This window comes from Vibrio sp. YIC-376 (genome assembly GCF_052353105.1).
In the GTDB taxonomy this organism is placed as follows: domain Bacteria; phylum Pseudomonadota; class Gammaproteobacteria; order Enterobacterales; family Vibrionaceae; genus Vibrio.
Genome location: NZ_JBBWFK010000002.1, coordinates 519,042 through 575,520 on the forward strand (window position 1 = coordinate 519,042; position 56,479 = coordinate 575,520).

General features: G+C 45.7%; 64 protein-coding genes (2 of these 64 only partly in view). 34 read left to right on the forward strand and 30 right to left on the reverse strand.

Features of this window, described 5'->3' with window-relative positions; translation table 11 throughout:
- Positions 1–548, reverse strand: the 5' portion of a protein-coding gene (locus WJM94_RS06590) for a spondin domain-containing protein (protein ID WP_444493439.1). It extends 148 nt beyond the left edge of the window; the window shows 548 of its 696 coding nt (coding positions 1–548); it begins with the start codon at positions 546–548; its stop codon lies beyond the left edge, outside the window.
- A 9-nt stretch (positions 549–557) separates the two neighbouring features.
- Complete coding sequence (locus WJM94_RS06595) at positions 558–1,241, reverse strand: spondin domain-containing protein (protein ID WP_444493440.1); 684 nt, start codon at positions 1,239–1,241, stop codon at positions 558–560.
- A gap of 348 nt (positions 1,242–1,589) precedes the next feature.
- Between WJM94_RS06595 and WJM94_RS06600 the strand changes: the two genes are divergently transcribed.
- Entirely contained in the window at positions 1,590–2,519 is a 930-nt protein-coding gene (locus WJM94_RS06600; protein WP_444493441.1) for a LysR family transcriptional regulator, read from the forward strand.
- Positions 2,520–2,640: 121 nt separating this feature from the next.
- Here the strand turns inward: WJM94_RS06600 and fliJ are convergent, their stop codons facing one another.
- From fliJ to WJM94_RS06640, 8 genes are read right to left on the reverse strand one after another with little or no spacing between them, the layout of a single operon-like run.
- Entirely contained in the window at positions 2,641–3,081 is a 441-nt protein-coding gene (fliJ, locus tag WJM94_RS06605) for a flagellar export protein FliJ (protein WP_444493442.1), read from the reverse strand.
- A 34-nt stretch (positions 3,082–3,115) separates the two neighbouring features.
- A complete protein-coding gene (locus WJM94_RS06610; RefSeq protein ID WP_444493443.1) occupies positions 3,116–4,456 on the reverse strand; it encodes a FliI/YscN family ATPase in 1,341 nt (446 codons plus the stop codon).
- Positions 4,449–5,201 (reverse strand): flagellar assembly protein FliH, encoded by a 753-nt coding sequence (fliH, locus tag WJM94_RS06615; protein WP_444493444.1) that lies wholly within the window; start codon positions 5,199–5,201, stop codon positions 4,449–4,451. The genes WJM94_RS06610 and fliH overlap by 8 nt, the downstream gene beginning before the upstream one ends.
- A 3-nt stretch (positions 5,202–5,204) precedes the next feature.
- Positions 5,205–6,227 (reverse strand): flagellar motor switch protein FliG, encoded by a 1,023-nt coding sequence (locus tag WJM94_RS06620; protein ID WP_444493445.1) that lies wholly within the window; start codon positions 6,225–6,227, stop codon positions 5,205–5,207.
- The gene (fliF, locus tag WJM94_RS06625) at positions 6,187–7,941 is read right to left on the reverse strand and encodes a flagellar basal-body MS-ring/collar protein FliF (RefSeq protein ID WP_444493446.1); all 1,755 of its coding nucleotides are present in this window, start codon (positions 7,939–7,941) and stop codon (positions 6,187–6,189) included. Before fliF ends, WJM94_RS06620 begins: the two co-directional genes overlap by 41 nt.
- Before the next feature lie 3 nt (positions 7,942–7,944).
- Positions 7,945–8,301 (reverse strand): flagellar hook-basal body complex protein FliE, encoded by a 357-nt coding sequence (gene fliE, locus WJM94_RS06630; RefSeq protein ID WP_444493447.1) that lies wholly within the window; start codon positions 8,299–8,301, stop codon positions 7,945–7,947.
- A 13-nt stretch (positions 8,302–8,314) separates the two neighbouring features.
- Complete coding sequence (locus WJM94_RS06635) at positions 8,315–9,646, reverse strand: sigma-54-dependent transcriptional regulator (RefSeq protein ID WP_444493448.1); 1,332 nt, start codon at positions 9,644–9,646, stop codon at positions 8,315–8,317.
- Positions 9,647–9,700: 54 nt separating this feature from the next.
- Positions 9,701–10,573 carry an OmpA family protein gene (locus tag WJM94_RS06640; RefSeq protein WP_444493449.1) on the reverse strand — a complete coding sequence of 291 codons (873 nt, stop codon included), beginning with the start codon at positions 10,571–10,573 and terminating at the stop codon, positions 9,701–9,703.
- Between the two features lie 405 nt (positions 10,574–10,978).
- Here WJM94_RS06640 and WJM94_RS06645 point away from each other — a divergent pair, with 405 nt between their 5' ends.
- The 18 genes from WJM94_RS06645 to WJM94_RS06730 all read left to right on the forward strand — a co-directional run bounded on the left by WJM94_RS06645 (position 10,979) and on the right by WJM94_RS06730 (position 26,115).
- Positions 10,979–11,779, forward strand: coding sequence for a FliM/FliN family flagellar motor switch protein (locus WJM94_RS06645; RefSeq protein ID WP_444493450.1), 801 nt, complete (start codon positions 10,979–10,981; stop codon positions 11,777–11,779).
- Complete coding sequence (fliN, locus tag WJM94_RS06650) at positions 11,776–12,144, forward strand: flagellar motor switch protein FliN (RefSeq protein WP_444493451.1); 369 nt, start codon at positions 11,776–11,778, stop codon at positions 12,142–12,144. The genes WJM94_RS06645 and fliN overlap by 4 nt, the downstream gene beginning before the upstream one ends.
- A gap of 13 nt (positions 12,145–12,157) precedes the next feature.
- Positions 12,158–12,916: a flagellar type III secretion system pore protein FliP gene (gene fliP, locus WJM94_RS06655; RefSeq protein ID WP_444493452.1), complete on the forward strand. Its 759-nt coding sequence runs from the start codon at positions 12,158–12,160 to the stop codon at positions 12,914–12,916.
- An 11-nt stretch (positions 12,917–12,927) separates the two neighbouring features.
- Positions 12,928–13,197 carry a flagellar biosynthesis protein FliQ gene (fliQ, locus tag WJM94_RS06660; RefSeq protein WP_444493453.1) on the forward strand — a complete coding sequence of 90 codons (270 nt, stop codon included), beginning with the start codon at positions 12,928–12,930 and terminating at the stop codon, positions 13,195–13,197.
- Positions 13,197–13,973, forward strand: coding sequence for a flagellar biosynthetic protein FliR (gene fliR / locus WJM94_RS06665; RefSeq protein WP_444493454.1), 777 nt, complete (start codon positions 13,197–13,199; stop codon positions 13,971–13,973). Before fliQ ends, fliR begins: the two co-directional genes overlap by 1 nt.
- Complete coding sequence (flhB, locus tag WJM94_RS06670; protein WP_444493455.1) at positions 13,970–15,097, forward strand: flagellar biosynthesis protein FlhB; 1,128 nt, start codon at positions 13,970–13,972, stop codon at positions 15,095–15,097. Before fliR ends, flhB begins: the two co-directional genes overlap by 4 nt.
- A 31-nt stretch (positions 15,098–15,128) precedes the next feature.
- The gene (flhA, locus tag WJM94_RS06675; RefSeq protein WP_444493456.1) at positions 15,129–17,219 is read left to right on the forward strand and encodes a flagellar biosynthesis protein FlhA; all 2,091 of its coding nucleotides are present in this window, start codon (positions 15,129–15,131) and stop codon (positions 17,217–17,219) included.
- Positions 17,212–18,021, forward strand: coding sequence for a diguanylate phosphodiesterase (locus tag WJM94_RS06680; RefSeq protein WP_444493457.1), 810 nt, complete (start codon positions 17,212–17,214; stop codon positions 18,019–18,021). Before flhA ends, WJM94_RS06680 begins: the two co-directional genes overlap by 8 nt.
- Before the next feature lie 240 nt (positions 18,022–18,261).
- A complete protein-coding gene (lafA, locus tag WJM94_RS06685) occupies positions 18,262–19,107 on the forward strand; it encodes a lateral flagellin LafA (protein ID WP_444493458.1) in 846 nt (281 codons plus the stop codon).
- A 359-nt stretch (positions 19,108–19,466) separates the two neighbouring features.
- Positions 19,467–20,804: a flagellar filament capping protein FliD gene (gene fliD / locus WJM94_RS06690; protein ID WP_444493459.1), complete on the forward strand. Its 1,338-nt coding sequence runs from the start codon at positions 19,467–19,469 to the stop codon at positions 20,802–20,804.
- 19 nt (positions 20,805–20,823) lie between these two features.
- Positions 20,824–21,210 (forward strand): flagellar export chaperone FliS, encoded by a 387-nt coding sequence (fliS, locus tag WJM94_RS06695; protein ID WP_444493460.1) that lies wholly within the window; start codon positions 20,824–20,826, stop codon positions 21,208–21,210.
- Positions 21,194–21,508 (forward strand): LafD, encoded by a 315-nt coding sequence (locus tag WJM94_RS06700; RefSeq protein WP_444493461.1) that lies wholly within the window; start codon positions 21,194–21,196, stop codon positions 21,506–21,508. The genes fliS and WJM94_RS06700 overlap by 17 nt, the downstream gene beginning before the upstream one ends.
- Positions 21,509–21,511: 3 nt before the next feature.
- On the forward strand, positions 21,512–22,630 hold the full coding sequence (locus WJM94_RS06705; RefSeq protein ID WP_444493462.1) for a flagellar hook-length control protein FliK: 1,119 nt from the start codon (positions 21,512–21,514) through the stop codon (positions 22,628–22,630).
- Positions 22,631–22,648: 18 nt separating this feature from the next.
- Entirely contained in the window at positions 22,649–23,152 is a 504-nt protein-coding gene (locus WJM94_RS06710; RefSeq protein WP_444493463.1) for a flagellar basal body-associated FliL family protein, read from the forward strand.
- A gap of 9 nt (positions 23,153–23,161) precedes the next feature.
- On the forward strand, positions 23,162–23,890 hold the full coding sequence (locus WJM94_RS06715; protein ID WP_444493464.1) for a FliA/WhiG family RNA polymerase sigma factor: 729 nt from the start codon (positions 23,162–23,164) through the stop codon (positions 23,888–23,890).
- 9 nt (positions 23,891–23,899) lie between these two features.
- Positions 23,900–24,757 carry a flagellar motor stator protein MotA gene (gene motA, locus WJM94_RS06720; RefSeq protein WP_444493465.1) on the forward strand — a complete coding sequence of 286 codons (858 nt, stop codon included), beginning with the start codon at positions 23,900–23,902 and terminating at the stop codon, positions 24,755–24,757.
- Complete coding sequence (locus tag WJM94_RS06725) at positions 24,757–25,731, forward strand: flagellar motor protein MotB (RefSeq protein WP_444493466.1); 975 nt, start codon at positions 24,757–24,759, stop codon at positions 25,729–25,731. Before motA ends, WJM94_RS06725 begins: the two co-directional genes overlap by 1 nt.
- Positions 25,732–25,824: 93 nt before the next feature.
- Positions 25,825–26,115: a hypothetical protein gene (locus WJM94_RS06730; protein WP_444493467.1), complete on the forward strand. Its 291-nt coding sequence runs from the start codon at positions 25,825–25,827 to the stop codon at positions 26,113–26,115.
- A 143-nt stretch (positions 26,116–26,258) separates the two neighbouring features.
- Here the strand turns inward: WJM94_RS06730 and WJM94_RS06735 are convergent, their stop codons facing one another.
- Genes WJM94_RS06735 through flgB form a run of 12 tightly spaced genes read right to left on the reverse strand, consistent with a single transcriptional unit; the run spans position 26,259 to position 36,261 of the window.
- Entirely contained in the window at positions 26,259–27,308 is a 1,050-nt protein-coding gene (locus WJM94_RS06735) for a flagellin (protein ID WP_444493468.1), read from the reverse strand.
- 18 nt (positions 27,309–27,326) lie between these two features.
- Positions 27,327–28,226, reverse strand: coding sequence for a flagellar hook-associated protein FlgL (gene flgL, locus WJM94_RS06740; RefSeq protein WP_444493469.1), 900 nt, complete (start codon positions 28,224–28,226; stop codon positions 27,327–27,329).
- Between the two features lie 15 nt (positions 28,227–28,241).
- Complete coding sequence (gene flgK / locus WJM94_RS06745) at positions 28,242–29,615, reverse strand: flagellar hook-associated protein FlgK (RefSeq protein WP_444493470.1); 1,374 nt, start codon at positions 29,613–29,615, stop codon at positions 28,242–28,244.
- The gene (locus tag WJM94_RS06750) at positions 29,616–30,149 is read right to left on the reverse strand and encodes a rod-binding protein (RefSeq protein ID WP_444493471.1); all 534 of its coding nucleotides are present in this window, start codon (positions 30,147–30,149) and stop codon (positions 29,616–29,618) included.
- 10 nt (positions 30,150–30,159) lie between these two features.
- Complete coding sequence (locus tag WJM94_RS06755) at positions 30,160–31,284, reverse strand: flagellar basal body P-ring protein FlgI (protein WP_444493472.1); 1,125 nt, start codon at positions 31,282–31,284, stop codon at positions 30,160–30,162.
- Positions 31,284–31,961: a flagellar basal body L-ring protein FlgH gene (gene flgH / locus WJM94_RS06760; RefSeq protein WP_444493473.1), complete on the reverse strand. Its 678-nt coding sequence runs from the start codon at positions 31,959–31,961 to the stop codon at positions 31,284–31,286. The genes WJM94_RS06755 and flgH overlap by 1 nt, the downstream gene beginning before the upstream one ends.
- Before the next feature lie 42 nt (positions 31,962–32,003).
- Positions 32,004–32,789, reverse strand: coding sequence for a flagellar basal-body rod protein FlgG (gene flgG / locus WJM94_RS06765; protein ID WP_444493474.1), 786 nt, complete (start codon positions 32,787–32,789; stop codon positions 32,004–32,006).
- Between the two features lie 26 nt (positions 32,790–32,815).
- Positions 32,816–33,547: a flagellar basal body rod protein FlgF gene (locus WJM94_RS06770; RefSeq protein WP_444493475.1), complete on the reverse strand. Its 732-nt coding sequence runs from the start codon at positions 33,545–33,547 to the stop codon at positions 32,816–32,818.
- Positions 33,548–33,558: 11 nt separating this feature from the next.
- A complete protein-coding gene (flgE, locus tag WJM94_RS06775; protein ID WP_444493476.1) occupies positions 33,559–34,773 on the reverse strand; it encodes a flagellar hook protein FlgE in 1,215 nt (404 codons plus the stop codon).
- Positions 34,774–34,799: 26 nt separating this feature from the next.
- The gene (gene flgD / locus WJM94_RS06780) at positions 34,800–35,480 is read right to left on the reverse strand and encodes a flagellar hook assembly protein FlgD (protein ID WP_444493477.1); all 681 of its coding nucleotides are present in this window, start codon (positions 35,478–35,480) and stop codon (positions 34,800–34,802) included.
- Complete coding sequence (gene flgC, locus WJM94_RS06785; RefSeq protein ID WP_444493478.1) at positions 35,480–35,914, reverse strand: flagellar basal body rod protein FlgC; 435 nt, start codon at positions 35,912–35,914, stop codon at positions 35,480–35,482. Before flgC ends, flgD begins: the two co-directional genes overlap by 1 nt.
- Positions 35,915–35,916: 2 nt before the next feature.
- Entirely contained in the window at positions 35,917–36,261 is a 345-nt protein-coding gene (flgB, locus tag WJM94_RS06790) for a flagellar basal body rod protein FlgB (RefSeq protein ID WP_444493479.1), read from the reverse strand.
- Positions 36,262–36,312: 51 nt separating this feature from the next.
- Here flgB and flgA point away from each other — a divergent pair, with 51 nt between their 5' ends.
- The 4 genes from flgA (at position 36,313) to WJM94_RS06810 (ending at position 38,752) form a co-directional block, all read left to right on the forward strand.
- Entirely contained in the window at positions 36,313–37,137 is an 825-nt protein-coding gene (gene flgA / locus WJM94_RS06795) for a flagellar basal body P-ring formation chaperone FlgA (protein WP_444493480.1), read from the forward strand.
- Between the two features lie 145 nt (positions 37,138–37,282).
- Positions 37,283–37,564, forward strand: coding sequence for a flagellar biosynthesis anti-sigma factor FlgM (flgM, locus tag WJM94_RS06800; protein WP_444493481.1), 282 nt, complete (start codon positions 37,283–37,285; stop codon positions 37,562–37,564).
- 34 nt (positions 37,565–37,598) lie between these two features.
- On the forward strand, positions 37,599–38,036 hold the full coding sequence (locus tag WJM94_RS06805; protein WP_444493482.1) for a flagellar protein FlgN: 438 nt from the start codon (positions 37,599–37,601) through the stop codon (positions 38,034–38,036).
- The gene (locus WJM94_RS06810) at positions 38,033–38,752 is read left to right on the forward strand and encodes a lytic transglycosylase domain-containing protein (protein WP_444493483.1); all 720 of its coding nucleotides are present in this window, start codon (positions 38,033–38,035) and stop codon (positions 38,750–38,752) included. The genes WJM94_RS06805 and WJM94_RS06810 overlap by 4 nt, the downstream gene beginning before the upstream one ends.
- Positions 38,753–38,833: 81 nt before the next feature.
- On the opposite strand, the gene WJM94_RS06815 is transcribed toward WJM94_RS06810, so the two are convergent.
- From WJM94_RS06815 to WJM94_RS06825, 3 genes are all read right to left on the reverse strand, one after another.
- Positions 38,834–39,214, reverse strand: coding sequence for a hypothetical protein (locus tag WJM94_RS06815; protein ID WP_444493484.1), 381 nt, complete (start codon positions 39,212–39,214; stop codon positions 38,834–38,836).
- A gap of 151 nt (positions 39,215–39,365) precedes the next feature.
- On the reverse strand, positions 39,366–39,755 hold the full coding sequence (locus WJM94_RS06820; protein WP_444493485.1) for a cytochrome b562: 390 nt from the start codon (positions 39,753–39,755) through the stop codon (positions 39,366–39,368).
- Positions 39,756–39,894: 139 nt separating this feature from the next.
- Entirely contained in the window at positions 39,895–40,647 is a 753-nt protein-coding gene (locus tag WJM94_RS06825; protein ID WP_444493532.1) for a phosphatase, read from the reverse strand.
- Between the two features lie 296 nt (positions 40,648–40,943).
- On the opposite strand from WJM94_RS06825, the gene WJM94_RS06830 reads away from it, so the two are divergent.
- Positions 40,944–41,969: a S1 family peptidase gene (locus tag WJM94_RS06830; RefSeq protein ID WP_444493486.1), complete on the forward strand. Its 1,026-nt coding sequence runs from the start codon at positions 40,944–40,946 to the stop codon at positions 41,967–41,969.
- A 109-nt stretch (positions 41,970–42,078) separates the two neighbouring features.
- Here the strand turns inward: WJM94_RS06830 and WJM94_RS06835 are convergent, their stop codons facing one another.
- Entirely contained in the window at positions 42,079–42,366 is a 288-nt protein-coding gene (locus WJM94_RS06835; protein WP_444493487.1) for a hypothetical protein, read from the reverse strand.
- A gap of 255 nt (positions 42,367–42,621) precedes the next feature.
- On the opposite strand from WJM94_RS06835, the gene WJM94_RS06840 reads away from it, so the two are divergent.
- The 8 genes from WJM94_RS06840 (at position 42,622) to WJM94_RS06875 (ending at position 51,543) form a co-directional block, all read left to right on the forward strand.
- The gene (locus WJM94_RS06840; RefSeq protein WP_444493488.1) at positions 42,622–43,488 is read left to right on the forward strand and encodes a DMT family transporter; all 867 of its coding nucleotides are present in this window, start codon (positions 42,622–42,624) and stop codon (positions 43,486–43,488) included.
- A 397-nt stretch (positions 43,489–43,885) separates the two neighbouring features.
- Positions 43,886–46,066 (forward strand): FUSC family protein, encoded by a 2,181-nt coding sequence (locus WJM94_RS06845; RefSeq protein WP_444493489.1) that lies wholly within the window; start codon positions 43,886–43,888, stop codon positions 46,064–46,066.
- 11 nt (positions 46,067–46,077) lie between these two features.
- Complete coding sequence (locus tag WJM94_RS06850) at positions 46,078–47,715, forward strand: TolC family protein (protein ID WP_444493490.1); 1,638 nt, start codon at positions 46,078–46,080, stop codon at positions 47,713–47,715.
- Positions 47,715–47,918 (forward strand): DUF1656 domain-containing protein, encoded by a 204-nt coding sequence (locus WJM94_RS06855; RefSeq protein ID WP_444493491.1) that lies wholly within the window; start codon positions 47,715–47,717, stop codon positions 47,916–47,918. Before WJM94_RS06850 ends, WJM94_RS06855 begins: the two co-directional genes overlap by 1 nt.
- A 12-nt stretch (positions 47,919–47,930) precedes the next feature.
- Positions 47,931–48,818 carry an efflux RND transporter periplasmic adaptor subunit gene (locus WJM94_RS06860; RefSeq protein ID WP_444493492.1) on the forward strand — a complete coding sequence of 296 codons (888 nt, stop codon included), beginning with the start codon at positions 47,931–47,933 and terminating at the stop codon, positions 48,816–48,818.
- 21 nt (positions 48,819–48,839) lie between these two features.
- Complete coding sequence (locus WJM94_RS06865; RefSeq protein ID WP_444493493.1) at positions 48,840–49,526, forward strand: potassium channel family protein; 687 nt, start codon at positions 48,840–48,842, stop codon at positions 49,524–49,526.
- Entirely contained in the window at positions 49,519–50,667 is a 1,149-nt protein-coding gene (locus WJM94_RS06870; protein WP_444493494.1) for an AI-2E family transporter, read from the forward strand. The genes WJM94_RS06865 and WJM94_RS06870 overlap by 8 nt, the downstream gene beginning before the upstream one ends.
- Before the next feature lie 210 nt (positions 50,668–50,877).
- Positions 50,878–51,543, forward strand: coding sequence for a DUF2057 domain-containing protein (locus tag WJM94_RS06875; RefSeq protein ID WP_444493495.1), 666 nt, complete (start codon positions 50,878–50,880; stop codon positions 51,541–51,543).
- A 96-nt stretch (positions 51,544–51,639) separates the two neighbouring features.
- On the opposite strand, the gene WJM94_RS06880 is transcribed toward WJM94_RS06875, so the two are convergent.
- Entirely contained in the window at positions 51,640–52,404 is a 765-nt protein-coding gene (locus WJM94_RS06880) for a ferredoxin--NADP reductase (protein ID WP_444493496.1), read from the reverse strand.
- 205 nt (positions 52,405–52,609) lie between these two features.
- Between WJM94_RS06880 and WJM94_RS06885 the strand changes: the two genes are divergently transcribed.
- Complete coding sequence (locus WJM94_RS06885; RefSeq protein ID WP_444493497.1) at positions 52,610–53,062, forward strand: acyl-CoA thioesterase; 453 nt, start codon at positions 52,610–52,612, stop codon at positions 53,060–53,062.
- Between the two features lie 83 nt (positions 53,063–53,145).
- Here WJM94_RS06885 and WJM94_RS06890 read toward each other — a convergent pair whose 3' ends face one another.
- Together WJM94_RS06890 and WJM94_RS06895 are read right to left on the reverse strand one after the other, a co-directional pair.
- Entirely contained in the window at positions 53,146–53,364 is a 219-nt protein-coding gene (locus WJM94_RS06890; RefSeq protein ID WP_444493498.1) for a VF530 family DNA-binding protein, read from the reverse strand.
- Between the two features lie 156 nt (positions 53,365–53,520).
- Positions 53,521–54,678: a D-alanyl-D-alanine carboxypeptidase family protein gene (locus WJM94_RS06895; protein ID WP_444493499.1), complete on the reverse strand. Its 1,158-nt coding sequence runs from the start codon at positions 54,676–54,678 to the stop codon at positions 53,521–53,523.
- Between the two features lie 224 nt (positions 54,679–54,902).
- On the opposite strand from WJM94_RS06895, the gene WJM94_RS06900 reads away from it, so the two are divergent.
- Positions 54,903–56,198 (forward strand): alpha/beta fold hydrolase, encoded by a 1,296-nt coding sequence (locus tag WJM94_RS06900; RefSeq protein ID WP_444493500.1) that lies wholly within the window; start codon positions 54,903–54,905, stop codon positions 56,196–56,198.
- 110 nt (positions 56,199–56,308) lie between these two features.
- On the opposite strand, the gene WJM94_RS06905 is transcribed toward WJM94_RS06900, so the two are convergent.
- On the reverse strand, positions 56,309–56,479 hold the 3' end of the coding sequence (locus WJM94_RS06905) for a YjiH family protein (RefSeq protein WP_444493501.1). It continues 1,152 nt past the right edge of the window; 171 of the gene's 1,323 nt are visible here — the last part of the coding sequence; its start codon lies off the right edge, out of view; the stop codon is at positions 56,309–56,311.

Genomic DNA, 56,479 nt, shown 5'->3' on the forward strand with positions numbered 1-56,479 from the left:
AAGCCTTCTCCGCCACCAGCAGGGCCTGGAATCGTCGCAGCAAGTTCATCATTGAGCTCTGTTCCGGAATCCCACACATTCATGTTCATTTCGTAGCTTTCACCAACAGCGAGCGATTTAAGTGACAAGCCGGTCTCTCCAACAAAGGCATCGTTAGTGTTTACCAACATAGATGCCACCGACAAGAAACCAATGCGATTTGGATTAAGCGTTATTGTCACCTCGTCGGAAGCCCCCGGAAGTATCAAGCCATTTCCCGATACACCCTGATAAACATTGCTGTCGCTGTTCATCATCGCAATCAACTCGGCATTACTACCACCTTCAGCTAAGTGCTCTAAGGCTACCGAAGCGCTTTGGCCAATTTCAAACAAGCGGAAGTCATTGTTATGAGTAAGTACCGCCAGTGGAGACATAGGCTGATTTGCGGTTAGGTTCGCCACATTCACCGTATATCGGAATGACGTCATCTCGTCGTTGTCATCATCATTATGACAGCCTGCGAGTAAAGCGACTGATGCAGCCACTAGTAAGATTCTGTATTTCATACGCCCCCCTTACTTCACTACGATGGTGATGGTAGCAACGGGGTTTAACCAACGGTGGCTGCTACTGTCTAGATCACTCATGCCACCAAGCGGATCACTGTCACCCAAATTACCCGGATGAACATGAACTTTGTCATTTGAGACCATAGTTTCAACCCCCGACCCGCCACTTCCAAAAGTAATAAAGGGTGGGTTGGGTATGCTTGCCACTAACTCGTCATTGGCTTCGGTACCTGCATCGTAACTGTTCAATGTCGCTTTATAAGTGCCAGCTTCAGTAGGAATTTCCCAGCTATCTAAACCAACAAACCCATCATTGGTCGGCAACAGCATTGCACTGAGAGAAAGGTAATCGTGATCGCCGCTGTCGAAGGTAAAGGTGGTTGCACTACCCGGATTAAGGAAGCCACCTGCAGGATTTTCTACTACAGTGCCCCCAGCGTTACCAATCACGCTTGATAAACCTGAAATGTCACCTTGTTCAGCCATCGCTTCTAACTCAGACGCCGCGGCTTCACCCACTCTGAACATATGTAGATCGGAGCCATGTGCAGCCACGATCAGCGGCGTAAAATAGATGCCTTTAGTAGCGTTGGTTATGGTAATTTCTAATTCTGCCGCGCTCACCGATGCTGCGCCAAACGTCAGAGCGACAGAAGCCATGGCGAGACCAAGTTGGGTATGTTTTTTCATTGTGAGTCCATCCTTTAACAAGAGTGATACCCAAGCCCGTTAACACATCGTCTTCTGGTTGCTTGGGCAAAATACCTTTCGAACGTCTTCTGTTCTTGCCTCTAAGCATGGCGAGTAGATCTATCGGCAACTTCATCAAATTCTCATAAAATTCTCACAACTTCTGGTTTTGTTCCTGACACGAAGAAATGGCGATTTTCTAATCGGCTGAAAGCGCTCTATTCTCAGAACAAAGCGGGCTATCAATGTTTTTCTTGCAAAAATATCGCTAAAGCGGGACTGACACACTTGAACCAATCCCTGTCCTACCAGAAAATACCATCATCACGCCGCACAGAACCGAAACATATGGTTAATCCAAAACTTATCGCCCTACTTCCGGATCTCGCCTCATTTATCCTGGTGGTGAACGAAGGCAGTTTTACCGCCGCCGCTAAAAAGCTTGGGGTCACCCCTTCTGCGTTGAGTAAGTTGATCACACGATTAGAACATGCTCTTTCCGTGAAGTTATTTGAACGTACCACACGTAAGCTGCTCATCACTCAAGCAGGCCAGAAGGTGTACGATCAGAGCATTGCGATGGTCAACGCCGCCCAACAAGCGGTGGAATTTTCCGCTGAAGATCATACAGAGCCAACCGGTGCTCTAACGGTTGCCGCACCAGAAGCGTTTTTGAACTCGGTTCTTCAACCTTTCGTGTTGCCTTTTTTACAACGATATCCAGAAATTCAGCTCAAACTTCGCGCGGCTGATGGTGAAATTGACCTGTTCCGTGAAGGCATCGATGTGGCCTTTAAGCTGACCGATAAACCCGATGAAAATCTGGTATTGAAAGAAATCAGTAAGACCAACCTTGTGCTTTGCGCATCACCAGACTATCTGGCAGAGCACGGCATGCCAGAGCATCCTACCCAGTTGGAGCAACACGACTGTATTTACCTCGCAGAAAATGACAAAGACAACATTTGGTCCTTCTTTAAAGAAGAGGAGTTTCACTCCATCGCCGTCAGTGGCCGTTACGCCGTCAACCACTCGCAAATGCGGTTAAATGGCGTCAAAGCCGGATTAGGTATCGGAATCTTTCACGACTTTGTGGTTAAAGAAGCATTGGAGCGTGGAGAAGTGGTAGAAGTGCTTTCTGACTGGATGATTAAGAGTAACTATCACGGCGCTATTGCCATGCAGTACCCTCAAACCAAATACATGCCAGCGCGCTTACGGGTGTTTATTGATTTCGTTAATGAACATTTGGTCTCAAAGGAACGTAACCGTAATTAAACAGCCCTGTATTATCTGAATTTTTGAAAAATGGTAGTGCCTTGCCTGTTTTAAAGCGATCAGCCATCTAATGCCCACAGTCGACGTGTAAACGCTTCTCGTGGGCATAGGATAATAGAGCTTAGAACAGTTTCATTTGGAAGCGGCTATTCACTATTTCTTCTGTTGCATGGTCTTCAAGCAGTTGCTTTTCAACTCTCTGCTCTGCTTGCCAGCTTTCAAGTACCTTCTCTAACCCCTTTACTTTCATCTGCTTATATTCAAGCTGTTTCTGCAATGACGTGCACTGGGCCTGCATAACCGCCTGTTCATGTTCTTGATGGACGATGAATTTTTGCAGCATCTGATCAACTCGATTTAGATTCATCAGCGCTTCACTGTTCAAACAGGGAGCATTACGAACTGAACTCCCTGTAAGACTTCTCAGTTGAGAAAGTTGATCCAGCTTACTCTGAGTCAGAGTATGTTGCTGGCGCATAGATTCAAGCTGTTGAGACATCAGATCACGGCTTTTTTCTTGTATCTTCTGAAACTGTCCGACTGCTCTTAGTTTTGCTTCCATTGCCTTTACTCGCTTTAGAGTTATTTACATCATGTTATTGAAACAGTTGAGCCAGCTCAGTCAGACTCGTCTTATAGTCCACCGCCGTATCAGCCGATTGTTGAAGGTAAGCTTTGAGCTGCGGATATAAAACAACAGCCCGATCCAACTCAGGGTCTTGTCCGGGTTGATATCCACCCAATGGCAAGAGATCTTTAACCTGAAGATAGTTTGAGTACATCTGACGGAAATTTTGCGCAACGGTCAAATGCGCAGACTGAGTACATGACGTCATACAGCGGCTGACCGACGCATTAATGTCTATTGCGGGATAATGCCCCTGTTCAGCCAGTTTCCTGGTCAGGACAACATGACCGTCGAGAATAGCGCGTGCAGAATCGACAACCGGATCTTGCTGATCATCACCTGCGGCAAGAACGGTGTAGATAGCAGTCAGACTGCCGTCGTGGTTTTCGCCGTTTCCAGAGCGTTCTAAAAGCTGGGGTAAGATATTAAAAACTGACGGCGGATAACCTCTGGAGACAGGAGGCTCACCCAATGAAAGCGCGATCTCTCTCTGTGCCATTGCATAACGAGTTAACGAGTCCATAAGCAGAAGTACATCATTGCCTTTATCGCGAAAATATTCAGCGACTCGATGACAAAGTAATGTCGCTCTCAATCGCATCAACGGCGACTCATCAGCAGGAGCGGCAATGATGATGGCCTTATGACGTGTTTCAGGTGTCAGGTTACGTTCAACGAATTCTCTGACCTCTCGTCCACGCTCGCCAATCAGACCAACGACAATCACATCGGCTTCAGTGTTTTGGGTGATCATTCCCATCAGCACGCTTTTACCGACGCCACTACCCGCCATCAGCCCGATACGCTGACCTTTACCTATGGTTAGCAATCCATTGATTGAACGCACTCCAACATCTAAGGGAGTATCAACAGGACGACGTTTGAGTGGATTTATCGGTTTAGGATGAAGTGAAACACGCTCTCCACCTTGGAGCTTTGGGCCATCATCCAGTGCTTCACCCAATCCATTAACGACTCGCCCCAGCCATTGGTCACTAAGCTGGATTGTACTGTCGCCATCTAGCGGCACCACTTTCGCACCCGCAAACAGGCCTCCCAATCGGCTAATTGGAATCAGATAGGCGACTGAATGATCAAAACCAACCACCTGAGCTTCAATCATCTCTCCCTCGGCGGTTTCTACTAAACAGCGTTGCTCAAGCTTAAACCTGCATCCAACAGCCTGAAGCATAAAACCGCTTACTTTTACCAAGCGCCCAGTAACGCGGGCTACCGGAATAGAGTCGAGCGATGCTAACGCGCCATTCATTCGCTCAGAGAGCACGTCGTGGTCAAATGCGTTATTCATTGACACCTTCAGCTTTAAAAGGCGTGCTTTCATCCAAAAGATGCTCTTTCACATTATCCATACACACTTCTAAGCGAGAATCACAACTGGCATCAGCTTCAGCTTCTTCTGTGACGACGTGACATCCGCCTACTGACAGTTCCGGATTGGCAACCAGCTTCCATTCAGCTGGCAAAGAAGAATTAACTTGGGTTATCCGCTCAAGATCCTGAGGATTAAGATGAACCACAACTTTCTCTGACTTGCCCGGCATTGCCTCAAGTATTTCATCCACCAGCGACAGAATTTGCTGAGGTCTGAGCGTAAGCTCCGCCCGAATCACCTGCTGCGCCACTTTTTGCACCAGTTCGCAAATTATGTGGCGCTGCTGCTGTTCACGTTCATCCTGCCATTGAGAAAGTGCCTGATAGAGTTGTTGAACTGGCTGGGCGGCTTCGATAAATGACTGCTTGCCCGATTGCTCTCCAGAAATGAATCCCTTCTGGAAGCCTTCTTTCTGGCCTTCAATCACTCCCTGCTGCTTACCTTGCTCAAGTCCCTGACGAAAACCTTCCTGATGTCCTTGCTCTAATCCTTGCTGGAAACCCGCTTCTAACTGCTGTTGAAGATCGATTTGAGCGTCCTGCCAGGAATCATCCGTGTTCATCTCATTGTCTTTACGAACAGGCTGAGCCAGAGGTGGAAATCGATGAACACGATATCCCGATGCTGGAACCTTGAGTAAGTTCGATTTTGTAGCCGACATAGTTTACTCCACGGTTGGCTCTTCATAGAGAAGAAGCTCGATTTCACCAGAATCATGGAGTTCGCGAACCATTTGCATGATTTCCTGACGCGCACTTTCCACACGGCTGATCGGTACAGCACCCCGAGCCTGCATGTCATCTTCGAGTGCTTTCGCCATACGCTGTGGCATGGAGGCTTTAATGGCCTGTTGAATCGTAATTTCTGCACCTTTCAACGCAACACCCCAAAGATCGACTGGTATCAACTGCACCAGTTTGTCCATGGTATCTTCTCGTTGACGTGCCAATACCATAAAGTCAAACATGTTCTGTTCAACCCTGCCGACCATTTCTTCATCGTGCAGCTTAAGCATTTCGATTAATGAACCACGGTCACCGTCGAATCGGTTAATGATATTCGCCACTTGCTTCACACCGGAGAGCGGAGCGTTCTGAGCGATCGACACCTGCTCAATGCAACGCTCGATGAGGTCATTGAGATCACTGACGATCTGGTGGTCAATATCCTGCAGAGAGGCGATACGGTACAGCAGCTCGTCATGGTAATCCTCAGGCAAATGCTTAAGTACCAAAGAAGAGCTTTCGGCTGGCAGATACGCCAGAAAAATGGCCTGCATTTCCGGATGCTCACTTGCGATGAATCGAGCCAATATTTCGGCATCTACCCACTGCAGACGCTGCATATTATTTTGGATTTCGTCGCCGTAAATATTGTTCAGCAGGCCTTTCGCCAAGTCATTACCAAGTGCTTTTCGCAAGGTGTTTGATAAATACTCTTTAGACGCCCCGCGGATACCACTGTGCTGACGAAAGTCCTCAAAGAAGCTCTGAATAACGCCGTAAGCACTATCACTTTTTATTCCGCTTAAACGCGCCATGGCTTTCGTAACTCTCTGAGTCTCATCACGGCTGAAATGACGCAGTACTTTCGCTGCAGCATCTTCTCCCATACCGAGCAGTACGAGTGCCGTTTGTTCAACGTGATTAAGCGTTGCTTGCGGTTGCGTTGGCTGTTGTGTATTCATTAACGTTTACCCATTGTTTCAATACTTCGGCAACTCGCTCAGGCTCTTCATTCGCGATAAGCTGCAGGTGTTTAAGCTGTATTTCCAGAGGTGACCCCGGTGGTGGCAACATGTCGTTTCTCACATCGAGTCCGGTTGAAGCGGTGATTCCCTTCTCCATTAAGCGACGGTTGATCAGCTCTTCACGTTCACGCTCTTCGCGGGTTTGCATATTGTTATACAGGTGTTCCTCTGGTTCCGCTGCAGACTCAACTTCACGTGATGCCTTATCTGCACCTGTCACATGCATGATTAATGGACGCAGGACAAAGAAGATCATCGCTAAGCCCAACATACCGCCTATCACATAACGCAAAGGCTGCTGAATGGTAGGATCCTGCCACCAAGGAATCGTTGGAGGCGCTTCAATACTCAGTGGCATAAAGTTGAAGCTCATCATGCTCAATCTGTCGCCTCGTTCAGCCGTGATCCCGACGGCATCCGATATCATGGTTGAGATCTGTTCTTTCTCACCTGGTAACCAGTTCGTTCCGTTGGGTGCCGCTGCATCATTAAGAAGAATAGAGACACTGATCTTTTCGATCTGACCTTGTTGATGCTGAGTTCGACGAACGCTGCTGCCAACCGCGTACTGACGATTCACTTCTGCACGTGCATTGGTGTTTTGGCTGTCTTTGGTCTCAACTTCGCCAGTCACTGGCGGCAAGTTACTTAACGTGCCCGGTACGCCGAGCGCGATGTTATCAATAGAGTTGTTCTGGATAGTATGCTCGTTTCGAACGACCGGATTGTTATCCAAAATTTCCTGAGTTTCTTCAACTCTGCTGAAATCCATGTCTGCAGCAACCTGAACCCTAAAGTTGCTCGGGCCGACAATCGGGGTCAGCATATCCGCCGCACGTTGAATGATTTGTTTCTCAACATTTTTCTGGTAGTCCAGATACTTAGCATTCACCTTGCCCGATTCAGCGGAGCCTATATCTGCACTCAATAGACGACCATACTGATCAACCACAGAGACAAACTCAGGTTTCATGGCTGTCACACTGCCGACAACCAGGTTAATCACCGCTTCTACCTGTTCCGGCTTTAAGTCTTCTCCAGGTTTTAGCTCTAACATGATCGAGGCAGAAGGTTGCTCGGCATTTTGGCGTACAAACAAAGTCTTGGCGGGAATAGCAAGGTGTACTCGTGCATTTGAGACCGCGTTGAGCGACATGATTGTGCGCACTAACTCACCTTCAAGACCGTGACGATAGCGAGCCGTTTCCATGAACTGGCTGGTACCAAGTGAACTGTCTTCCTGAAGAGAGTCAAAACCGCTTGGTAGCTTTGCTTTCACCCCCTTAGCAGCAAGCAGCATCCGAATTCGCGCTACTTCACCTTCAGGAACCAGTACCTGACCACTTTGTTCCTGAAGACGATAACTAATGCCATCGGACTCCAGTACCGACACAATTTCGCTGATATCAAAGTGTTCCTGCTTGCTATATAGAGGACGATAACTCTGAGAAGCACTCCACAATGCCACCACAATGATGGCAGCGACTATCGCCGCGAGTACTGCTGACAAGACTAAATTACGTTGGCTGCTCGCCCATAGTAGTTTGATTTTATTAGTAAAATCTCCCGTTTCTTTAGAGGATACTGAACCGATGCGCGGTTCAGACTTTACAGCCAGATTGCTCATAACGTTGGTAGATATATCAGACATGAATTACACCGGCATTTTCATAACATCTTCAAACGAAGCGACCACTTTATTGCGTACCTGCATAAGTGCGTTAAATGACAGGCTGGCTTTCTGACTTGCTATCATTGCGCCAACTAAGTCATCACTCTGACCAGTTTCAACAGCCGTCATTTTTTCACTTGCCACAGACTGATGCTTATTCACCAGATCCAACACATTCGTCATTGCGTTAGAGAAAGACATAGACTGATTAACCTTTTGTACATCTAGCGGATTAGCCGAAACAACAAACTCTGGTGCAGCATCAGCACGCATGGTTTCCATTTTCGACAACAACAGTTGTTCAGCGGTCATTAAATTGTTGAGCGGTTGACTTCCCATCACGTCATCTCCTCTATGCAGCCGAGCCAAGCACCGACTGCAGATCTATACCGTACTCTCGCATTGCCGCTAGTTTGTAGCGTAATGCACGGGTAGATACCCCCAGAGCGTTTGCCGTTTTAGTGCGATTACCACCAAACTCTCGCAACTTATCCAAAATATATTGGTATTCAGCCTGCTTCTTCACTTCTACGTGTCCAAGCTTATTAGCTGGCATTTCATCTGGTACAGCACCGATCAACTTAACTGGCAGCATCAGATCATGAGCAGTGATGTAGTCACCATGACGCATGACTAAAGCTCGCTGAATAACGTTTTCTAACTCGCGAATATTACCCGGCCAGTGATATTGACTAAGCGCAACCATGGCGTCCTGAGACAGTTGGCAATGGCTGCCGTCCTGATACTTTTTGATAAAAAACTGACTGATCGGCAGAATGTCTTCTTTACGTTCGCGCAGTGGAGGCCAATGAAGAGGCAGAACATCAAGACGATAATAGAGATCTTCACGAAACGTCCCTTTCTGAACTTCTTCACGCAGGTCTTTGTTTGTTGAGGCAATGACTCGGATATCGAGTTGGATGGTTTTATGGCTACCTACACGCTCGACCACTCGCTCCTGCAGAATGCGCAATAACTTAGCCTGAACCTCGGGAGACATTTCACCAATCTCATCAAGCAAGATGGTTCCACCATTCGCTTCCTCAAACTTGCCGCTTTGAGAACCCGTAGCACCAGTAAATGCGCCCTTAACATGGCCGAATAAAACTGCCTCAAGCATCGATTCAGGTATCGCAGCACAGTTGACCGCAATAAATGGACCTTCAGCCCTTGGAGAGTGCTCGTGTACATAGCGAGCAAGTACTTCTTTTCCGGTACCCGATTCACCCGTAATTAACACGCTGGCACTTGTACAAGCAGCACGATGAGCTAACTGAAGTACCTGTTTGCTGCGCCAAGACTCTGCAACGATGTTTGCTATCGGCTTACCTAAGGCTTCAACCCGACGCAACACACTGATTAACTGAGTCGCTTCAAACGGACGCAGCAGATAATCTGTTGCTCCCGCTTTCATTGTTTCTGCAGCTAATAGACCCTGATCCTGCTCAACAATCGCTATAACAAAACCGCTATTGCTTTGTTTCTGATGACTGGCGACAAACTCCCGCACACACATATCAGGCAGATTAGAACTGACTAGCGTAACGTCCACCCGTCCGTCAATCAGTGCTGCACGACCTGTGCGTGAGTGCCTGACGTTATAATCAGACTTTTCTAAAACATTCATTACAAGCTGGGCAAAATGTTCGTTGGGCTCAACCAACAAAATTTCCATCCTTGACATAGACAACCTTAATCATATCTGTTGGCTCGACAAATCGTCGTGCCAGTTATTATTTTATTTTTTTGCAGGTATCACTTTTTCGTTGTCACGGACTAACCTAATCGTGACACGTCTGTTTTTCGCTCTGCCTGCTTTTGTTGTATTACTTTTTATTGGGTAGCGAGAGCCGTGGGCTCTTACCTCTATCTGGTTCTCACTAACACCTAGTTTTTTCAGCTCATCGGCAACCAGCTCTGCTCGCTGCCTGGAAATCTTCAGGTTCGAAACTGCATCACCTGTACTATCGGTATACCCATCAATCAGAATCTTATTTATGTGTGAATCAACGATCACATAACTATGTAGAGCGTGTATGTGCTTGCGTTGAGAGGCGGTAATTATACGCTGCCCCGATTCGAAATAGATAAAAGCATCTCGCGCTTCTGAAAAAGAAATCTCAGGTAACTTGTCTTTACACTGCTTAAATTTAGACACCCCCTCTTGGAAGTGAATAGTTGGGACGACATATTCAAGTGAAGCGGAAGTATTACTTCCGCTTAGCATTACTTTTAGCCAACTTCCCGATGATGTTGCATTGAGTAATATTTCAATATTATGACTAAAAGATATATTTTTATCATCGATGACAGCACTATCAGAGATTAATTTCTGTTCTAACTCTTTTTGCCAAGGTGCCGACTGGCTAAATAACGTGCCTTCGTTCCAACTTTCTGAATATTTCTTTAATTCTATATTAAATAAAAGTTCGTTCTTTTTATTTGAGCGGAAGTAAAACTTCCCATGTTGAGGAATATAATATTCCAACTTACATTCGAAGTGATTACCACTATATGTCCAACGCACTAAATCCATAGGGATTTCTATTGAAAAAGCCTTTCCAATAGAACAAACCCAGAAAAAAGCAAGCCACAGAAAACATTTACTCATATTCAAAAATCAAATAAGAAACATGTACCTTATCAATAATAAAGCATTTTCTAATTTACATTACCCTATTTATGTTACGACGAATAAACAAATTAACTGATAAAACAGGTTCAAATCACACTCTATAGATAGTTGATGAAGATTTCATATGCAACCCTGGAATTATTAAAGGCTAAACTTTACTCAATTTTCTAGTCACACACAATACTAAAAATCAGTATAATAATAAAGAAAACAATAATCGATTCTTAAATTCCATTAAGTTAACAATCATCGCAATAATCTATATTAAATATAAATAACTATATAGACACTCTGTTCACGTCGCTGTAAACTCGTTTCAACCTAATTGGAGGTTTAGTATCCAACTCCATTAAACAAAATAAAAGCAAACACTGAATTAAAATGTCTATTCATGAATTTCAACCATTAAATATAGAATGGTTGGGTAAGCCAATACATATTATCCGTGAAAAGCTAGAGAGCCTGTTATCAGACTCATGCAACACGTTAACGTATGAACTGCAAACATGGCTGAAAACTGAAAAAGTAGAGACCTCTATTAGTAAGGTCTCTCTTCACTCTCTTGCGCCGAATAAAATGGCTAAGCCTCATACCTGTACGTTTCGTCATAACGCGGGTGGGCTTCTCTATGTGTACATCGACCATTCAACTCTGCTCCGACTCTCTGATCACTTTTTTGGTTCCAAAATCGAGAGAAAGACGACCACGCTGAGCAATAGCGACCTACGCCTGCAGGAAAAAATAGGCAAGCTCATCATTAGCTGGCTGGCACCAAAGGAAATGTGGACTTTATCCGAGTTTGAGCCATCACAGGGCTTGGGACTGTATGCAACCATTAAGGTGACTTTTGGCGACTCTAGTGGCTTCATCCACATCAAATTAAATGAAGAGCTGATCTCTGTTTTAACCGATCAGCTAGGGCTCAAATCTAATCAAGCGTTGTATGAACCATTTTGTCACTCGTTAGAGTCTACACCAGTGAAACTCAATGCTCTGCTTAGCAAAAAGACACTTCCGTTGAGCGAATTACTCGCTCTGAAACCTGACGACATTTTACCCATTGAACTGCTTTCTGATATCCCGGTTAGTATTGGCCAGGAGCGCCTGTTTACAGGACACGTAGCCGAGAAAGATGGCCAATTAGTTTTGATTATTAACCAAGACAAGGAGTCCTTGCGATGAGTGAATCACTAGAAAACAACACTTTTGACAGCGAAGATCTGAATTTTGATGATTTCCAGCTGGAAGGCATAAACGACGAGACACCAAAGTTCACACCTGCTGCTGCCGAGCGCGATCTCAGCTTTTTTAAGAACATTCCGGTTACCGTCACACTGGAAGTAGCGAGCAAGGAAATTACGCTTGCTGACCTGATGAAAGCTGGTGAAGGCACAGTTATCGAGTTGGATAAACTTAACGGTGAACCTCTGGATGTCAAAGTGAACGGAGCCTTGATGGGTCATGCAGAAGTCGTGATTGTCAATGACAAGTACGGTCTGCGTCTGACGGATGTACTGGACACAGCGCTGACGAATGCGGCGAGATAAGGCTGTTCATAGGATGAAGAAACCTCTGTGCCATCAGCTATGGCTTCCACTGCTTGGTGTTGTGATTCTGCTTTTTGCCCTGCCATCTATGGCTGCCGACAGTGGACTAACGATTTTATCCGTCAGTGATGGTGCCTCTCAGCAGGAGTATAGTGTTAAGCTGCAGATCCTGCTTCTGATGACAGCGTTAAGCTTCCTTCCCGCTTTTATTCTGATGGCGACCAGTTTTACACGGATTATCATTGTACTCGCCATACTGCGTCAGGCTCTGGGCTTGCAGCAAAGCCCTCCCAATCGAGTATTAGTTGGTATTGCCTTGGCACTTTCATTACTGATCATGCGTCCGGTATGGACAGATGTGTATGACAACGCCTTCACGCCATACGACCAAGGGGAAATCACGCTGATGCAGGCCCTGTCTGTCGCAGAGAAACCTGTTCGCAACTTCATGCTGACTCAGACTCAACAAAGTTCTTTAGAGCAAATGCTTCGGATCGCCAATGAGCCGTTGGACTCAAAACTGGAGGATATCTCTTTCGCCGTTGTCCTGCCGGCCTTTGTGATCAGTGAACTAAAAACCGCCTTCCAAATAGGTTTTATGCTATTTATCCCCTTTCTCATCATCGATCTGGTCGTTGCCAGCGTATTGATGGCCATGGGTATGATGATGCTGTCGCCGCTTATCGTGTCACTGCCCTTTAAGCTGGTTGTGTTTGTTCTTGTCGATGGATGGGCGATGACAGTTGGAACGCTCGCTGCAAGCTTTGGGTAACGGGTGATTCCATGACGCCAGAATTAGTTGTAACCCTGTTTTCCAACGCAGTTTGGATGATCATTACCATCGTCGGGGTCTTGGTCGTGCCAGGTCTCATTACCGGACTTATCATCGCTGTTTTTCAGGCAGCAACACAAATAAACGAGCAAACCCTTAGCTTTTTGCCACGCCTGATGGTGACTCTGTTAATGGTTATTTTCGCCGGTCACTGGATGCTCAGAACCATCATGGATTTGTTCGACTACTTGTTCTACAACATACCGGGAATGATTGGCTGATGGAAATCACGTTCGCTGACATCTCTCGCATCTTAGGTCAGTTCTGGTGGCCATTTTTCCGAGTAAGTGCGGTATTTATCTCAATGCCATTTTTTGGTGATGCGTTAATACCGGTTTGGATTCGTACCCTTTTAGCATTATCAATCGTCGTTATCTCTGCGCCATTAATGCCAGCGATGCCTGCCGTCGAACTATTCTCCTTAACCTCCTTGTTACTCGCATTTGAACAAGCGATATGGGGACTTTTTTTCGGTCTGATTCTGCACATGCTCTTCACCATTTTTACCATGCTTGGACAGATCGTCTCTCTACAGATGGGCTTAGGTATGGCGATGATGAATGATCCGGTAAACGGTATGTCGGTAGCCATTCTGGGGCGGATATTTCTCATATTCAGTACGCTGTTATTTCTTGCTCTCGAAGGTCACCTGCTGATCATTGATATTGTTATCCAAAGTTTTGAATTGTGGCCAGTTGGCTCTGGATTCAGCGCCATCTCACTGGACGGTATTATCAGCGTATTTGGTTGGATGTTCGCTTCGTCTCTGGCTTTAGCACTGCCTGCCATTGTATCGATGCTGCTAGCTAACATCAGTTTCGGCGTGATGAACCGAGCCGCACCATCGCTTAACGTATATGCACTAGGCTTTCCAATGACCATGCTACTCGGCCTCGTTGCGGTGCTTATTTCCATTTCTGGCGTACCAACCCGATACACTGCGCTGGTGCACGACGCATTAAGTTTTCTCAGTAAATACCTTTTGGGGCAGGCATGAGTAATTCATCATCTCAGGATAAAACCGAAAAAGCCTCACCGCAGAAAATAAAAAAGGCACGTCAGGATGGTCAGATCCCCCGAGCCAAAGAGTTTACGACTGCGGTTATCTTTTTTGCCGTGCTTACCTACTTCTACAGCCAGTTTACCTCTATCTGGGACAACATATCGGGCATCTTCCGCTACAACATGGTACTGACGCGAGCAGATTTAGATAACCCTCAGCAGTTAATCGAACAACTGGGCCACAGTCTGGGGATACTCATCACGATGCTAACGCCAATGTTTGTCATCATCATGCTAGCCACGGTAGCAAGTAGCTTGGTTCTTGGCGGATGGATGCTTCATTTTCCTAATGCTCAGCCTAAATTAAGTAAGCTCAATCCGATTTCAGGCGTAAAGCGAATGTTCTCTACTCGCTCGTTGGTTGAGCTGCTTAAATCCACCTTAAAAGTCGCCGTCATCTTTGCCGTTTTGTACTGGTACCTGAACAGTAATCTGCAACCTTTGCTCGATCTCTTGCATCTTCCGCTGGGCCAAGGTGTGAAAACGATCATGATGATTCTGTTCGATGGTCTACTGCTAATGGGGGCGATTCTGCTTCTGTTTGGTTTGATCGACATCCCTTACCAGCGCTGGGAACACCTTAAAGAACTCAAAATGACCAAGCAAGAGCTCAAAGAAGAGTACAAAAATAACGAAGGGCGTCCGGAAGTAAAACAGCGCATTCGCCAGATTCAACAACAGTTCGCGCGGCGTAAAATCGACAAAATGGTACCAACCGCCGATGTGGTGATCACCAACCCGACCCACTACGCGGTCGCACTGAAATATGACCCGTCGCTTTCAGACGCCCCTTTTGTCGTTGCGAAAGGCGTGGATGAAACCGCCATGCATATTCAACGTATTGCCAGAGAAAACAACGTAGAGATCATAAACTCTCCGCCATTAACGCGTTCGATTTACCATACCACAGCCATTGAGCAGGCGGTTCCAAGCCAACTCTATATCGCTGTGGCACATATTCTGACTTACGTTATGCAGCTAAAAGCATTCCGCACTAAACAGGGCGAAAAACCAATGCCGCTGCCGCACTTCACTATCCCTCAACATTTGCAGCATTAATCATCAGAATTCATCGTTAGGATACAAACACATGCTCAACCGGTTAAAACAACTTCAGATTTCAAGCAAAGGCTATGTCGGTATACCGATGGTTCTGCTAATGGTATTGGCGATGGTCATTCTACCTTTGCCGCCGTTGCTGCTGGATGCTCTGTTTACCTTCAACATTGTACTGGCCATATTGGTTTTGCTGGTCAGCACCACCGCAAGGCGCCCGTTGGACTTCTCTATCTTTCCGACAATTCTGCTGATTGCAACGCTACTGCGTCTGACTCTGAATGTCGCCTCGACCCGCGTCGTACTGCTTGACGGTCACAATGGCGGAGATGCGGCAGGTAAAGTAATTCAGGCCTTTGGTGAAGTCGTCATCGGCGGAAACTACGTTGTGGGTATGGTGGTCTTTGTGATTCTGATGATCATCAACTTTGTCGTTATCACCAAAGGTGGTGAACGTATTTCCGAAGTATCAGCCCGATTTACTCTCGATGCGCTACCGGGTAAACAGATGGCGATTGACGCCGATCTCAATGCGGGTTTGATCGATCAGGAAACCGCCCGTCAGCGTCGCCGAGAAGTTGCTAATGAAGCCGATTTTCATGGCTCTATGGATGGTGCATCAAAGTTCGTACGTGGCGATGCCGTTGCGGGCCTTTTGATCCTGTTTATCAATATTATTGGTGGTATCAGCATCGGGGTATTTGAGCACGGTCTTCCAGCCTCAGAAGCATTCAAAGTTTATGCCCTACTGACTATCGGTGATGGTCTGGTTGCCCAGATCCCATCTCTGTTACTCGCTACTTCTGCTGCAATCATTGTTACGCGTATCAATGACAGCGACAATGGCATGTCGGAGACCTTACAGAAACAGTTGTTAGCAACGCCTGCCACTCTGTTTACTGTCGCAGCTATTATGCTGATGATTGGCATGGTGCCGGGAATGCCTCACCTCGCCTTCTTTACCTTTGCAGCCGCATTGGGTTTTGCTGGCTGGCGTCAGCTCAAAAATCCAACCGTCGACACGCAGCTTGATGAAGTCGAAGTCATTTCTCAGGCCATGCAACAGGAAGACACACCACTGAGTTGGGATGACATTCCTCATGTTCACACCCTGTCACTGGCGTTGGGATACCGTCTGGTTCATCTGGTCAACAAAGATCAGGGAGCACCTTTAACAAAACGCATTCGTGGAGTTCGACGCAACCTATCTGAACAGGTAGGTTTTCTGCTACCTGAAGTTCGTATTCGAGATAACCTCAGTCTAAAGCCAAACCAATACACAATTGCACTTAATGGAGAAGTTATCGAGCAAGGCTTTATCGAACCCGACCGTCTAATGGCGATTGCCGTTGGTGAGACCTATGGAGAAATCGATGGCATCTTGGGTCATGATCCCGCATACCAGCTTCCTGCGGTTTGGATAGAGCATAGCAATAAAGCCAAAGCACTGAATATGGGATATCAGGTTGTTGACGACGCAACGGTGATTGCAACCCACATAAGCAAGGTCATTAAGACCAATCTGGCTGAACTGTTCAATCATGATGACGTGGACGCAATAACCCAACGCCTGACTCAACAAGCGCCAAAACTGGCAGAAGCGCTCAGCGCAGCTTTGAACCCGGCCCAGCAACTTAAAGTTTACCGACAACTGTTGTTAGATCAGGTACCGCTGAAAGATATTCGAACCATCGCCAACTCGATGTTAGAGTCTTCAGAAAACACAAAAGACCCTATATTGCTAGCTGCGGACATACGTTACTCGCTTCGACGCACCTTAATAAATCTTGTTGCAGGGCAGAAAAATGAGCTGAACGTTTATGCCTTATCGGATGAACTGGAGCGCATGCTAATGGCATCACTGCAGCAAGCTCAGTCTAGCGGCAAAATCATGTTGGATAGTTTTCCTATAGAGCCGAACATTCTTGCTCAGTTTCAGCAAAATCTGCCTTTAATTAAGCAACAATTAAAACAACAAGGGATGGCACCAATCCTATTGGTTATGCCACAATTACGTCCATTGATTGCTCGCTATGCACGAACCTTCTCTCAAGGGTTGGCGGTCTTGTCATACAATGAAATTCCAGAAAATAAACAAATAAACGTGGTAGGAAACCTTGGCTAGTCTCAAATCATATCAGGCAATACACCGTTATCTCGATAAGCTCATGGAAACACACCTTGAGACAGATGACGATAGACTGGTTCACGATGCATTCAAGCACAACGACATTCGGCATGCTTGTCAGGCAATTCGTGAAACCCGTTCAGGAGAAATCGAGTTTCAACATTTAACATTGCGCTTTGGCGGAGGAGGCGAACAAAGTGTCTATCAGTTCGCACTATCAGAAAAGATGGCTTATTGTCTCGACCTTTACAGCCTGTATCTTGCGCTGCGTCAAACCCGATTTCAGATGGAAACGTTCCATCCGGACTTTATCAGCAATGTAGTGGTTCCTTTAAAGCTGGATGCTCTGATTTGGCCGCCAGGCAAAGAGTTCTTTGAGCAGGTTTTGCTATGCCATAAGAAAGAATTTTCCCATGTCATCCCTTCGCTTCAGTTGAACGAAAGCTCGAGCTTTACTTCTATTGGGCAATCGCTCATTGAAAAGGTGAGGGAGTTTGCCTATGCCTTGTGGTTCGAAACGGTAGCACCGTGTACTTATTTAGACCAATTGAACCCATTTAAGCCAGATGTATTAAAACTTGCCATCTCCTTGGAAGATAAAGAATCCCGAATGGCTTGCTTACCTATCGTTCGTTTTCTGAGAAAAAACCATATTCAGTGGGTAGCGAGCCGAGTGGCCTGCCAGGCAGAACTCAGTCAGTACAAACTATTGGGTGCCAACTACTACTTTGGCTACTTCAGCGATATCCCGACCCCACTTTCTTTTAAAAGCTTTGGATCCGAAAACGATAGCTGGTAATAGTATGCTTTCGGCAATACCACGCTTAACACAGCAATCTCTTCTCTTTTAGATCCTCAAAGCCGGGCGCCAGCTGCTGACAAAATAGTCACGGTACGGCGCCAAAATAAAAAATTCCAAATTAATTAAATTTTTAATTAATTTTCTCCCTCCTTTGTCCGCCTCTATTAAATAACGGGGAAAGAACCCCAAGTCCTGAATCAAGTTACAGACTATTGAGAAAAACGAAGGAGTTTTACAATGGCTTTATCAATGCACACTAACTACGCATCACTGGTAACTCAAAATACGCTAAACAACACAAGCAATCTTCTAAACACTGCGATGGAGCGTCTAAGTACGGGTTACCGTATCAACTCAGCGGCTGACGATGCTGCGGGTCTGCAAATCTCTAACCGCTTAGAAGCACAAACACGTGGTATGAGCGTGGCGATGCGTAACGCGCAAGACGGTACGTCTATGCTGCAAACAGCGGAAGGTGCTTTTGATGAAGCAACTAACATCCTATACCGCATGAACGACCTAGCAACACAGTCTGCAAACGGTACTAACACTGCTGACGACCAAGCTTCTCTACAAAAAGAGTTTGCTGCGCTGGGCGAAGAGCTAACTAACATCGTAACAAACACCAAATACGCAGGTGATGCATTAATCACAGCTGCAGGTATCAAAACTGGTGGTCTAACGCTGCAAATCGGTGCTTCTTCTGCTGAAACATTGTCACTAGCAGCCGTTGATACTGACGTAATCGCTGCACACACTGCACTGGGAACAACCGTTCCTGCGTTTGATATCAGTACTACTGCAGGTGCTTCAGCAGCAATGGATGGTCTAGTAACAGCCCTTAACGAAGTAGGTACTGCACGTGCAGGTATCGGTGCAACCATCAACCGTCTTGACCACACTATTGCTAACCTAGGCAACATGGTTGAGAACACATCTGCAGCGAAAGGCCGAATCGTAGATGCTGACTTCGCGGTTGAATCATCTAACATGACTAAGAACCAGATGTTGATGCAAGCAGGTACAACGGTACTGTCTCAGACAAACCAACTGCCTGGCATGGCGATGTCTCTACTTCGTTAATTTAAGTTGCGGAACTCTCGTACTCCGCCTTATTTTATCCGTCCTGAAAACAACCTTCTTTCGGAGGTTGTTTTTATTATTCTAATCAGCCCATTAAATCGTTTTCGCTACACATTTTATTTAATCCTACCCCCAATTTGGTCGCCTTTTACTACTAAAAGCATCCTCAAGTAACACGCGAGGAAAAGCGGAACTGGTCATATGGAATGGCCGCTTCCGTAAAATAGACAAATCAAACATAAGATATTGTTAAATAAACATTTATTTTCTGGCACTCATCTTGCTCAAAAGTCACTAATGGAGCACACGATGATGCGCGACAATAACCTAAAACCTAGCGACAATATGGGAGTACTCCAATGAGTTCATTAGATCCAATTTCGATGGCGACCCAATTGGCAACATATGATGTCCAATCTTTTCAAACACGCTATTCGACACAGACAAAGCAATACCAGTCACAGCTAGATGCGCTACAAAAAGTTGAAAGCGCGTTACGTGAATTTCGCACTGCTGTGGATGAAATGAACAGTAGTACTAGCAGCATCATCAAGAACAGCGCTACCACCTCAGAAGACGGATTCTTCTCTGCCACTGCCGACGCCAATGCACTTTCAGGCAGCTATCAGATATTTGTCGAGCAGGTTGCGACCGCTCATCAGGTTTCCGCAACGCTACCAACAACACTCGATTCGACGACAGAAATACCATTAACCGGAATGATGGAATTTACGGTTAACGGCAATACCATGACACTTGATTTATCTACTATCGACATCGACGGAGATGGCATCGCAACCATGGCGGATCTGGTCAAGGCCATCAATAACGACGCTAATAATCCTGGCGTCAACGCCACACTGGTCCGCTCCAACGGGCAAACACATTTTATGCTCTCCAGTGAAGAAACTGGTGTCGCAAACAGCATCAGTGTAACCACTTCCGGCACAGGCCAAACCTGGTTTGAAGATGGCTTCAATACGCTTAAAGACATTACTACCCCTCAAGACGCCATCATCTGGCTAGGCGCGAAAGATACCGGTCTTAAGCTGACAGAGAGTAGTAACACATTCAGCAGCGTCATTGATGGGGTTGATATTACGGTCACAAAAGCACAAAGCGCAACTGACGCGGCTTTAACACTGGATATTGGCGCTGATGAAGAGGCAACCAAAGAACAGGTGACTAAATTCATCGACGCCTATAACTCTCTGGTATCGACCATCGATAAATATTCGAAAATAGATAGTGACACAGAGACACGTCCAGTTCTGGCAAGTGATCCAACTTTACGTTCAATAGAAAGCCAGCTCAACGCCATGATTCGTAGTGAGTTTGGCGGTCTGCGTCTGGCCGATGTCGGGATAGAGATTGATCGCGAGGGCAAGATGAAGCTGGACTCTGACAAGTTTGAACAGGCTCAGCTTAATAACAGTGCCGCTCTGGAAGACATGTTCAATGGTGACGGTAACCTCCTAGATTCACTAGACACTATAGTGGAACCGTACCTGCAATTCTCATCCGGATTATTCAAATCGCGCAAGGACGCTATCCAACAAAGTATCGATCGCATCAGTGATAAGCAAGTTGTGCTCGAACGTAAATACGATATGGCGTACGACCGCTACCTAAAACAATTTACTCAAATGAACACCATTATGCGTCAGATGGAACAAACCATGAGCATGTTTGGTTAATAGCGACTAGGAGACAGTTATGTTAATGGGCTCAGATTACGACTCATACCAACAAGTAGAGCTGGATGCACAGGCTGCGTCTGCATCCCCGCATCAGTTAGTTGTGATGTTACTTGATGGATTACTTGATGAGATAGAACGCATTCGTGGTCATATCAGCACTGAGCGCTTGGCAGAAAAAGGGACAGCCATCAACAAATGTATGAACATCATTATTGGTCTCGACAGTGCGCTGGATATGGAAAACGGCGGCGAAATCGCAGAGCACCTCCACCAGCTCTATGATTTTTGCCAGCTAGAGCTCTATCAGGCAAGCATCAACAACGACCTGAGCAAGCTAACTACCGTAGAGAAGGTAATGAATAACATTCGAGAAGGTTGGGTGAATTTTGGTCAACAAGCATAAAGTGTCTCCAGAGCGTTTTCGTCATCTATCTAAGCTGATACAAATTTCTTTTAAAACAAAAGATTGGAGTAGTCTTCAACGACACGACATGAAGCTGAGAGAACTGCTTACCAGCCATAAATCCCAACTTCAGGATCCACAACTGGCTCTGGAAATCGACAATCTCAGGGCTGTTCACAAAGAAGCGTTTGCAGCTCTGGAACAAGCCATGAAGGAGCTCGGCGAAGATCTGTCTACAGCAGTAGCACACAATGAACGAGCAAAAGCGTATGAGCTTGCAGTCAGCATGGAGTATTGAGTGATGAACACGCCTTTACTGCAAGCGACCAATTCAAAAGCGCCCTCATCAAGGCCGCAGGAAGCCAATATTCACGAGGCTCGTCCCTCAGGTTACTCTGACGAAGCGAAAATCAGCTTTCAGTTACCAGAACAGGAAGCCAAGCCTATAGCACTAGAGGTTTCCGATTCACTGGAAGAGCAGTTGGTATCGTCCGAAACGCTGGTATTTACACAAATGGCGCCGGTATCAACAATGAACACTCATAGCGGTACCACTCCGAATAATCCGCAATTGTTCATCGCAGGTGAACTTTCACCAGTAGACCCGGCTGGGGATGCCAAATCGTTAACTGGCACTTCTCTTTCTGAGGATCAGGCTGCTATGGCGGCTTTGTTAAAGTTAAGCGAAAATAAGTCGAATAAAGCACTGAACATGCCGGCATCTTCCGCTTTCTATACTTCTTCATCTGTATCCACCTATGGTGCAGAAAGAGGACTTCAGCAAACAGCAATATTGAACTCAGCTAGCGAAACTAATAGCAGTTCCCAGTTAACTATGTCCTCTAACGAGCCTATATCACCGCTATCCCGCAACCTAATCTCAAAGGAATTATTGCCTAACGCCATCGCGATCCAAAGCCATGCTCCGTCTGCTCCCCCCCATACTCAGACCGCATTACATTTTGGTGCTCCGTATCAAGTACACAGTGCGGAATGGGCAAGCATAAAAGTGGACACCAGCGCCGCGAAATGGGGGGAGCAAATGATGCAGGTGCTTCATGACAGAGTCACATTGCAGGCTCAGCAAAGCATGCAAGAAGCGAAGATTCGTCTTGATCCACCGGAACTTGGGAAACTAAACCTGATAGTCCGTGTGGAAGGTGACACGCTGAACGTTCAGATTAACGCCAATGCCGCATCCACCAGAGAAGCACTGGTGCAGGTTTCAGAGCGGTTACGCGCCGAGCTGCAAAATCAGAACTTTGTGAATGTAAATGTCAATGTTGGCTCAGATGACAGCAGCCAGCAGCAAACAGCGCAGCAGGAACTGGATCATTTCACTATTTTCTCAGCACGAGACACCAGTAAACCTGACTCTTTATCAAACCTGTCTGAGCACTGGCTCAGTACGCAAGCATAATTTTCGAGGAATAAAGTTATGTCTAAAAAGCAACTGCTTGCCGTAGTTATTTCGGTAGTGATCACCAGTGCCCTCGTATCAGCCGGAACACTGGTTGGTGGTTTCTGGTTCTTGACAAAATCTGACAAGAGTAACGAAACCAAGGGGTGGCTTGAAGATACTCCTCTTGCATTTCTGGCCGAGGCAAAACAAGAAGAAGGGGAAGCCAAGCCAAGTTTCCATTCTCTGGAAAAAGTGGTGCTCAGTGTCAAAGGCAAAAAGCAATCCCATTTCGTGATGCTTGAAGTCGCGATTGAAACCAGACACTTAGATCGCATTAAAGCTATCGATGACTACATGCCTGTTGTCCGCAACTCCTTACTCAAGCTTTTCAGTGATAAGACATATGAAACGCTAAGCGAACACGGCGCAATAAATCAACTACAAGAAGAAGTGAAACAAAGCATTCTCCTGGCTTTCGCTGATACCGATATCGTTCACGATATCGACGATATTTTGCTGACTAAGTATGTAGTCCAGTAGGTAGAAACTATGTTGGATATCCATTTTCAGGAAGAATATGGGATGGAGGGAGACATCCACTCTCCGTCAAATCCCATCGATGAAAACAAACTTCTTGAGCAACACCAGATTCTGGTAAAGCGTATCGTCAACCAGCTAAAGGTCCATGCTACTCAGCATTGCAGCATTGAAGATATGCAACAAATTGGTCTTATCGGACTACTTGAAGCAGGCCGCCGTTATGGAGACATCGATGACCCGAATTTTCCTGCATTTGCTGTCTGCCGGATTCGTGGTGCGATTCTGGATGAACTGCGCCGTCTGGACTGGCGTTCTCGCAAGACTCGTCAGCAAGCACATGAACTTAATGACGTAACTCGTGACCTGACTCGTTCCCTTGGCAGACAACCTTCAGATGCCGAGATCATACAGGCACTCGGGACAGATCAAGAAGATTACCTAGCGCGCCAAAATGCGTCACTGGCAGGTGAAATGCAAAGTCTGGATCAGCTCATTGAACATGGCATCGAAACACATTTAGACGCACATTATGACGGCATGGCTCACGAGCAGGTGCGGCGCAGTCTGGAGTCAGCGATGGAGTGCCTTCCTAAACGCGATCAGTTGATGCTCACCCTATTCTATCAGCATGAACTCAACCTTAATGAAATAGCACTGGTGCTTAACCTGACGCCTCCCAGAGTTTGTCAGCTACACAAGCAAGCACTTAAGCAACTCAACCAATACCTGTCCTCCTAGGAGTTACAAATGCAAAAATTTTTTGGAGCCATTACCATACTATTGTGCGTATTCGGCGGATATATGTGGGCCGGCGGGAAGATGGGCGCAATTTGGCAGCCTGCTGAGTTTCTTATCATAATTGGTGCCGCCTTCGGATCTTTGATCGTCGGTAACCCGCCACAAGTACTTAAGGAAATGCGCAGCCAGCTGCGTGGCACGATTTCCGGTGCGAAGAATGAACGCGAATACTATATGGAGCTAATGGCCCTGCTTCAGAGTCTGCTGGAAACAGTGAGAAACGGAGGATTTAAGTCTCTGGATAGCCACATTGAAGAGCCGCAAAACAGCAGTTTGATCAAACGCTATCCTCTGGTCGCGGCTGACTATCGTCTTATTTCTTTTATTACTGACAACCTGCGTCTGATGGCGATGGGACAGATGTCACCTCATGAGTTGGAAGGTCTTTTAGAACAGGAAATTGATGCCATCGAGACTGATCTGCTTCTTCCATCACGCTCATTACAACGTACTTCTGAGGCACTCCCGGGATTTGGGATACTGGCGGCGGTAGGCGGCATCATTATTACCATGCAAGCGATTGACGGCTCTATAGCCATGGTGGGCTACCACGTAGCAGCAGCGCTGGTCGGCACCTTTGTTGGCATATTCGGTTGTTATTGCTGTCTTGACCCACTGAGTAATGCCATGGCGCAACGCGTAAAACGCAATATGTCTGCGTTTGAATGCGTTCGAGAAACGCTTGTTGCTTACGTCGCTAAAAAACCAACCTTGCTCGCAATCGATGCTGGCCGTAAGCACATCCAACTGGACATAAAGCCTACCTTTAACCAGATGGAAAAATGGCTGGCTGAGCAGGAGGCGTAATGCAAAAGCAAGAACATGTGGTGTTCAAACGGATAAAAGCGGCCAAACACGAAGAACATCACGGGGGGGCATGGAAAGTCGCATTTGCGGACTTCATGATCGCTCTGATGGCGCTCTTTCTTGTGCTGTGGATCATTCAGGTGGTTGATCAGGATGAACGCGAAGCCATTATGGCTCAGCTGCATAGTGTCAGCGTTTTCGAGAATAACTACAGTAACCCTTTCGATACCTCCCAGAGTCTGTCACCTATTGATTTGGCATCAGATTCTTCGGTACCAAGCCATCATGACTCAACTCATACCGTTAGCTCATTTTTTCAGGGGGATGGTGATGGCCCGGAAACGGACTCATTAATACCAGGTAACTATGACACTCAGGAACGACTTGCGGCTCTGGCCAAAGTTGTAGAAAACACCGTAAGACAAAGCCGCGCTCAAGGCAACGTTGACATAACCGTCACACCACAAGGTTTGCGTATTGCGCTTCAGGATGACTATAAACAGCATATGTTTAGCCGTGGTGGAGCCGAACTGACCCCCTTCTTTGAAGATTTGCTACTGGCAATGGCTCCTGTATTTGAGAGGGTGACCAATCCGCTTATCATCAGCGGACATACCGACTCTACCCAATTTAAACAACGCTTTGGTCGTGCAACCAACTGGGAGCTCTCAGCATCTCGAGCGAATGCAGCGAGACAAACCTTAGTCGCCGGAGGAATGCCGGATGAACGTGTCCTGCAAGTCACGGGAATGTCCGATCGGGCTCTTCTTAATCAGCAAGACCCGGAGTCAAGTGAGAATCGTCGCATTGAGTTATTTGTTCTTACCACTGCCGCCGCGCAGGTACTGGAAACTTTCTTTGGCAACCAAAACGATGGTGAATTACAAAAAGCGAAAGAAAAAGCAGAGTTCAATCAACCTGTTATTCGGCAAAGGGTGATAGACGCACCGGCTGTCAGCTCTGAAAAAGTATAAAATCAATATCGAGCACTTTTCCATTACCGTTCTGTAGCTGGCCATTTTCATGACTGGAATGGTCAGCTTCTGAACTCTAAACCTTATGTAAGCATGCGTATGTCTCATCACGTTGAAAATCAAAAAAAAGACGGGTTAAAAAAGGCCTTTCTGTGGCTGATCATCATAGATTATGCACTGCTCTCGTTTTTTCTCAGCCAGTTATACAACCTGACGCTAAACAGCGGTACCGCTATCAGCATGCTTCTTGTTATATATAATGTGTTACTGACATTTTTGTGCTTCCAGCGTACAGAAAGGCAAGATGCCTACATCATCTACCCTACACTTTCCGCAACCTTATTAGCGTTTACCTGCTTTCTCTATTTCTTTTTTTTGGTATGAATCCCACTTTTCTTCTCTCTTGATGGAAGATACGGTAATCAACGTACAAGTTCATTAACGTATCTATATCGATGTTCAGAGTTGCTCGAACAAGCAGGTTACTGGAGGGGATAAATTATTGTATCTGTCGTGAAGTAATGAGGTTAGCCACGCATCAAAGCTACGACGGTATGTCGCTTTACATTAGCCTGAGCATTCAAAGCTTTAAACGCAGAAGTAAACGGACCTGAAGAAGTCAGCGCATCAAGCTGAGCGAGCTTCTCGTTAACTTCGTTTGGAGACAACATATTGGACTGATTTCGAATGGACTGCATTTGCGAACTGAGATCCGCATTGATTTCCCGTGCCGTCTCAAGACTCCTCTGCACTTGTTTCAAATGCTGATTTACCTTGATGATGGTATTTTTTATCCCGTCTCTTGATCCCAAATCAAACGTCAGTTCGTGAATACCATCGGGCTCAGATTTTAGATTCAACAAGTTTGGCTGACCCGCAGGGAAACGATAGCCTTGCCCCGTGACCATAACCTTCTGCTGCATCTGCTGATAAGCCTTTTCCGATGATTCGAACAAAATTGTCCCATCATTGGCAAGTGAAGCCCGCAAGCCTAGAGGAACAAGACTGCGATCGAGCATTTTTACCGTTTGATTGCCGTCTGAACGGCCATCAAACTGCACCATGACGGACTGTCCCTGCGGAAAATCAAGTCGTATCTGCTCTGCACGTTCGCTTTGACGATGAACATTGAGTCCTGGAATCGAAAAGCGACGTACATCCGCTTTGCTTAATGTCAGGTTAAGCTCATTATCTACGACTCTATTTCCATCGAAACGAGTCTCTTCAAGGACGCTGCGAATATTGTCTTTTGAACGCGTTAACTCTTTTTGTAACGCCGGCTGTTTGTCTGCTCCATGATTCAGTGCCTGAGTCAGGCCTCGCTTAACCATAGTCAGCTCTTTTCCTACAGTCTGTAGCGCTTTTGTTGCTATCTGCACTGATGTGGCTTGTTGTTGTCCCTGTGTCAGCATTACGCTGGAAACGGAGTACGAAAATGGGAGAGTTGTTCGACTTGTTACATTGCGTAAAGTACTGACGCCAGATGCGTCAGTACCTCGGGAAGACGTGATAGAGGTATTATCTCTGCCTGGTACTCGCAGATCATACGAGCGAACCTCTACGGTACTCATTACCATAACTGGAAATCCTGCCTATTAAATCCGGTCAAACAAACTCAGATCTTGAATCTTCACATAGCTTGCCTGCGTTGCTTGCAGGGCTGCCATATAGTTACTTAAACGGACCGATGCTTCTGCGTAATCCAAAGCGGACAGATCGGAGTTAACCTTATCGACAAACAGCTTATTTTCGCCATGCGCATTATTCAGCATTTCCAAGTTGTTATGGTTGCCGCCAATCTCAGACATCGCGCCGAGCACATTCTCGTGAGTAGCATCTATCGCGGTTATCGACGCTTCGACTTTGGTTCTGAAATCAGCAGTAGGGTTGCGGAATTCAGCGATCAACGTATCTATCTCGTTAAGCACATTGCTACCGCCACCAAGGTCAAGGATCTCCGCAGCAGTCATGTTTGATTCCATCGTCACACCTTTCGCCACTGTGACGACACGCTTGTCGGCATTGCCTTCTATTACATAGGTTCCTGTTGCATTCGTCAGTGCGGCAATGTCACTTTTCGTGCCAGAAAACAGGTAATGACCTTCTTCATCCTGAGCATTAAACGACGACGCCACTCCATTACGCAGGCTTTCTAGTTCAATGATGATCCCTGTGCGATCATCACTGCTTAACGACCCGTTTGCTCCCCAGAGAACGAGCTCCCGCATTCTCTGCAGACTTTCATTCGCACTACCAAGGTGAACTTCCTGACTAGAGAGTGTGCTCTTCACGTTGGCAATGTTTGACTGATACTGGTCAATCGCTGCGCCTTCACGATCTAAGTTAAGCAAGCGTATTGATGCCATCGGATCATCCGACAGCTTAGTCAGACGGTTACCTGTGGCCATCTGCTGCATCACCTCACCTAATCCAGCATTGTTGCGCTCTAGGCTCTGCATCATCATCTGGCTAAATTGAGTATCACTGATTCGCATCTTCCTTCCCTACCCTTAGAATAACTGGAGAACCGTATCAAAAAGCTGATTAGCGGTACTGATCACTTTCATATTAGCGTTGTGCGCATTCGCAAACGTCATTAAGTTTGCCGCTTCTTCATCGCTGTTCACGGCGCTGACATTGTCACGAGCAGCAATTGCCTGCTGATTCATCGCAGACTTAGCCTGATAATCAGCTTCCGCCTGACGCGCCTTAATTGCCGTTTCACCAACCATTGCAGTGAACGCATCGTTTAGCGTCAGAGAACCAAATCCAGAGACACTCATCGGTTTGTTACTCAGCGCAATCAGATCCGTTAATACATAGGCGTTGCCCGGATTTCCATCGGAGGAAAAAGCCAACTGATTAGGCTCAATGTCGGTGACCGCAAGACTAGAGGCTGGATTCGCCGGATCGTAACTAAATAAAGGCGTTCCCGGATTGCCGTTAAGATCCGTACCTGATGCCAGCACGGCATTAAATTCATCGGCAAGTGCTTGCGCCATATCGTCAATCGCGGCTTTATATGGCTCAAGTACATTTTGCTGATAATCATTTAACGCACCTAACTGACCGCCTTGCACATCAGCGACAATGAAGCTTTGTGTACCAAACTCCACTTCCATCGTTGGCAGGTTCGAACCTGAAGGATCAGGGGTCGCTTTGAGTTCACCATGATCGCCACCCATTATCAGCGGTTGCCCGGACGCCAACATGACCTGAATACCACCATTTGCCTGAGTGGTTGTTTTAACGTCTATAAAATTAGACAGTTCACCAATCAGCATGTCACGCGTGTCGAGCAGAGTGGCAGAGTTTCCGCCCGTCCCCTGCGACTCTACGATCTGTTTGTTAATGTCTGCGATATTGCTCAGCAAGGTGTTCGTGTGGTTAATTGCCGCGTTTCGCTGGTCGTCCACGTTTTGTAACTGGCTGTATAAGGATTCGTTTAGCGTATTAAAACGAAGGCTCAGGGCCTCCGCTTCGTTAATGATCTGCTGACGATAAGGAATCGATTCCGGTTTCACCGTCGCGTCATTCAAACTGGCAAATAGCGCATCAAATCCCGAAGATAAGTTAAGGCCATCAGCACTTAGCGTATTTTCCAGTTGGTTCATATTTGTGGTGTAGCGAGAGGCATAAGAGGCAAAGCTGTTCGTCGACCAAATCTGTTTCACCAGATACTCATCAGTAACTCGACGAATACTGGACACTTCTACTCCGATACCCGGACTAAGACGATCATATTTGCCGCCTTCTACTGATGCCATCAACGCCTGTTGCCGACTGTAACCTTGTGTATTTACGTTTGCCACGTTTTGGGCCGTGACATCCAAAGCAACTCGGTTAGCATTCAGACCAGATAAAGCGATATTGATGAGACTCATTTACAGCTCCCTTTTACGAATCAATGGCTGCGCAAAAGCAGTGGAATGCACTTCCTGCTGCGCCTGCTTAACAGAGGCGACCATTTCACTTGAAAGATGTATTTTCCGATTCAAATTAGTTGATGCATCCGTTGATCCTTCCTCAGTATCAACGAATGTGAGCCGACTATCATTCGCTGCCAGTATGTTGCCGCGGGTTTCAGACGTAACTCCGTTATCCGAAGTACCTAACTGCTGAACCAACATATCAGCGATACCCGAACGCTGCTTTTGTGCCATATTGATGGCCAACTGTCCGTCATACATATCGCGAAACACTCCTTGCTGTTGGCTGGCGAAGGGGCTGTCATCATCCGCCAGTACATCACTACTGCTGCGCATCTGACGCAGTACCATCTGCAAAAACATCGCTTCAAACTGCTCGGCTACCACCTCCAGCGCCTCTCCTTGCTGATTGTTTTGCTTGATTTGCTTCAGAGTATTGTTGTCGTGATAGAGCACAGAGCTCTGTTCATTTAGCCCTTCCAAATTCATAGTGAACTCCTTAAATCACCACAAGTTCCGCATTTAACGCGCCAGCTTCGTATAATGCTTGTAAGATCGACATCAAGTCGGTTGGTGTCGCGCCCAAGCTATTTACCGCATTCACAATCGTTTTTAATTCAGTGCCAGATGGCCAGATCACCATCTGCGCTGTATCTTCTCGGACATCCAGTTCGGAGCGGTCAACAACCTGAGTTTCGCCTCCATTCGCAAATGGGCCGGGTTGGCTTACCTGCTGAGCCTCAGAGATAGTGACAGTGAGGTTACCGTGACTGACCGCAGCTTCACTGACTTTTACGTTTTGACCGACCACAACAGTGCCAGTACGAGAGTTAAATACAATCCGTGCCGGCTTGCGTCCTTCAACAACTTTAAGCTCTTCCAGCATCGACATCATGACGACACGTTGCTGGCTATCTTTCGGGGCTTGGACGTCTATACGCACATTATTGACCGCGACCGCTACTTTAGGACCAAAGATATTATTCACTTCTCTGGTGATGTTTTTCGCAGTGGTAAAGCTAGGTTTGCGTAAATTCAATACGATTTTTTCCTGCTGGTTGAAGTCGCTCGGTATCTCCCTCTCCAGAATAGCTCCGTCAGGGATTCGTCCGGTTGTCGGCGTGTTGACGACAACCTTAGAGCCACTTTGACCTTCCGCAGAAACACCGCCAACGACTAAATTTCCCTGTGCTACTGCGTAGACTTCGCCATCAATACCTCGCAGAGGCGTCAGTAGCAAAGTACCGCCTCGCAAGCTTTTTGCATCGCCGAGAGACGAGACAATCACATTCAGTTTCTGCCCCGGGCCAGAGTTAGGGGAAACAACGGCAGTGACACTTACCGAAGCGACATTACGCAATTTTGGATTCGCATTGTCATCAATTTGAACGCCGAACTGGCGCAGCATGTTGGTCACAGACTGTGAGGTAAAACTGACTTGGTTGCGGTCGCCCTGACCATCCAAACCAACCACCAAACCATATCCGACCAATTGGTTTTCACGGATTCCCTGTACATCTACTAGATCCATGATAGGAATAGCGACTTGAGCTTGAGACACCGGAGTAAACCCAAGCGACAAAAATAGAGATAAAACAAGAAGAAAAGAGTTGCAGTATTTCATTAAAACGGAACCCAAGGACTGTTGAATAGTTGCGACAGCCAGCCTGCAGCATTGCTGTCAGCCAGTGCGCCTCGACCTGAGTAGGTGATCCTTGCATCACCGATTCGTGCAGAAGATACACGGTTGTTCCGGCTGATATCATCGACTCGGACAATCCCGGTCAGACGAATAAATTCGTCGCCTTGATTAAGACGAAGCCATTTTTCACCGCTTACGCGCAATACGCCATTAGGCAGCACTTCATGAACGGTGACAGTAATTTGTCCTTCAAGTCTGTTGCCTTGAGAGCTTGATGCACTGCCATCGAAACTGCGATCGCCATTAACGCTCGCACTCAAATCATTAAAGGTTTTATTACCAAAAACCGGGGCAGTAAATCCGATATTAGAACTTTTATCATATTGAGTATCGGCGGTTTTACTCGACTCCGTCTCTTCAGAAAGTACGACAGTCAGTATATCGCCGACACGGTAGGCACGCCTGTCCTGAAACAGCGTCACAAGATAGTTGTGACGATAAAGGCTACCCGCTTTTGCTTCCGGCAACGAGTAGTCTAGTTTCGGCGGCGCGTATTTTTCTTCATCGGGCTTAGGCGGAACAAATTCCTCGCGACCAGCACATCCGGCCAACAGAATAACTGCAGCCGCCACTATCCAGCCTTTAGAAAAAACGTTCATTGGTAGTTCCTTTATCATCACACTTTTATTTCTAATTGCGCATTACATTGATTGGGCGACAAACTTCAGCATGTCGTCAGCAGCGGACACAACTTTTGCGTTCATCTCATACGCTCGCTGAGTGGTGATCATGTCGACCATCTCTTCCACGACCTGTACGTTTGAACCTTCCAGCGCACCTTGTTTGATACTGCCGGCACCATCTTCACCCGCAATTAACTCATCTGCCGGACCACTGGCCTCCGTTTCACGAAACAAGTTTCCGCCAACAGCTTCAAGACCTGCTGGGTTAACGAAATTAGCCAAAGTGATCTGACCTAAGTTTTGCGGTCTTACATCTGCAGCCGTGGTCGCGGTTACCGTGCCATCAACACCCACAGACAGAGAAATGGCGTCTTCTGGAATTTGAATTTGTGGTTCTAAAGGTAAGCCTTGTGTATTCACCATCAGCCCTTCTGAGTTGACATGAAACTGACCATTACGGGTGTACATGATCTGGCCATCAGAGTTTTCTATCTGAAAAAAGCCCTGCCCCATAACGGCAAGATCGAGTTCCTGACTGGTGTTTTGAGTATTACCTTGGGTAAAGACTTTCTGTGTACCGACAACTCGAACACCGCTGCCTAGCTGTACCCCACTCGGGAGTTCGTTAACCTGATCAACAGCGGCACCTGGCTGACGCTGAATGCTATAGAACAGGTCTTCAAACACAACGCGGTCACGCTTAAAGCCTACCGTGTTTACGTTAGCCAGGTTGTTCGAAATGGCGGTCATCTTAGTGTCCTGAGCCGCCATGCCCGTTTTACTTACCCATAGTGCTGAATGCATTACTTTCTACTCCTGTACATCCACGTTTAGCGAGATGCCATCAATTTGTTTCCGGCTTGAGCAAGTGTCTCAGCGGTTTTCATCATGCGAACCTGCATCTCAAAATTACGAGTCAGAGACATCACATTAAGCAGTTCATCAATGGCAGAGACGTTACTGCCTTCAATATGCCCTTGTGCGAGTTGAACCGTCTGATCAGCTTCGAACTGAACCTCATTCACACTGTGTAAAAGACCATCACTACCTTTTTGTAACTGCCCCTGTTGTGGATTGACCAACTTCAACGTCCCCACCACCAACTCGGCACCACCACCAGGTGGAATCACAGAGATCTGACCGCGCTCGCTGATTTCCACTTTTTGGTAGTCTGGAAGTACTACAGGACCACCATCACCAATCACAGGGAAGCCATTGATGCCGAGCGCACCAAAGGTATCAACGGAAATATTACCCGCGCGCGTGTACGCTTCTTGCCCATCCGCAGTCTCCACGGTCAGGAAGCCATCTCCCATAATGGCAATATCGAGTGGTCTTCCGGTCTTAATCACATCACCCGCATCAAAACGCGTAGCAGCAGAATTACTTGAAACCAACGTACGGCCATCGAATCCCGCGCCCTGAAGCGCGGTACTTTTTACCTGCTCCATATCAGCGCGAAAGCCAGCGGTGTCTGCGTTTGATAAGTTGTTTGAGCGTACGTGCTGAGCCTGAAGAACCCGGCTAGCACCCGACGTTGCAGTAAATAACAAACTATCCATTTCAAACTCCGTTAAATGGCGTTAAACAACGCCTGAGTTAACTGGTCGTTAGTTGAAATAGTTTTGGCATTCGCTTGATAGTTGCGCTGAGCCGTCATCAGGTTAACGAGCTCACTGGTTAGGTCTACGTTAGAACCTTCCAGCGCTCCCGGTGTTAAGTCGCCTAGAGTGCCAGAGCCCGGAATACCAACGATTGGAGCGCCAGAGTTAAAGCTCTGGCTCCATGAAGTACCACTGACTTTTGACAAAGCCTGAGGGTTAGCAAAATCTGCCAGTACCAGTTGTCCCTGCAGCTGAGACTGACCATTCGTGAATGTCGCATACACCATGCCGTTGTCTTCAACACGCACACCCGCCAATTCACCAGAACTGTAGCCATTAGGGTTATTGGTACTAACACCAAATGCCGCACCAAACTGCGTCGAGTCGCCTAGATCAATATCGATACTCATTGCATTCGCGCCTGCAGCGTCGAATGAGACATTAAATGGCCCCACTGGCGTATCCAGCGAACCATCATTGTTGAATGTAATTGTTTTAGACCCCTGAACACCATCTACCTCTGCCACTGTAGTACCGCCATCCACCTGAACGTTTACTTCCCAAGTGTTCGATGAGGTTTTAGTGAAATACTGGGTTACGGTGTGCGTATTGCCTAAGGAGTCATAAACCTGCGAGGTGTAAGAAGAATTGAATGAGTCAGGGTCATTAGGGTTGAACGGGTTCACTGCAGGATCGATCGTTGAAGCACTGGCATCAAAGTTGGCAACAAAACTCAGACTATCTGTCGCTTTCGCAGCTAAGTTGGCCGTTGAAATCTGTAAATCGCCTACCGCACCAGTTTGAAGGGTATTGTTGTTATCCACACTGTAACCCTGAAGCTTAGCCCCGGTATTACCCACGATGTAATTGTTTTTATCCGTACCAAAGACGCCCGCCCGCGTATAGAGAGTCTGTCCTGCGCTGTCTTTGGTTACGAAAAAACCTGTACCGTTGATCGCTAGGTCCATCGCGCGTCCAGTTCCACTGACCGATCCATTTTTATCAAAGTTTTGTGAAACAGCGGCAACTTCCACACCACCCGGTTGCATGCCGTTATAAACTGCAGCGAACTCGGTGCGTGCCCCTTTAAAACCGTATGTCGATGCGTTAGCAATGTTGTTACTGATAGTACTCAATTCTGTGTTAGTAACATCAAGACCGCTAAGTGCAATATTAAAACTCATAACTAACCTCTGTGTTCCTTATTTGGCTAAGCGCCAAACTGACTGATTTGATAGAAAGGTACGCTGCCGACGCCTTCGATATTGACAAACGAAGTACCGCTAGAGCCTGAAATTTTGACGTTCTCTACCTGACCAGATAGAAGAATGTTGGGTGCTTGCTGGCCTTCCTGTACTTCTACAGACAGAGAGTAATGGCCTGGTTTAAGTCCGAGCTCTTCAGGATCGATAGAGAAATCAACTTCACCTGCCGGATGAGCGCCAAGCGGAATTTCTCTTGATTGGCCAAATTCATCGGTCACCACTAGGTTCACCTGATTTGAGCTGTGCGCAAGTTCCACTTTTCCGCTCTGCACGCCTTCACGCAAATCAAATTCATTTCCATAGACATACACTGTTTGCCCGACGAGCCCTGCGGTTGATAGCACCTGCATGTTATCCAAACGAACCATGCTGCTTTGCATAATGTTGGCCATATTCTCCGTACTCTGAACCTGAGAGAACTGCGCCAGTTGACCTACATATTCAGTGCCATCTAAAGGATTGAGTGGATCCTGATTTTGGATTTGCGCCACCATCAAAGAAATAAATTCGTTTTCCAGTGACGACGCGCTGTTCATATCTAACGGGTTGTTTGAGATGCCAGCCGTCGTGGACGACGTCTGAGTCGGAGTGTCAGCCGTTAAAGCGGTATATTGAGCAATACTCATTAGCTACCCTGCCCTAGTTTCAACAGCCCCTGCTGCATGCTTTTCACATTTGCAAGAACCTCAACGTTGGTTTCGAAGCTGCGAGTTGCTGACATCATGTCCGCCATTTCAGACACGACATCAATGTCTGGGTAATAAACATAGCCTTCGTCGTTTGCTAGCGGATGACCCGGTTCAAAACGCTTTTCAGGCTCACTAGCACTCTGTACTACATCGACAATCTTTACTTCTGCACTTGGATACGCATCGTTACTCATTGCGAGCTGCGTCTTACCATAGACAGTTGCAAAAACCGGCTTCAGCGCTTTGTACGCGTCATCTGGATTTGCGGATACCGCATCCGCATTTGCCAGGTTACTCGCCACAGTATTTAATCGTACTGTCTGAGCGTTCATCGCTGAACCTGCAATGGAGTAAATATCGGTAAATGACATCGTTAACGCCCTTCTATTGCTCTTGCCAACCCGTTGAATTTCATATTTAGAAATGTCAGGCTGGTCTGAAAATCCATGCTGTTTTGTGTAAACTTTCCTTGCTCAACACCAAGTTCCACAGTGTTACCATCCTTGCTGTTTTGGAATGGAATCGCATACTGAGTTGAAATCTGCAGTCGAGGTGACGCTGACGTTTGACTCATTACCGTGGTAAAACTGAGGTCTTTCGCCAAATATCCTGGGGTATCAACATTCGCTAGGTTACTCGCAAGGACTTTGGTACGCTGAACGCGAAAATTCAGCGACTCCGGATGTACACCCAACGCATTTTCAAAATTGATAGCCATGCATTTTTCCCTTAAGGTTGGCTCGAATACCTGCAGATAGAAACAAAATGCATGCCAGAAAATAAGGTCTTATATAACAACGTGTTACAAAGGAATGGGAAATCAGACTTCCTGCTTGCGGAAGCAAATCTCGTAAGTAGGAAACCGCTTATTTCCTCCGTATTAAAAGCGGGGGTACTCTGCCTATCACTGCATGTTTCTCCACTAGCAGCAGCGGAGCTGACCATGTCCGTGGATTCGATTCAGCAAGCGGTAAGCAGCGACTTTGAACAAGAGGTCAACCATCAAGCGAGCATCAATAACTGGCAGGACTATAAACTCAGTTATGACATCAGGGTGCCGAGTTCCGCGAATCATCTTCCTCGGTGTCCAGAACCTTTGGTGATCTCTGGCCGCGATAATCAAACCATACCAGTGGGAAACCTGAAACGTGCCGTTAGTTGTGAAAGCTTAGACGTATCGTGGCGAATTAACATCTCAATCAAATCTGCTTTGAATTTGGACGTTGTCGTCGCCAACACATTAATTCAGAGAGACCAAGCGTTAACGTCGAACGCACTACGAATTGAAAAACGGACGTTAACCCGTCCTCAAGATTTCTTTTCTTCGATTGACCAAGCCGTTGGCAAACAGGCTGCGCGACGCATCCGTAGCGGACAACTTATTAACCCCAACTCTCTGAGTGCGCCCAACATGGTGAAGAAAGGCAATCAGGTCGTGATCGTTGCCTCTAAAGACGGATTTACCGCTTCAACAAAAGGCGTAGCACTTGAAGACGGAATGAAAGGTCAGCAAATAGAGGTACAGAACAGCGCTTCTGGTAAGAACATCAAAGCCGTTGTTACGGGGCTAAACCGGGTACAAACGCAGTTCTGAACTTCGCTGAAATAAGTCAATTGGAAGGCAAACCTGAAAATAAACAGCCTTCTAAAAGTTCACAAAAAAAAATGACAATTTAAGCTTAATTTTCCCCGCTTTTAGTCGCTTATAAGTGATAAGAGTGATGATTTAGGATAGTGATATGAAAATCGACAAAGTTACAGGAAGCCACTTAGCACAAACCAGACTCAGTCAGGAGTCCACCAAAGCTGTTGAAGTCGCACCCTCAAAGAAAGCGGCAGAAGCCACATTAAACGTCAATACCATAGCGTTGGACAAAGCAATGGTTGAGATGGAAGCCCTGCCAGACGTAGATATGGAAAAAGTCGAAAAAATCCGTAATGCGCTAGCTCGCGGCGAGCTCAATCTGGATACAAAAGCACTGTCTCAGGCGGTGATGCAATTCCATACTGGTCACGAATAGACAGCGTAAAAAACGTAATTACAGGATTATCTGCATGGCCTCAGAAAAGCAATTGCTTATACAGGAATTTATCCAATCAATTGGTAAAGATATTGAACTTTATCAACAGCTAATGGTGTTACAGCAGAAACAAAGTGCCTTGTATCTGACATTCGACGCGGCTGCGCTGAGCGACAACGTTGCCAAGCAAACTCCGATACTCGGCCGATTGAATCTTAATGCACAAAAGCGTAGCCAGTGCATGAAAAAACTGGGATTGCCAACAAATGAAATAGGGGTAAGCAAAATTTTCTCTGTGCTACCGGATAAACTAAGTGTCACAGTTAAAAAACAGTGGCATCAGTTAGGAACGCTGATAAAGCAGTGCCAGCAATACAATCAAAAAAATGGACAAAGCTCAGCCTCTTTTCATGAACTCATAAACCAATTTACAGGTTCATATCAGGATACATACGAAGATCAGTTAGTTTGATTGTCTTAACCCGCCCAAACAACTTTACAACTTGCTACCTTCTGCGCTTACTACGTACGGCGAGTTTATTTACGCTGGTCTGCATTTGCCAGACACTACACGCTGCGCCGTCTCAGTTCGCGATAGATAGTGAGCTCACGACACTTCGTCCTTATCAAACCCAAATTCAACAACGGTTAGACTCAAATCTATCCCTTATCCATCAGATATTTACACTACTGGATAAGCATAAGCTTCCAGAGATTTTTATCTTGGTCCCGATGTTAGAATCGTCTTATAGAACAGATGTCGTGTCACATGCCAACGCTGCCGGTCTTTGGCAACTGATGCCCGCTACAGCAAAGCGATTTGGCCTGACTGTTGATGAGCACACGGATGAGCGATTTGATACCACGGCCAGTTCTCAAGCCGCGATCGATTACTTAGCCTTTTTGTACCATAAATTTGAAGGGAATCTGGCACTTACTCTAGCGGCTTATAATGCGGGAGAGGGACGGATAGCCAGAGCGATTAAACAAGCAAACAGCAGAAATTTCGTGAACCTGAAGCTTCCTGAGGAAACCCAGCGCTACGTCGCTCGGTTTTATGCTTTACAGACCATCATCAATATAAACAAACTTCACAACCAAAACAGATATCTTCTGTTTCTGTATGGGCATAAAAATAGTGAACCTTTGGTAGATTTAGCACCTTTACCACCTCTCATCTTGCTCTAAATTCACAAAATCGATCCGAAGATACTGAGAGGGTTGCCCCAAGGCGAAAGGCTTAAATTTCTGGGAGAGAAGTTCTTAGGGTTATCCCGAAGGAGTGGAAAAGTATTTTGATATGGTAAAAGGTGGTGCGCGAGGAACTGGCGTTTCAAATCGTACGCTTAGAGCCAAAAAAGCGTAACTGTCAGAAATAACCCAGCTCAGTCGTGAAAGTAAAGGTGTAGTTGGAAGTGAGTCGTGATGAAAGGGTGAATAGTGACTGAATGGACAAGGCTTCCCCTGGTGAGTGACTGTGTTATCAGCGTCTTCAACCTGTATCAGTTCGAATCCGTTAAGCGTACAAAGCGTTGCCCACACGCCCATGCTGTTACCATGAGCATTGATAACAGGCATTAGCGTTACCAGGCCCCAACTGAAGGCGCTAGCAAACAACATCGAACGATAAAACGGAATTAATCTACGCATAACGGTGACTTAACAAATTTCACACAGCGTAACCAATTCTAACTACAAGCTCAACAAAGGATTACAGACTCAGTGTTATTTTGCTGACAGAGACAATAAAGCCCGCAGAGTCGCGGGCTTGTTTCAATCTTTGCAGTGCTGTCCATCAAAATTAACCGAACAGCTTGCTCCAGATACTTGGGTTGCGTTTGTCGTGGTATTCTTCACGAAGACTATCGATTTCGAGCAGTTGCTGTTTGGCTTCGGTCAGGTTGCCAGCATCTAAGTCTGCTTCGATTTTGTCTAACGTTACCGACAACTTGTTGAAGCCTTCAAGGAACGTATCAAACTTTTCTGGTGGGTAGTTCCCACTCTTAGATTGCTCTACGATCGCTTGCAAGCTATCAATTGCGGACTTCATGGTTTCAACATCCGACGCTTCAGCCGCTTGTTTGAAATCCATCTTCATCTGTTTCATGTTTTGTTTTAGATCGACCGCTTCCGCCATTGCATAGCTTGAGCACAACGCAATCGCACACCCTAAAACTAAAGGACGTAACATCTTCACTTCTCCATATTTAGTGCCGAATTCTATGTCGGCTTTGTTTACCACAGTCATCCAACGTGCTGGATTACTCGGATACTTAATCTACGCAGTGTAAAGGAAACACACTAAGGGTGCATTCCAAAAATGTAATCGTTTATGCGTGGAACAATTCATCATATTCTGCAATTGGTTCACGTCCACGTAACTCCAGGAAGGATAAGAACTGCTTTGTCGAGTATGTAATGACTTTTTCACTGTTAATAGCAACTCTGTCCATCAACTCTCCAACCAGGTCGAGATTCCCTACATCGTGGCAGAAATGTGCGTCGCTACCTGTAGTGAAGAACACACCTAACTCTTTGCCTATCTGAGCAATCTCATGACAACGCTCAACGCTCCCAACACGACTGTTCCCCTTCAGGGTGGTATTGTTAATCTCAATCGCGACGTTATGTTCTTTGGCGCATTTCAAGACGGTTTCAAAATCAAAGTCAAAATTTGGATTTCCTAAATGCCCAAGCGCATCAACACGGCCACTTTGAATAACGTTGAGCAACGCTTCTGTGTGGGTAGCCTTATTAGATGGAATAAAGACAGGTTCGTGAAAACTGGCAATGACCCAATCAAGGTTACGATCAACACTGGAAGGGATATCGATCTCACCTTCCGTATTGAGAATATTGGCTTCAACTCCACGAATGATTGCAACGCCTTCAAGGTAACGAGGCAGAATTTTTTGATTTGAGAAAAACCAGTAGTGAGGCGCACCTGGCATCGACTCTGCGTGATCGGTAGTACAGAACATTTCTAATCCGTTCTCTTTTGCCGACTTAGCATTTTCAATCAGCGTACTATAGGCATGACCGCTAGCGTACGTATGTGTGTGAGTATCAACCTTAAATTCCATCATTATGTCTCTGGGGGCGCAAATTTGCAGTTATTGTATACCCTCAAGATGATAAGATGTAGCACTCCCTGTTTATACAGGGTTTGAAGCCAAAGACTTCAACATGTCAAACCCTCCAAGGATTCAACATTTCCCGCCAACCTTTTTTATCAACAACTATCACTCGCCTTCGCCTCATACTGATAAGAGATAGGCTTGATACCAGTATGAAAAGTGAGATTGGATAGAAGCAATGTTGTGCTTGTTGGAGTCTTGACTACAGTAAATACAATAACTCTAAATACAAGGATAAGGTTATGAGGGTAAATCATCTTTTGATAAGCGGGGCTTGCCTAATTTTTCCCATGACCACTTACGCAGATTCGAGTCTTTCAGACCAAGATATTTCCACTGCCATTATTGGCGGTGAGCCAACAACTTTGAATCAAGCGCCCTTTTTCGCACGTTTAATTTTGTATAAAACTGGGGCAAATGAATTCGCCAATATCTGCGGCGGTTCTATCGTGAATGACCGTTTCATTTTAACTGCTGCGCATTGTGTCGAATCCGATGTTTTTAGTGATGGGTGGAGTACTGACGATCTGCGTGTTTTAGTGAAAAACCCGACGATGGACGACGTTTATGTATCCGAATTTAAAGACGTTAGCAGAATCACTATTCATCCAGGATACGACCCGAATGACTTGTGGATTAATGATCTCGCGCTACTCGAACTTTCTCGTCCTATCACTGATAACGTTCAATCCATCACTTTGCCACAAGATTTTGGCGATTACAGTGACGCTTCTGTATATCAAATATTTGGCTTGGGACAGACATCAACCACGGACACATCTGCACCAAACTATTTACGCTGGGCAGAAGTTGATCCTCTCACCGATTCCGAGTGCGCCGCTTTGGTTTCCGGATTCAATTCACAAGAGACCTTGTGTGCGAATGGCTTTGAAGACAGAGATTATACCGGGATTTGCCGCGGGGATTCCGGTGGCCCACTGACCTATGTGGACGACAATGGTACGTACCAACAGATTGGCATCGTTAGCTATGGCTCATCTATCTGTGAGTCTGCTTCCATACCAAGTGTATTTACCGAAATACTCAACTACACAACATGGATCGAAAATCAAACCAGCTCAGGGATTATAACCAGTTATGATCCAGTGTTAGCCGCCACGGAAGATTACCATAGTGAGGGTGATTCTGAGGTTTTTGTCGATGACAGTGATGATGACGGCGGTAGCAGTGGTGGCTCTCTTGGCGCTGGCCTCTTGATGATAGGGGGATGGCTGGGTTGGATACGTCGTCGCAAACAAAATAGCTAGTTAATGCTGACAGCGAGGTATTAGGCACCCGCTAATAAACTGAGTATCCATAAAAACTGAGCCTCCAGAACGCAAACAGCCTTCCCGTCACGAGAAGGCTGTTTTGTATTTAACGACGAATATAAATCGAAGTTGAGTTAGCTACTTTACCATCTGGGATTCGGAACCCAACTTTTAACATTGTGTTGTATAGCACCTTGTTAAACAGCTCTAGTTCAACGGTCTCTTTGCCGTGAGATTTCTGCTCAGTTTTCAGTTCTGGAAATCTCGAAATCGCCTCTTTTTGAATACTCGTCAATTCATCGGTATTAATGCTCTGCTTACTCAGCAGTTTAGTTCCTATAAAACTTTCGTATGCACGAGCGCACTTCATCAATCGCAAAACAAAATCATTCATCGTTGTCGTTCTTTTTCGTAGTAGCCTGACGTTAGGAACACGTTTCGATTTTGTGTTCCGACCTTCCGAAAAGATAGCAAGAAGGATTGCAATTGATGTGTAGGAAAAATCCCAATGGGTCGAGAGAAAATGGTGACTTTCATCTAGCTTTCAATCAATTAACAATTCAAAAACACCGCACCCAATGTATGCAACAAATTGATGCATCTATATTAACGGCTACACTGATTCTATGACCATAAATTAGGATGGGAAATGATAACTTTTTTGCTGACCGTCGTCGTAATGCTCGCTTTTGCTGCCAACTCACTTTTGTGTCGAGCAGCCTTAGTGGACGGACTTAGCGATGCGGGGAGTTTTACAATCATCCGGTTAATTTCCGGTGCCGCGACTCTGATTTTTTTTCTTCTTGTAACCGGCACCTGGAAAACTGAAAAGCCAACCAGTCGTTTTAGAATACTGGCGGGCTTGACGTTGTTTGGCTATGCCGTGTTAATTTCATACGCTTATTTAAATTTGGCAGCAGGTACAGGCGCACTACTTTTATTCGGTGCCGTACAGCTTACGCTTTTGACATTGCATTGGTGGCAAGGTGAACGCTTTAAGATCCTAGAAGTAATAGGCATTGCTGTGTCAGTTATCGGTTTTGCTTGGTTGATGCTGCCATCAGCGACACGCCCGGATATTTGGTCGACAGTTCTCATTGTCATATCAGGTATTTGCTGGGCGCTATTTACTGCACTAGGCAAGCAAGCACCTTCACCAAGTAGCGGGATCGCCTGGGGGTTTATCGCTGCATCGGTAATCAGTTTGCTTGTTTCTCCGATGTTACTGACCTCTGTAACTTTCACTCTCAAAGGAGTGTTACTTGCCGTGTCATCAGGAGCACTCACCTCTGGGATTGGTTACCTATTGTGGTATCACGTGATACAGAAACTCTCCCTACTACAAGCGGCTGTCAGCCAACTCTCCGTGCCAGTGATCGCTTTAGTATTGGGCTCACTCCTGCTGGGTGAGACTCTTTCGTTTCATTCTATCCTCACCAGTTCAATCATCTTGGGTGGTATCGCACTGGTCTTTTTATCTCGCTCTCAAAATGTAAACAAAAATGAGACAACTTGATAAAAAATAAAACTTTTCCTCTCATATCAGCATTCATCATCTATTCTTTTTAAAAGTAGAGTCATGAATGACATGGGATGAAAGTCCCCTGCTTAACGTCTGGCGATTAATAGAATTGAAAAAATCTTGGCTAGGAAACACCGATAAATCTGTTTCATAAATAAGACTCGCAGTAAGTAACTGTTTTGAGCATTTTTTCTTTCTCCCTAGTGATGGCAAGGGTTAGACAAAGATTGACTACTTAATGCGCATTTTGTTTTGACAATAGATTTACAATCCGCCTCTTTTTGCTCGCTATATTCCGCCAACCCAAATATATTTAGAACAAAACTCTAAATTTTAACTTTTACTAACAAAATCATCAATTTAAAAAGATAGGCCTGAGCAAATTTTGATTATGAACGACAAAATTAAATTCGCTATAAAAGTATCGCTTAGCCTCACGTTGGCTTATCTAATCCCCTTTGCTATGGGGTGGCCACAGGCGTCTACCGCAGCGACCACTGTGATGCTGATTGCTACAACAGGCAGTCGTCGCGAATCTCTCGCTAAAGGGACCCTACGTGTGCTGGGGACCTTGGTAGGGGCTGTCGTTGGTTTGCTGTTAGTGGGGCTGTTTGCACAGGATCGCATTCTATACATGCTATCCGTTTCCCTCGTCGTGTCATTTATCTTTTATTTTCGCAACGCTTACCAAAAAGATCCTACCCTTCTAATGCTAACTGGGGTCATGACTCTCATGATGTCCAATGGTGGTGATGCGGATGGCGCTTTTCTTTACGGGATCGATCGCGCATACATGACAGTATTTGGAGTGGTTGTCTATACGCTTGTCGGCACGTTCTTATTCCCGGTCAAAACAGAGCAAAACCTGCGACAGCTCATCGAACAGTTGAATCAAACTCAGCAGGCTTTGTTTGGTGTGATTGTTCATAACTTTGAACAAAGACATGAAAAGCATCAACAAAACGATAACGAGGCGGAATCTCCGGAAGCATCTGAGAGCAGAGCCACTCAACTCAATATAGATAAACTTACCGAGGAAGTATTTGTAGCACAGAATAATCTGGAGCAGCGTTTTGCAACCGTCAGTGCCGAATGCAGTGATGTTTCAGCTTATATCAAAGAATGGCGCTTAGCCGTTCACCTCAGCAAGCAAATTACTCAGCAATTATCCGTTGCCGTGCATAGCCACTTTAGTGTGGAAGACGATCGCAAATGCATAGATAACTTTGATGAAACCATCGCAGAAATTGAACAGCTATTCCAAACTTGCCAACAAGTTTGGGACAGCAAAGAGCAGGTTTATCGTACCAAGGAATTTAAGGTCGACTTCAACCAAGAATCATTAGATTCGGTATCTCACCTAACGAAAGGCTCCGCAGTCACACTAGGCGTTCTTCTGGAATCCATGCATCAGAGCCTTTCACGTCTGGCAGAAAGCATTAGTTGTATTGATTCAGTAACCAATAACGTTTCATTCGAAGTTGAACTGCCAAAACCAAAAGGTAAGTTTTTATGGTGGGATGCAGAAAACTTCAAAACAGCGGTTAAAACTTTTGTAACCTATTGGGTCGCAGGACTTATTTGGATCTACTTTAATCCACCAGGTGGCTACTCATTTGTCATCTTCTCAACCATGTTTATGTCGTTGCTATCATTCGTACCCGTGCATCCCATTTTACTGCTGGTGCTGTTTACGTTTGGTTTCTTATTCGCGGTGCCGTCATACCTGTTTATATTGCCACAGATGGATCTTGGGCTAGAACTTGGGCTGTTTATCTTTATCTATACATTTATTGGTTTTTACCTTTTCAACGGCCCGATAACGATCTTTTACATGGTCGGTCTGTTTGTGCTGGGACTGGACAATAATATGTTCTACCACTTCGGGATCTTAATGACGATCATGACTCTGTTTTACATGGTCGTATTCATGATCATTTTTGCTCATTACTTCCCGTTCAGTTCAAGGCCAGAACACTTATTCTTAACGTTGAAAGAGCGATATTTCCGGCATATACGCTCTCTGTTTGTCACCTACCAAAAGCAATCGAGCTCTTTTCTGACACCGTTAAAACGCGCTCTGCATTTGGTGACGTTGAACGTGTCGGCAAAAAAACTCAAAGTGTGGGGTTCAAAAATAAACCACAAACATTTTGACCAAACGACCCCAGAAGCTATTGGTGCATTTAGTAAAGCTTGCGAAGTACTATGCAATCATATTAATGTGCTCATGATTGCAGAAAGGAAATTATTGGCTAACCCACTGATAAACAAACTTCGTCAGCAACATCGCGACTCCATCATACCTATGATGGCTGGGGCTTTAGCTAGTCATCAAGTAACAGAAGAACTCGATTCCGTTTTTTCTCAATACAGTAAGGATTACCAATCCTTTGAAGACAAACTGGAAGATTTTTTTAGTGAGTTGGATTTATCTGACTACGCTTATTCAGAGATAGCCGGTTTTTATATCTTGCTGAATTTAAAACGGAACGTATTCGAGGCAATAAAACATTGCAAGCAAACCTACGAGGATATCGATTGGGTGAACTTACAGCAGAAGCGGTTTTAAAGGTGGGGGATATGATGCTTCAAAAACTAACAAAACCAAGCCTCGCCATACTTACTTTGCTCGGACTCAGCGCATGTACTACTGTGGGGCCAGACTACGTCCACCCACAGCAAGCTCCTTTACCAAGTGATTGGTCATTACAAAAGGCAGTTCAAGATACGCAGCAATCTGAGCAGAAGATACAGCAGTGGTGGCAACAATTTAATGACCCGACTCTAAATCAACTGGTTGAGATGGCAAGCCAACAAAACCTTGATTTGGAAGCGGCGGGTTTACGTATTGTCCAAGCTCGAGCCTTAGTAGGCGTCGCGACTGGGTTGCAATATCCGCAAGTACAGACGGTGTCAGGTAATTTAGCGCGTGCTTACGTGAACGACCATAGTTTCAATAACGCGGCTCTGTCATTTGACGCAGCGTGGGAGATGGATATTTGGGGCAAATACGCTCGTGGTATTGAGTCCGTTGAAGCAGGATATTACGCAACGATTGCGTCTTATCATGACATCATGGTCACCATCACTTCCGAAGTAGTGCGCAATTACATCAATTATCGAACCTACCAAGAACGTATTTTACTTTCTGAGCGTAACATCGATATCCAAGAGCGTGTTGTCCATATTACTCAAGTCCAGTTTGACTCGGGCAACGTTACCGAACTTGACGTTCAACAAGCCCAGAACCAGTTGTATACCACAATGGCTGCGCAGCCAAGTCTTGAAATAGCGATGAAACAGTCTCGAACAGCGATTGCGCTGCTGTTAGGTGTATTGCCAGAAGAAGTCGACGCTATCCTTTCGTCAAACGGAGTGCCTGAACGTATCGCAGAATACGAAGCACAGTTTAAATCGACCGGAAGAAAAACAGCATTATCTGGAAATGACGAAAACTCGATTGTCCCTCGTCCACCATTATTAGAAACACAAATCGATGCCAACCTGATCATGCGTCGGCCGGACTTACAAGTGTCTGAGATGCAAGCTCGTGCTCAGAGTGCACAAATCGGCGTATCAGAATCCGCGCTGTATCCAAGCTTTTCACTGTTTGGCTCAATCGGTATCGACAGCACCGTCCCAGATGGCAGTAGCTTTAGCTTCAGTGATTCTTTAACAATGGTCGCAGGTCCAGCCTTTAGCTGGAACATCTTCCAATATGGGCGTGTGAAAAATAACATTCGCTACGAAGACGCAAGCTTTCAGGAAACCTTAACCAACTACAACAAGAAAGTGCTTGAGGCCGTTAACGAAGTAACCAATGCACTAGAAGCTTACGACCTGTATTTGCAACAAAAATCGCTGCGCTTGCAGTCCGTAAACTCCTCTATTCGTGCGTTTAATATTTCGATGACGCAATACGAAAACGGTCAAATATCCTTTGAACGTCTTCTGAACTCAGTCGAGAAGATGACCCGGGCAGAAGACAATTACGCGTCTATCAAAGGCAGTGTCGCAAACCAAGTTGTCGCTCTGTACAAATCCCTTGGCGGCGGGTGGCAAGCGCAGACAGGTAAACCTTTCCTATCAGATACGCTAGCCAAGCAGATGAGCGAACGCACGGATTGGGATGGATATTTAGACTCGGAAAACCGTGTATTACCACCACTGCTGATTGAAAGGACTGACAGCACTGAACCTGTTGGGGAGGAGCCGTAATGCCTTATGAACTCTCTTGGGGAGATGTGTACTTCTCACCTTTGCTTCTGGTTCTGTTTCTCGCGGTAACCGCTACCTGGATAACAGTGTTCCTGTTAAACAAGACCCGTTTGTCGCGCTTTATCGCTTTTCCATCGCTAACGTTTATCGCCATCATGGTCTGTTATGTGGTGGCAATTGACAGTTTTTATATTCAATTTTAGGTGCCAAACAAGATGAAAAAACTATTCGTAATTGTACTCAATCTTGTCATTCTTGGTGGCGCAGCCTGGCTCGGCTATCAAAAGTATGAAGAGTATTTTAGTAACCCTTGGACACGAGATGGTCAGGTACGTGCCAACGTAATAAAAGTTGCACCACGTGTATCCGGACCAATTGTGAATGTCGCGATTCAAGATAACCAAGAAGTAAAAATCGGTGACTTGCTGTTTGAAATCGACCCAACTACCTACGAGGTCGCCTTATCTCAAGCCGAAGTGGCACTGGAAAAATCCGTTGTCAGTGCTCGTGGTAAAAAAATCGAATACGATCGCTTAACGGACATCCGAGACAAAGATCGCGGAGCGGTATCTCATAAAGACCTTATTCGTCGAGAGATTGCTTATGAAGAGTCTTTACTACAAATAAAGGCCGCGGAAGAACAGTTAAAGTCCGCTAAGTTGAATCTGAGCTACACCAAGGTTTATGCGTCAGTTGACGGGTTTGTTTCCAATTTAGATATCCGTAACGGTACTCAAGCGGTTGCCAATCAGCCATTGCTTGCGCTTATCGATAAAAACAGCTTCTGGGTATTTGGCTTCTTCCGTGAAAACCAGCTGCAACAAATCGAGCCGGGCAGTAAAGCACGAGTGACCCTGATGTCTCATCCAGAGACACCTATTGATGCGAAAGTCGATTCCATCGGATGGGGTATTGCGCCAAGAGATGGCACCGTGGGTTATAACCTCTTGCCAAATGTGAATCCTGTCTTCCAGTGGATTCGTCTCGCACAGCGCATTCCGGTACGCATTTCGATACATGAACTGCCTGAAGACGTTGAACTTCGATTTGGACTTTCTGCATCCATCATGGTGATGGAAGACTCATCAGAAAACAATGAATAGACACTAAGTGAGAGAACAACCATGGGCATTGGTAAAAAACTCAAAAACATTAATGAAGAAAATAACTTCTTTTATCTCACCTTGGCGCTCATCGTTTTATTAATTGGTAGTGCGTTTGCTCGGGCTGTTGATGAGGGAACAATTGAGCACATATTACACGCCTTTACAATCATCACGTATATCGTCTGCTTTGCTAGCCTGCGATTTGATAAAGCCTGGTCGAGATTCCTGTATACCCTAGTGGGTATCTGGGTGTTTGTTATTGTAATAAAAACGATTTTTCACATCCAAGAAATGAACGTAGTGATGCTAGCTTTAACTTTTGCGTTTTTCTTTGGCACCTTTAAATCGATTGCAAGGCAAATTCTATTTACTGGTCATGTCAACAGTAACAAAGTCATTGGCTCAGTCGCTCTATTCTTGCTTCTTGGTTTGATGTGGGCCATTGCCTACCTCATCTTACTTGAATTTTCTCCAGAAGCTTTCACTGGTATGGAAGCCATATCTTGGGGGCAAAACTTCTCAAATGCTGCTTATTTCAGTTTCGTCACCCTAACAACTCTCGGTTATGGCGATATCAGTCCTCTGACTCCGTTGGCGCAAGTCATCGTTTATTTAGAGGCCATTACAGGTGTGTTTTATATGGCGATTGTGGTTTCAAGTCTCGTCAGTTCCAACATTGATCATCAGGTAAACAAAAATGAATAAACTATCGGAAAGAAATGAAAGTAAGCTTTTCATCAGTAACATGGTGGAATCAGCAATACGTATTGGCTTGATCTTCGTATTGTTTATGTTTACGTATGACATTATCAAGCCTTTCATCCTTCCCGTAATTTGGGGGGCAATCATTGCTGTCGCACTCTTACCAGTAACTAAAAAACTGCAGCGTGCTTATGGCGGCCGACGCGGTTTGGCTGCAACCACCATCGCTTTGCTTGGTATCGCGCTGTTGGTAACGCCACTTGTGATGGTTTCTGGTTCTATTTATGACGGTGCAACACACGCTTTACAAGTACTTCAAAGCGGTGATGTCAAAATACCAGGGCCTAAACCATCTGTTGCAGACTGGCCTATTATCGGTAGTAAGCTCTATGACACATGGACCCTCTTCTCGACTAATTTAGAACAAGCTATCCAAACTTTTATGCCTCAGATTAAGTCAACATTAACCTCCCTGCTTGGCATGATGGGCGGTGCTCTGGGTAGTGTATTACTTTCTATCTTGTCTCTAGCGATTGCCGCTGGTTTTATGACTTATTCAGAATCATTGGCATCTGGTCTAACGACAATTGCAATTCGTACCGCAGGCGACAACGCCAAAAGCTGGGCGACATTGATTGCAGCAACAATTAAAAGTGTATTACTTGGCGTTGTCGGTGTCGCTGCTATTCAAGCGTTGCTGATTGGTGCGGGTTTCTTTGTATTTGGCGTTCCTGCCGCTGGTTTGCTCACTCTCATACTCATGATTTTGTGTATCGCTCAGCTACCCGCCCTTCTTGCTGTGTTACCTGTGATTGGCTACATGTACATGACTCAAGATAGTACGACTGCGACCTTGTTTACTGTTTGGGCTGTCGTAGGTGCGCTATCTGAAAACTTACTGAAACCAATGCTTATGGGTCGAGGAGTGGACACTCCGATGCCAATTATACTGATTGGTGCCATCGGCGGTATGCTCGTCTACGGTATCGTTGGTCTCTTCCTAGGCGCAGTTATTCTTTCAATTTGGTATGAGTTATTCGTTTGGTGGCTAAGCATTGAGAAAGCCCAGCAGAAAGAAGAAATGGGCGAACTACTAGAGGGGGCTGATGACCAAAATGAATCTAGTAATGGTGCAGGTATTTAAGATCACCAAGCCTTAATTCGAGACTAAACATAAATTCAAGCCGTTGCATTGCAGCGGTTTGTTTTAATTGGGGTCACATTTCCATCAAAACAGTTATGAAAAATGAAACTAATGTTAAATTTTCATACTAATGACACTTGATAGTTGCAATCAAACACATAACGATGCACTCTCGATGCTCACTAATAGATAGTGCTTAGGATAAAAACAATGAAATTGATCAAGCCTTTAACTTGCGCGCTTGCTCTGGTAATGAGTAGCATGGCATTCGCTGACGTAACCGTTAGTGTTCCTGACGACGTTTCTGTACTAGCTGCGAACGGTGAAAAAGTGAAGCTTTCTGGCGGCTTTCTAGCTTCAGAAAAAACATTCACGCTGCCTGACGGTTTAAACCAAGTCGTTTTCCGCTTTTCACCATTTTTCAACCAAGGAAATGATCGCGTTAGCGTTGAAAGTGACGTTATCGTCACTCGATTCTCTGCATCGGACTCGAAGTTAACATTCCAACTTCCAGAGTACCGCAACTTGAATGATGCAGAAGAAAACATCAAAGACTTAGACTGGAAACTGGTTGATGCATCTGGCAACGCGATTGCTATTAAGCAAGACAAGCTTATCAAACCTGGTATGCAGATTGGTCGTGATTATGTTCGTGAAGTAGAAGATTACAATAGAACTGGTGGTGTTGCTGCAATTGCCGTTGCTGGCACTATGGTTCAAGCAAGAACTCTACCTGCAGAAATTCCGGCAGACATGAAGCAAGCACGAGCGGCTGCAACAGCAGATTCAACCGCAGAAGAAATGCTGCACTTCTGGTACCAAAAAGCGGATGCTGAAACTAGAGCACGCTTCAAAGCATACATCAATCAACAATAACGTTCGGTTGACCTCAAGTAAAAAGCCACATCATCATGATGTGGCTTTTTGATATTCGAAACGTTGCCCTAAATTCCTAAATTCCTAAATTAACCATTACCAGTAACGTTCATAAATGATATTGCCACCCGTGTTGGTTCGAAATTTCTCTAATCCACTCTTTTGCAACACAGGTAATGTGTCTTTAATCATCTCTGGATTACCACACAGCATGACAAAGCTGCTGGAAGGTGAGAATTGTACATCCGCTCTGTTTGACAGCTCTCCAGAGGCTATAAACTCTGGAATTCGACCTTGTAGCTTACCTTCAACGGCCTCTCTGCTGACTATTGGCACGTACTTTAATCGTCCTTCATAACGCTGTTCCAGATGCTCAATTAAGTACTTATATACAAGATCCTTTTCATAACGAACTCCGTGAACAAGCACGATCTTCTCGTTATGAGGCAGCAATTTAATGTCATCTAACAATGAGAGAAAAGGACCGATACCGGTACCTGTAGAAAGCAGCCATAGTTCGTGAGCTTGTTTTGGAATCGTATCCTGTATCAAATCACCGTGTGCCGTTTCTCCGACATAGATGCTATCGCCGGTCTTCAACTTTTGCAGTCTTGGTGACAATTGACCTTGTGGGTTGGCGACAATCAAAAATTCTAACCAGTCAAATTGTTCACTTGGAGCATTAACCAACGAGTACGCACGACTGACTAGATTCCCTTCGTCATCCAGTAAAGCAAGCTTAGTAAACTGACCAGCTTTAAAGGAGAGCGGAGCGCCAGACACTCTCAAGCTGAACAAATCATCGGTCCAATCTATTCGCTTCTCTACCCTGGCGAGATTGAAGTTTTTCACTTCTGCCATGAGACTTCTCCCTTTTAGCTCTTCTCAACTAAACTTACGCTTCCAACCTCACTATGTAAAGCATAGAGTTTACATAATCATCTATCTTAATTCACACTTAGTGAACAATTTTATTACATTATGAGGAATTACATCTAGAATAAATACTCAGATTAATAAGTAGCCTCACAATTTGTAGCAACGTTGATGAAAAAGGAAACATAAAATGGACACACAACTGAAAGACTTCCCTGTAATCACTGAGATTAGAGTTGCTTGGGGAGAAATGGATGCCTTGCAACACGTCAACAACGTAGTCTATTTTCGCTACTTCGAAACTGCCCGTCTCGACTATTTCGAAGCAATTAATTTGCTCGTCGACCTGCAAACCTCGCAAATTAGCCCTGTTCTGAGTGAGACTCAGTGCCGCTACAAGTTACCTGTTACTTACCCAGACACCCTTCTGGTTGGTTCTCGTGTTATCGACATGCAGGGCGACCGCATGACGATGGAGTACCAAGTGTTTAGTAAGAAGTGGGGAAAAATTGTGACTGTCGCTACTGCAACAGGCGTGATGTTTGATTTTAAGAATAATGTGAAGACTGCAATTCCTGACAAAATTCGCCAGTCAATACTGGATTTGGAAGCAACGGTAGGAAGCACCCACCATTTGGAGTGATCAGAATATATCTAAATGGTGATGAGAGATTCCCGACTGCGCTCATTCGTCGCTCTCGGGAATAATTTTCTTATCTACTGTGCTTAGCAAAAAGTCTCAATGTACAGCGCTTCAACTTTGTCTCTTGCCCACTGAGTTTTACGCAGAAACTTCAGCGAAGATTTAATAGACGGATCGCTCTTAAAACAATTCACGCGAATGCGCTCGTACATGCCATTCCACCCAAAGTGCTCGACCAGGCGGGTGACGATTTTTTCTAAACTCAACCCATGCAGTGGGTTATTTGGTTGTTCATTACTCATGGTATAAATCCAATTTTATCTACTGTACGGCGCGTGCCGCTGGCTAATCTAACTCAAACCCACTCTGCTACCTAATCTTATTAATCCTAAGCATACAATGAACAAAAACAGCCCGGCTATAAAAGCGGGCTGTTGTTAGTACGACGCTAGGTTCGGTTAGTTAAAAAAGGACTTCACCCATAAAACAATACTGTCCCAAATCTGACCAAACCAAGAGGCTTGTTCGACAGCTTGATTACTGACCAGCGGGTAGCTGGCCACGGTTTCATCATTATTTTTCCAGACGACTTTACCAATCACATCACCCTGATTGATAGGTGCCATCAAGGGCTCATTCAACTCTACGCTTTTGTCTAGACTGGCCGTCATTGCACGCGGTAACGTCAAATAGGCATCCTTGGCAAAACTGGCGTCAACTTGGCTGGCTTTCCCCTTCCAGACACGAACTTTTGATTCCACTTGCCCCTGAGTAGCAACCTTTTTCGTGTCATAAAAACGGAAACCGTAGCTGAGTAAGTTCTTCGACTGGCTAACCCTTGCCTGCGGGCTTGGAGTCCCCATGACAACCGAGATCAAACGCATTTTCCCTTCAGTCGCCGAGCTAACCAGACTATATCCGGCATTACTTGTGTACCCTGTCTTTCCGCCGTCTACATTTATCGCGTTATCCCACAGCAGCTTGTTGCGGTTGTATTGAGTAATATCGTTCCACTTAAACACTTTTTCGTTATACAACGCGTAAACATCAGGAACGTCACTGATGATCGCTTGCATCAATTTCGCCATGTCGATAGGTGAAGTTTGAATCCCCTCACTATCGAGCCCATGTGAGTTCACGAAATAGGTATCTTGCATGCCTAGCTTTTCAGCCCAACCATTCATCAATGCTACAAAGCCACTTTCACTGCCTGCCACGTGTTCAGCAAGCGCTACGCAGGCATCGTTTCCAGATTGAATGATCACGCCACGCATTAAATTCGAAACGCTGATTTCATCTTTAGGTTTGATGAACATTTTTGAAGAGCCGGGAAATTTTTCTGACCACGCATTTTCACTGACCGTCACAATAGAATCCCAGCTCAGTCGACCCGCGTGGATCTCCTGCCCAACAACGTAGGCAGTCATTAGCTTTGTTAAACTAGCAGGCGCTAATCCGGCTCTCCCATTTTGCTCCGCTATGATAGCTCCCGACTGAAAGTCCATCAGCACATACCCTTTAGCCTGTAACTCAGGTGGGCTTGGCGTAACCACCGCAAAAGCAGGCACGCTCACTAAACAAGTCACGATCATCCATCGAGCCAGCGACAATTTCATTTAACATCCTCCACAATTAGCACTGCACTTTGTAGCAACTCTATTGAGCATAGCTCACTCAATCCGTTGCACCAGTCGCTAATCGTTTAATTTTCTTGAACTTACTTCGATTTTACATAAGAAAGCGGACTGTCGTGCTACACCTTGGTTAATGACAAAATTACAAGTAAAGTAACGGTCGTAAGGTCTACAAGCCGATACCCAAAAAGGAAAAAGAATAAACAATGAATGCTCAATCATTTATCGATGCAGGATTGCACTACACTCCCTACACATTCACCGTTCCGTTGGATTACCAAGACGACAGCAAAGGTACAATTGAGGTTTTTGCTCGCTCAGTTTGCTTAGCGAGTGACGAAGACTCAAATAAACCGTGGTTGGTGTATTTTCAAGGCGGCCCGGGCTTTCCCTCTCCACGTCCAAACGGCAATAACGGTTGGATAAAACGAGCGCTTCAAGAGTACCGAGTGTTGCTGCTTGACCAACGAGGCACGGGAAACAGCTCGGTGATCAACCATCAAACACTGGCGCATCTTACGCCACAACAACAAGCTGAGTACTTAAGCCATTTCAGGGCGGATAATATTGTTCGAGATGCTGAGTTTATTCGTCAGGAGATCGGCGTTGAAAAATGGGCAATTCTTGGCCAGAGCTTCGGCGGCTTTTGTTCTCTTACCTATCTATCCTTGTTCCCGGATAGCCTGCGTCAAAGCTATATTACTGGTGGCGTACCGTCTGTTTCTCGTCATCCTGACGACGTCTATGAGGCGACGTTTAAACGTACCATGGATAAAAATCACGCGTTCTTTCAGCAGTTTCCTAAAGCGCAGCAACTTTGCCAGAACATCGCTGATCACCTTCTTGAAAACGAAGAGTTTCTTCCAAACGGTCAACGTTTTACCGTTGAGCAGTTTCAACAGATTGGTATTAATTTTGGTGTCAGTGATACCTTTTTACCGACTTATTACTGGCTGGAGAGTGCACTTATCCATGTGAATGGAAAACCTCAGCTGCGTTACGAGTTTCTGAGCGATATGTTGGCTCAGCAAAACTTCCAAACCAATCCGATTTACGCCATTTTGCACGAGTCGATTTACTGTCAGGGATTCGCTTCTAACTGGAGTGCACACCGGGTACGCCAGTCACATCAAGCGTTTGCCTATGAAAAAGGAAAGTCATTCTACTTCACCGGGGAGATGGTCTTCCCATGGATGTTTGACCAATACGTCAACCTGAAACCCCTTAAAGAAGCGGCCGAGATATTAGCGAGCAAGGGCGACTGGCCTGCACTTTATGACGAAAAGCAGCTGGCAATGAACAAAGTACCGGTAAGCTGCGCTGTCTACGCTGACGACATGTTTGTGGAAATGGAAATCAGCCGCGAGACGTTATCCTTAATGCCGAATTCAAAGGCGTGGATCACTAACGAATATGAACATAATGGTCTGCGTGCTGACGGTGAACGTATTCTGGATACCTTAATTGCAATGGGTAATCAGACTGCCGCTACATTGGTGTAGCTGGGTACGTTGATTCCCAAGCTTAACGGCTCAAACAAAAATCCCCACAGTGAACGCTGTGGGGATTTTTATTTTTTGCGTAGCAGCGTAAAGCGTTTCGCTTTTAACGATCAACCTAGAACAAAGTGTTGAATTGCAAACGCCACAGGGGAGCTTAGAAGTAATGTCAGCACCGTACGCTGGAACCACACCACAAGGATTTGTTTTACGGAGATCGGAATCTCAGTCGACAAAATACAAGGGATAGAAGCCGAGAAGAACAGAATTGAAGAAATAGAAAT

Excerpts from the sequence above, each read along its gene's own strand:
- flgC (WP_444493478.1), bottom strand. The coding sequence starts at position 35,914 with ATGTCATTTACCGATATTTACTCCATTGCAGGTTCAGCGATGAACGCT.
- flgA (WP_444493480.1), top strand. The coding sequence starts at position 36,313 with ATGCCAGAAAATAAGGTCTTATATAACAACGTGTTACAAAGGAATGGG.
- flgB (WP_444493479.1), bottom strand. The coding sequence starts at position 36,261 with ATGGCTATCAATTTTGAAAATGCGTTGGGTGTACATCCGGAGTCGCTG.
- fliE (WP_444493447.1), bottom strand. The coding sequence starts at position 8,301 with ATGGGAAGTCAACCGCTCAACAATTTAATGACCGCTGAACAACTGTTG.
- motA (WP_444493465.1), top strand. The coding sequence starts at position 23,900 with ATGCAAAAATTTTTTGGAGCCATTACCATACTATTGTGCGTATTCGGC.
- WJM94_RS06840 (WP_444493488.1), top strand. The coding sequence starts at position 42,622 with ATGATAACTTTTTTGCTGACCGTCGTCGTAATGCTCGCTTTTGCTGCC.
- lafA (WP_444493458.1), top strand. The coding sequence starts at position 18,262 with ATGGCTTTATCAATGCACACTAACTACGCATCACTGGTAACTCAAAAT.
- WJM94_RS06820 (WP_444493485.1), bottom strand. The coding sequence starts at position 39,755 with ATGTTACGTCCTTTAGTTTTAGGGTGTGCGATTGCGTTGTGCTCAAGC.
- WJM94_RS06610 (WP_444493443.1), bottom strand. The coding sequence starts at position 4,456 with ATGAATAACGCATTTGACCACGACGTGCTCTCTGAGCGAATGAATGGC.
- WJM94_RS06830 (WP_444493486.1), top strand. The coding sequence starts at position 40,944 with ATGAGGGTAAATCATCTTTTGATAAGCGGGGCTTGCCTAATTTTTCCC.
- WJM94_RS06715 (WP_444493464.1), top strand. The coding sequence starts at position 23,162 with ATGTTGGATATCCATTTTCAGGAAGAATATGGGATGGAGGGAGACATC.
- WJM94_RS06595 (WP_444493440.1), bottom strand. The coding sequence starts at position 1,241 with ATGAAAAAACATACCCAACTTGGTCTCGCCATGGCTTCTGTCGCTCTG.
- fliH (WP_444493444.1), bottom strand. The coding sequence starts at position 5,201 with ATGTCGGCTACAAAATCGAACTTACTCAAGGTTCCAGCATCGGGATAT.
- fliN (WP_444493451.1), top strand. The coding sequence starts at position 11,776 with ATGAGTGAATCACTAGAAAACAACACTTTTGACAGCGAAGATCTGAAT.
- fliQ (WP_444493453.1), top strand. The coding sequence starts at position 12,928 with ATGACGCCAGAATTAGTTGTAACCCTGTTTTCCAACGCAGTTTGGATG.
- flgG (WP_444493474.1), bottom strand. The coding sequence starts at position 32,789 with ATGCATTCAGCACTATGGGTAAGTAAAACGGGCATGGCGGCTCAGGAC.
- flhB (WP_444493455.1), top strand. The coding sequence starts at position 13,970 with ATGAGTAATTCATCATCTCAGGATAAAACCGAAAAAGCCTCACCGCAG.
- WJM94_RS06730 (WP_444493467.1), top strand. The coding sequence starts at position 25,825 with ATGCGTATGTCTCATCACGTTGAAAATCAAAAAAAAGACGGGTTAAAA.
- fliS (WP_444493460.1), top strand. The coding sequence starts at position 20,824 with ATGTTAATGGGCTCAGATTACGACTCATACCAACAAGTAGAGCTGGAT.
- WJM94_RS06640 (WP_444493449.1), bottom strand. The coding sequence starts at position 10,573 with ATGAGTAAATGTTTTCTGTGGCTTGCTTTTTTCTGGGTTTGTTCTATT.
- WJM94_RS06860 (WP_444493492.1), top strand. The coding sequence starts at position 47,931 with ATGAAAAAACTATTCGTAATTGTACTCAATCTTGTCATTCTTGGTGGC.
- flgM (WP_444493481.1), top strand. The coding sequence starts at position 37,283 with ATGAAAATCGACAAAGTTACAGGAAGCCACTTAGCACAAACCAGACTC.
- fliP (WP_444493452.1), top strand. The coding sequence starts at position 12,158 with ATGAAGAAACCTCTGTGCCATCAGCTATGGCTTCCACTGCTTGGTGTT.
- WJM94_RS06705 (WP_444493462.1), top strand. The coding sequence starts at position 21,512 with ATGAACACGCCTTTACTGCAAGCGACCAATTCAAAAGCGCCCTCATCA.
- WJM94_RS06805 (WP_444493482.1), top strand. The coding sequence starts at position 37,599 with ATGGCCTCAGAAAAGCAATTGCTTATACAGGAATTTATCCAATCAATT.
- WJM94_RS06855 (WP_444493491.1), top strand. The coding sequence starts at position 47,715 with ATGCCTTATGAACTCTCTTGGGGAGATGTGTACTTCTCACCTTTGCTT.
- WJM94_RS06710 (WP_444493463.1), top strand. The coding sequence starts at position 22,649 with ATGTCTAAAAAGCAACTGCTTGCCGTAGTTATTTCGGTAGTGATCACC.
- WJM94_RS06900 (WP_444493500.1), top strand. The coding sequence starts at position 54,903 with ATGAATGCTCAATCATTTATCGATGCAGGATTGCACTACACTCCCTAC.
- flgL (WP_444493469.1), bottom strand. The coding sequence starts at position 28,226 with ATGCGAATCAGTGATACTCAATTTAGCCAGATGATGATGCAGAGCCTA.
- flgE (WP_444493476.1), bottom strand. The coding sequence starts at position 34,773 with ATGAGTTTTAATATTGCACTTAGCGGTCTTGATGTTACTAACACAGAA.
- fliR (WP_444493454.1), top strand. The coding sequence starts at position 13,197 with ATGGAAATCACGTTCGCTGACATCTCTCGCATCTTAGGTCAGTTCTGG.
- WJM94_RS06880 (WP_444493496.1), bottom strand. The coding sequence starts at position 52,404 with ATGGCAGAAGTGAAAAACTTCAATCTCGCCAGGGTAGAGAAGCGAATA.
- WJM94_RS06600 (WP_444493441.1), top strand. The coding sequence starts at position 1,590 with ATGGTTAATCCAAAACTTATCGCCCTACTTCCGGATCTCGCCTCATTT.
- WJM94_RS06845 (WP_444493489.1), top strand. The coding sequence starts at position 43,886 with ATGAACGACAAAATTAAATTCGCTATAAAAGTATCGCTTAGCCTCACG.
- flgK (WP_444493470.1), bottom strand. The coding sequence starts at position 29,615 with ATGAGTCTCATCAATATCGCTTTATCTGGTCTGAATGCTAACCGAGTT.
- WJM94_RS06755 (WP_444493472.1), bottom strand. The coding sequence starts at position 31,284 with ATGAAATACTGCAACTCTTTTCTTCTTGTTTTATCTCTATTTTTGTCG.
- WJM94_RS06875 (WP_444493495.1), top strand. The coding sequence starts at position 50,878 with ATGAAATTGATCAAGCCTTTAACTTGCGCGCTTGCTCTGGTAATGAGT.
- WJM94_RS06870 (WP_444493494.1), top strand. The coding sequence starts at position 49,519 with ATGAATAAACTATCGGAAAGAAATGAAAGTAAGCTTTTCATCAGTAAC.
- flgH (WP_444493473.1), bottom strand. The coding sequence starts at position 31,961 with ATGAACGTTTTTTCTAAAGGCTGGATAGTGGCGGCTGCAGTTATTCTG.
- WJM94_RS06825 (WP_444493532.1), bottom strand. The coding sequence starts at position 40,647 with ATGGAATTTAAGGTTGATACTCACACACATACGTACGCTAGCGGTCAT.
- WJM94_RS06770 (WP_444493475.1), bottom strand. The coding sequence starts at position 33,547 with ATGGATAGTTTGTTATTTACTGCAACGTCGGGTGCTAGCCGGGTTCTT.
- WJM94_RS06850 (WP_444493490.1), top strand. The coding sequence starts at position 46,078 with ATGATGCTTCAAAAACTAACAAAACCAAGCCTCGCCATACTTACTTTG.
- flhA (WP_444493456.1), top strand. The coding sequence starts at position 15,129 with ATGCTCAACCGGTTAAAACAACTTCAGATTTCAAGCAAAGGCTATGTC.
- WJM94_RS06885 (WP_444493497.1), top strand. The coding sequence starts at position 52,610 with ATGGACACACAACTGAAAGACTTCCCTGTAATCACTGAGATTAGAGTT.
- fliD (WP_444493459.1), top strand. The coding sequence starts at position 19,467 with ATGAGTTCATTAGATCCAATTTCGATGGCGACCCAATTGGCAACATAT.
- fliF (WP_444493446.1), bottom strand. The coding sequence starts at position 7,941 with ATGTCTGATATATCTACCAACGTTATGAGCAATCTGGCTGTAAAGTCT.
- WJM94_RS06890 (WP_444493498.1), bottom strand. The coding sequence starts at position 53,364 with ATGAGTAATGAACAACCAAATAACCCACTGCATGGGTTGAGTTTAGAA.
- WJM94_RS06865 (WP_444493493.1), top strand. The coding sequence starts at position 48,840 with ATGGGCATTGGTAAAAAACTCAAAAACATTAATGAAGAAAATAACTTC.
- WJM94_RS06815 (WP_444493484.1), bottom strand. The coding sequence starts at position 39,214 with ATGCGTAGATTAATTCCGTTTTATCGTTCGATGTTGTTTGCTAGCGCC.
- WJM94_RS06735 (WP_444493468.1), bottom strand. The coding sequence starts at position 27,308 with ATGGTAATGAGTACCGTAGAGGTTCGCTCGTATGATCTGCGAGTACCA.
- flgD (WP_444493477.1), bottom strand. The coding sequence starts at position 35,480 with ATGAGTATTGCTCAATATACCGCTTTAACGGCTGACACTCCGACTCAG.
- WJM94_RS06895 (WP_444493499.1), bottom strand. The coding sequence starts at position 54,678 with ATGAAATTGTCGCTGGCTCGATGGATGATCGTGACTTGTTTAGTGAGC.
- WJM94_RS06750 (WP_444493471.1), bottom strand. The coding sequence starts at position 30,149 with ATGAATTTGGAAGGGCTAAATGAACAGAGCTCTGTGCTCTATCACGAC.
- WJM94_RS06620 (WP_444493445.1), bottom strand. The coding sequence starts at position 6,227 with ATGAATACACAACAGCCAACGCAACCGCAAGCAACGCTTAATCACGTT.
- WJM94_RS06725 (WP_444493466.1), top strand. The coding sequence starts at position 24,757 with ATGCAAAAGCAAGAACATGTGGTGTTCAAACGGATAAAAGCGGCCAAA.
- WJM94_RS06835 (WP_444493487.1), bottom strand. The coding sequence starts at position 42,366 with ATGAATGATTTTGTTTTGCGATTGATGAAGTGCGCTCGTGCATACGAA.
- fliJ (WP_444493442.1), bottom strand. The coding sequence starts at position 3,081 with ATGGAAGCAAAACTAAGAGCAGTCGGACAGTTTCAGAAGATACAAGAA.
- WJM94_RS06645 (WP_444493450.1), top strand. The coding sequence starts at position 10,979 with ATGTCTATTCATGAATTTCAACCATTAAATATAGAATGGTTGGGTAAG.
- WJM94_RS06635 (WP_444493448.1), bottom strand. The coding sequence starts at position 9,646 with ATGTCAAGGATGGAAATTTTGTTGGTTGAGCCCAACGAACATTTTGCC.